Raw genomic sequence first — 57671 nt, forward strand, 5'->3', positions numbered from 1 at the left:
TTTAATCTGGGAAAGCGCTTCCGGTAGGGTCGCTGCACTTTTATCTATCATGTCATCAACCTTTAGGTGAAAACGAAAAATAAAGAAGGACTATAAAAAGAATCTATAAACCTGACATCCACATCTATCGTTGCTTAACGATCATCATCACGAATAGAGGATGGATGGCGATTAAGTGGCATCACTTCAATATTCATGTAAGGATAAAGCGGTAACCCCTGCAAAATGTTGTGTAATTCTTCATTACTTTCAACATCGAAAATACTAATATTGGAATACTGACCCGTAATTCGCCAAATATGACGCCATTTACCTTGACGCTGTAGATCTTGTGAATAGGCTTTTTCCACCGATTTAATTTGATTCGCTTGCTCTACAGGCATATCAATAGGTAAATGTACATCCATACGTACTTGAAATAACATGTCTAATTCCTTCTTCCTTAATGACGGCGCAATTGTTCAATTTTATCTTCATCAATGTCGATTCCCAAGCCTGATGCCTGTGGTACAACCAACTCGAAGTTTTCATATTGTAACGGTGTTTTAAGAATATCTTCAGTCAATAATAATGGACCAAATAATTCCGTACCAAACTCTAGCGTTTCAAAGGTACTAAAAGCATGTGCCGACGCGATACTGCCAATTGGCCCTTCAAGCATCGTACCACCATACAAACCAATACCTGCCAGACCCGCAATTTTTGCCACTTCACATGCTTCAATCAGACCACCAGACTGTTCTACTTTTACCGCAAAAACATCTGCACCATACTTTTTGGCAATGCGATAAGCACTATCAGGCCCCGTCAAAACCTCGTCTGCCATAATCGCTACATCAAAACGAGCGGTTAAACGTGCCAATGCATCTGTGTTCTCAATAGCACAAGGTTGTTCAATCAAATCAATACCGCCATCCTGTAGCTGCTGAATGCCTTTAATACATTCCAACTCTGACCACGCGCGATTCACATCAACACGCACACTAATCTCAGGACCTAAGGCTTTTTTAATTGCAATCACATGATCAACATCATGTTGTAATGGATTGGAACCGATCTTTAACTTAAAAGTATTATGTCGCTTTAGCTCGATCATTTTTTTTGCTTCGGCAATATCCTTTTCCGTATCGCCAGATGCTAACGTCCACAACACAGGTAGTCGATCACGTAAACGTCCACCCAAGACTTCACTCAGTGGCAAATCTAAACATTTGGATTGGATATCCAACAATGCTGTTTGAATGGCACACTTGGCAAAACGATTCCCATTGATACTTTTACGAATCAGTTTTAAAGTCTGTGCAACATTCAAAGAATCCTGAATTGAAAGGAGTAAAGGTTTGAAATAAGTCTCGATGTTGGCTTTAACACTTTCAGGACTTTCTTCTCCATAGTTCAAGCCGCCAATCGTCGTCGCTTCACCCCACCCGACAATCCCATCTTTAGTTGTCACTTTGACCAATACCAGTGTCTGAGTCTGCATGGTCGTCACAGAAAGTTTATGCGGACGAATAGTAGGAATATCGACTAAAATAGTTTCCACTGTCTTATACATCGTTCCATCTTCTTTCAATAAATGCTATTAACATACCTTAAATTAATGTCATAATGGAAACCATAAACAATTCGGTATTTTTGCATACTAAAAAGGTATATAATGGAACTCAGGCACCTCAGATATTTTGTCACTGTGGTAGAAGAACAAAGTATTTCTAAAGCAGCCGAAAAATTATGCATTGCTCAACCGCCATTGAGTCGACAAATTCAAAAACTCGAAGAAGAATTAGGAATTCAACTGTTTGAACGTGGCTCGCGTCCGGCCAAAGTTACAGAAGCAGGATTGTTTTTTTATCAACATGCCGTACAAATTTTAACGCATACCGCCCAAGCATCTTCGATGGCTAAAAGGATTGCAACCGTTAGCCATACTTTACGCATCGGCTATGTCAGTTCGTTACTTTATGGTTTATTACCCGAAATTATTTATCTTTTCCGACAACAAAATCCCGAAATTCATATTGAACTAATTGAGTGTGGGACTAAAGATCAAATCAATGCATTAAAACAGGGAAAAATCGATTTAGGATTTGGAAGGCTCAAAATTACAGATCCAGCCATTCGACGAATTTTATTACATAAAGAGCACCTTAAACTTGCCATCCATAAAAACCATCATCTAAATCAATTTGCTGGCTCAGGTATTCATCTTTCACAAATTATCGATGAACCTATGTTGCTTTATCCCGTTTCACAAAAGCCAAACTTCGCAACCTTTATTCAATCTCTTTTTACCGAACTTGGTTTGGTTCCGACCAAATTGACAGAAATTCGGGAAATACAACTGGCATTAGGCCTAGTCGCAGCAGGAGAAGGAATTTGTATCGTACCAGAATCAGCAATGGATATCGGGGTAAAAAACTTGATGTATATTCCTATTCTGGATGAAGATGCTTACAGTCCGATTTCACTGGCAATACGCAATATGGATCATAGTAACTATATTCCTAAAATTTTGTCTTGTGTTCAGGACGTATTTGCGACACAAAATATTAAACCACTGATTGAATAGCTTATTTTGGTCTCATTTTTATCCAGTGAGAAGTTAAGCTGAATCAGGTTGTATTGATGAAATTCATGCTCAATTGATATCACCTGATCAGCAACACCCTTAGCTTACATCAACTCCAGAGGTACGCGGATATTGACGTAAATCTGATGCCAATTCATTCAAACCATTGCTATAACACACAATCACATCTTTGAATTGTTGGATGTTATCTTCAATAGTGCTCAATTGTTTTTCACACTGATGGACGAGTTGTTCCGTGCATTGTTCTACTGTTTCATTAATCTGGCGACACAGTTCAGTATATAAACGATTATGAACCACCAAATCTGAAATTAATTCATAACCAATATTCGGATTCGGTTCAAGTTGTATTTGAACGGCAGTATCTAGTTTATAATCAACGAGTTGTTGCTGTACCTGTTGAGTAAATGCATCTGCTAACCATTGTGTAAGAGTGATATACACCTGATCTATGCCCCGTGTTGCTGCATACTGTTCAAGTAACTGGGGTAATTCAGGTAGTACCTTTCTCCAGACATCTTCTGCAATATGACGTTGCTGCTGCAATAATGCGATTTGCATATGATGAAGACATAGTTGCAACTGATCCAAATCAGGTTCTATTTCCTGAACAAATGCCTCAAGCACTTGCTCTTGGAGATGATGTAAAAATATTTCTGCGGGTTTGCGTTGTTTATAATGCAAAGCGGGCTGAATCATATCCAAAAGTGCCGCAAACAATCGCTCAAAGCCAGCATCACTCATGGCTTTTTGATCCATGTCAGCCTGACGCGCCATTTGAGTAGACACTGATACGGGTTGCTTCAATAAATGAATATCCACCGCCATTTCTCGCAATTTATCTTCAGCACGTGCTTTTACATCCGCTTCCTGTAACGAACGTTGTGAGGGAGGTTTGTTGCATAATATTGTACAAATTTCGCCATCTAGTTCATCTTCTTCGATTTGATCACTTCGCGTGATGATGGGAAATAAAGGCTTATGTCGTTTTAATTCTCGCGCTAATGCATAAAGTTCCTGCACTTGACCCGGTGAAGTGGAGCTACTAAGCCATAACACACCATCCGCACTATCAATAAAGCGCTGCGTCAATGCTGCATTTTCGGCTGTGGCAGAATGTAACCCTGGCGTATCCAGTAATACCAGTCTTTCACCTAAACATACTCCCTGTAGTTGCGCTGTAGTTTCAGTCGCACCTTCACGTAAAAGCGTTTCGGTATAATAAACTTGATCATTCTGTACATAGAAATAGCGTACCGTCTGTCCCTGCCGATGGAAGCATTCGGCTAAAAGGTTACAGAGCGAACTTTTACCTGCATTAAATTTACCAAAGACCAGTAGCATCACTTTATCGCTAAAAGCCTCTGCAACTGATTGCGCAGCAGCTAATTCAGACCATTTCACATCCCAAAGTCGAATCTGTTGCGCCACTTGATTATTGATTAGAGAAATTTGTTTTGCCAACGTAGATGCAGGTTGCAATCCCTTGACCTCAAAAGCAATACTTGTTAATTCTTTAGCAAAATGTTTACGCCATTGCTGCAAATGATCCAACATCGAAGTCAGGTCACTTTGTGATGCCGTAATTTGTTGCGTCTGTTCAATAAAATGTTGTAATTGTCCGCCACTGGTCATACCGCATCCTCCAACATTTTCAATGCCGTTTGCGCTTGTGCAATATCATGAAGTTGCTTCTCAATCTTGTTCAACTGTTCAACCAACGCTTCACGTCCTGCCGATTTTTCAAAATAAAAAGCAAACTCTCGCTGCAATCGTTGACGTTCGGCATCGGTAAAAAACAAGGTATGCAAATGTTCACGAAATTTGACTGATATGCCCAATACCGCAACGATGACGGTATCCAAACTTTTGACACGGGTTTGCTGATCTTCAGGCAATCCGACTACGCCATGACGAATGAGATGGCTGTTCATATCAATACAAGCGCGAGAATAAGCAATTTGTACTTTAGCACGCTGTTGCTTGCCGACTGTATTTTTAAACATAGTCGCAAATGAATCAGGTACAAGCGCTTCATCCTGACCACTGATATCCAGAATCGGATGTAAATCCTCACGAATTTTGTCTAAAACCTTGATCAACCCTTCGTCAAAATCCTGACGTTGCTGTTGTTGAGTCTGTTGTAATTTTTGCTGTAAATGCTCTTGGTCAACTTTTAATTGATTGATTTGCTGTTGCATGTCTTTAAATAATTGGAGTTTCTCATGCTCACGTGCAGTCGGTACTTGGCTGATTGCAAATTCAAGTGCCTGCTGTAACGCGACAATACCGCTTTTTTCAACCAATAATGGCTTTGATTTCTCTATACCCTGACGATGACGTGTGGCAGATACGGACAAAGCATTTAAGTCTGGAATTTGATGGGCAATCGACTGTTGTATATGCGCCAAAACTTGCTGGTCTGGCATTTGGTCAATCTGAGTGAGTACCAATAAAGTCTGACGGCGGCTAGATTGAAAATCATGCACTAACTGTTGCAACAGTTGATGCTCAATCGCATCAAGCTCTCCCTCACGTATCGAGTGTACAAAAAGCCGAATATCCGCCTGTGTCCAGATCGCGTTAAAGGCATAGTCATCATCCACTGCGGCGACATCCGCATCTAGCCCTGGAGCATCTAGCCAACTAACATTTTGATGAATATGCTCTGCAAGATGAAGGGTTTCTCGTTTATCGGCAACAGAGAAAATATCATGTCCAATCAACTCATTCAGTAGTCGGCTTTTTCCATGATTATATTTCCCGATCACAGTGATAGTCGGATAAGTACCTGCCATGATTAATCTGCGTAGTCTCGCCAAATCAGTTTCCCGATTGGGGATTACCGCTAAAATAGCGTTTACAACACCATCAAAATTTTGCATATCCATCTTGCCTTTCTCCACGCGTCCCTACAAATGAATCAGGCCAGTGATTCACCCACTAGCCTGAACTTTATTTTCGATTTTAAAGCCTGTATTTACACAGCAAGACGCGGGCGGTCTACAACTTGGTTATCTACACCATCGACCAAGCGTGTCAGTTTCAGATCAAACACCATTTCAGCAAATGGCCCTTCTACCGCATTGGCTTTGATCGCCTCTGCATCGCTATGTTCAATCGCTTCAACCACCAGACCTTCACGTGTTGCATATGCAAAGTCGTCATACGTGTACGGATCGCCTGCTACGTTAATTTGCGTGGTCAGTTTGCGATGTCCATCTGCTGAGACAAAGTAGTGAATATGCGCAGGACGGTTGCCATGACGACCCAGTTGATTTAATAACTGTTGCGTTGGGCCTTCTGGTGGGCAGCCATAGCCTGCGGGTAAAATGGTCTGCACACGATACTGACCTTGTTCATCTGTAATAATGCTACGGCGCATATTAAATGGCTGTTGCTCACCCGTTGGGTCAAAGTGGGAATAGAAACCTTTGGTATTGGCATGCCAGATTTCTACTTTTGCATTGGGTAACGGTTTACCGTCTGCATCATAAATGGTGCCGTGTAAAATCAGGGTATGGCCATTCGGATCACTGCCATCATCCATACGAGCATAACCCACTGACTCTGGCGCGCCTGCCACATAAAGTGGCCCTTCAATGGTACGAGGAGTGGTGTTTTCGATCCCGAGTGCTGCGTCTTCAGCATCCATACGCATATCAAGATAATGATCAAAACCCAGACCCGGTGAAAGTAGCCCTGCTTCCTGACTGGTTCCCAGTTGATTGAGATAGGCCACACCTGCCCAATATTCGTCAGAAGTAATATTTAGGTCTTCAATCGCTTTGTATAAATCTGAAAGCACACGATGGATGATTTGCTTCACACGTGGATTGCCGCCTTCTTGTTCCAGTCCGCTAGCGACACGTAAAAAGTCTTGTACATCCTGAGTATTGAATATCTTAACATCCATGGCTTTCTCCTTGAAATTGCCAAAATGAATAAATAGGGTGGCTTACTCTGCTGGCCCTACTTGCAAGCGACTTCAACATTTAGCATGATCATTTCACAATAAACTTAGCGATTAAAATGAGGCTGTTTCACTGTGAAATCATAAATGCGTTATGGATATGCGGCCTGCTTTTATATGTTCCTTAATGCTTAACTCTACCGAAAAGTCATGCGTTATCCAACACCTCTAAAAGTATGTTTTCATGCTTTTTAGGTATGTTAATTTATTTTTGGCTTAGTCCTTTCATATTGCCAGAAAGGCAAACTGATGATGCAGTATATTTCATAAAATCTATTATTATTCATTACATTAAAAACAAAAAATAAAATTACTTTAAATAAGTTTCGGAGGAATCAGCGATGATCTTTCATGAAGATAATCTCATACCTTCCTATCATAAAAGGAATATTGTGTTAGACAAAAGAGAAGTCTATTTTAAAGCTGAAAATGCAATAGGGGTTTAGTTGAGATAAGAAAATTTTGATTTATCCATTTCTTTTAAACATCCTCCAATTAATAGATTAAATCAGAGGATATTCTTAATCATTTATAATAAATGTTCTGCAATGATGACTTAGGTATGATCCCCCTAAAAAGCCCAGACCAGTTTTAACCAAGCCGTATCACCCTTTGGCCGATTTTCCACTTTTGTCTCTGTCAAATATTTGGCTTCAAGCGACCAGCCTTTTTGTTGGTACTGAATTGCTGGGCCAACCGCAATACTTTCACCACGAAAACCAATATCAACGCTCTCTTTTTTATCGTCACTCATTTGCTTAAAAACGTAGCCTTGAACCGCAATATTCACATCAGTAACGACCTGATATCCAAGACTATAGTCTGCCGAAAAATACTGCCCTGACTGATAATGAGTATCGTCATTTTCGCTATTAAAACTATAGGCCATTTTGGTGGAGATATCCCAGCCCGCATGGTTGTAGCTATAGGCCAAAATTGGTCTAAAAGTATAGTAATTTTTACCGATATTGGCGAGACGGTCTGCGTCATAGTCCCCTGTAGGTAAAATATTTTCCAACGCTGCAATCCAGTGATGATTGCCATGATGCCAGCCCAACATAGGTGCCAACATTATATCACCCACCCCACTACGATGATCTCGTTCCCCAGCCATCTGTACACGCAAATCTACTAACGGCAAAATGCCGTAAAATCCCAACTGCCCATTCAAAATTTTCTGATCAGTCATCCAGACCAAACGCGGCACAAATGCATGCACATCCAGATCGAAATCTGGAATCAGTTCATCACCCTTAGAATCGAGAAATTCTGTCGCACGATATTGCTGGTAATATCCTAAAAAATATAAACCCGCGGGTGGTAAGGCGCCTGCCATAATCCCTTCAGCACCATGCGGAAATGAATCTGCTCCGCTTTCAGTAGCAAAGACTGAATTTGAAAAAACTCCTAATATTAGTCCGCTTGCCAACCCACTTATATTCTTTAAGATTTTTCTACTTATGTGCTGTCGATTCAATTGTTGTTGTTTCATATTTTGCGTCCTATTCATCCTGAATTAGACTCAGGCCAAATCTCGATCCTCGAAATTTGGTGTACTTCTCAACATGACTAAAATGAAAGTGCATGTTAGAAACTGATGATTCATGCACTTCATTAAAATAGTATTGTTATCCGTACAAGTCTAAATATATGGGTCTTAAATATCCTGTTAATGCTACATATGGGGTTAACACTAAACTCAACTCAGCGCTTTTAGTCATCCATTTGCAACGATATTCAACGTATATAACCGTATTCACTTGGCAGTTCTAAAACAGCAATGTACTCTGGAACTGCCGAATATTTTCTCTTTTAAATGTGCCTAAATAACGCTGAACGTGATTCTGCTTTTGCGCCATCAGCAGCACTTAAAAAGCGTTCAGTATGAATATCCCGCTCAAATAACCGGCTTTGCATCAGTGTGGAAATTGCAGCATCAATCATGGGAGGAGGCCCACATAGATAAGCCTTATGCCCAGAACAACGTTGTTCAAAATAATCGGCCACAGCCTCATGTACATAGCCTGTAAAACCTGACCATTCATCATCTACTTTTGGTGCATTTAAGGCTGGAATATAACGGAAATTAGAATATTGTTTGACGAGATCTTCAAACAACTCGCGATGATATAACTCAGCAATGTCTCGGGCGCCTTGAAATAAATAAATGGTACGCTGATCGCCAGATTGCAATAAATCCAGAATCATCGATTGGGGACTAGACAAGCCCGATCCGCCTGCAATAAAAATCACATCCTGCGTATCGGACTTGCGTACAAAGAATTGTCCATACGGCCCTGAAAGTTGTAGTTCATCTCCTACTGCAAGCTGCTCATGTACATAGGTGGTTGCTACGCCATCCTGTACATGACGGATATGTAACTCGATAATGCCGGCTTCATTTGGCGAGTTGGCAATCGAAAATGCTCGTGTTCCCTCGATATGAGGCAACTGCAAGTTGATATATTGCCCTGCCTGAAATTGCATGGGACGATCGATCTGTAAACGGAGCCCTTTAATCGTCGGGGAAAGATCATTGATCGATAGTACCGTGGCTTGATAGTCCTCGATCAGATAACCAAGAAAATCAGGATCTTCATCTACATCTGCCTCAATCACCATATCTGATTCAGGCTTGCAACAACAGGCCAAGACCTTTTGTTCTTCACGCTCAATATCCATTAACGCAAAAGGTGAAGCGTCACCGACATCGTAAAATCCATCTGTCACCTGCACCTTGCAGGTTCCACATGTCCCATGACCACAGGCAAAAGGTAACCAGACTCCCTGACGCAATGCTGCATCAAGGATGGTTTGATCTTCGGCGACCTCAATGGTGGTTCCGAGTGGTTCAATCGTAACTTGATAACTCATTTCACGCCTCCTGATCAGACATAGGCATTGTTATAGCCATTTAAACCGGGGGTCGAAAAGCGTAGTAACGACTTATGCCCAAAATCCAGTTCTGCCAAAGTTGCCTCTGGCTGAAATTTGAGTTCTTTGCGGTCTAGCTGAAATTCTACGTGGTGCCAGTCAATCGCATTAAATTCTGGATGCTGCGAAAAACCTGCGGGCATTAAGGTTTCCAATAGCTGTTGAAAAGTCGCTTGCGGTGAAATCAAAAAAGCTTTGGCTGAGCAAAATAAAGTATGATGATCCCAACCAATATAAATCAGAATATTGTCACCATAATTGGCTTGGCTGTCTTTTGGGCTAAAGCTGTAATTTTCAGTAATGGCACGTACTGGCATGTCTAATTCTCCTATTTTCGGATATTTGCATTGTTTCCTTTCCTGCAAGTACCCGAGATATTCTTGATGTCTTTAATGACATGTTTCTTTTCGCAACTTCATCAACGCAGGGGGATTTAAGCGCTTTGCCCTTTCCATTTTTTCCAGAGTTGCTGATCTGGCGAACCTTCAATATCCAGATTGTCTTCGCCTGCACGAATGTGGTAATACTCTTTAAGAATGGTTTCAAGGTCAGGACCACCGCAGTTGCCTTGTAAAATTTGATTGACGGGCAGCCACGCCTGTATGTATTTCTCAGGTTCACGGCAGAAAATATCGTGGCAGCCATCTGAACACATGTGATAGCGTTCGCCGTTATAAATCGCATCACGATAGCTGAACATAGTCTGGTCACCTTCCATTTCAGTAAATGTCATTGGAATCTGACAAATCTGGCAGAGTTGTGGCAAGCCATCCGAATAGAAACGTTTTCCTTCAGCTTCTAATTGACGTGCCAACTCCCAGCGTGGACGATAGTAACGATCAAACGTGTCTGGATATTTTTCTGACAACCAGTCCATTTCTTCATCCGTCGGAATCCATGTATGGAAGCCTGCGGCATGCCCAAAGTTATAGAAAATCCACCATGCCTGATGCGAGACGTGTTCTTTTTCTTTAAGGATAACGTCACTGTATTTCGGCATACGAATACCGTAGCGGCTCAAATCCTTAAATAATGCACCGCCCGCTTCTTCAAAGTAGGTTTCCCATGCTTCTTTCCACGACATCACTTTATTTGGCAGCATATAATCCATCATCATGCCCACAATCGAGAGTAAACGGGTTCCTCGCCAGAACCATTTATCAATCCATTCTTGTACAATAGGAACGTTGTCTTCATGCTGTTCGAGCAGAAATTTGACGATTTCTAGTCCCAAAGTCATATGCCGCGCTTCATCCGATTGCGCACTAAAACCGAATGTCACCGTTGCCATATCTCCGTTATAGGCGGCACCCGACATAAATGGCACAAACAATAAATTGGTCAATACATATTCAAAGGCAAAACTGATGGCTAACAAAAATTCAAATGGCCCTGCTGAACGCGCATCTTCAAAAAAAGACTTAGGTACAGACAGATACCAAACACGGTCATGCATATGTGCCCAATCATGAAAACCATTGAAAAATTTATTGTAATGGCTCATCGCATGAATCTGAGTCTGCACATGACGTAACTCATCAATAGACTGCATCTGTGAGGCAATACGTGCACCAATACCGCTAAATTGACGACCTACGTGTGCATACCCCTGATAAGCTTGATATTCCAGCGGGGTAACAGCGGTTAAAAAAAGCTTAATAGCGTTGAGATAGCGTTCATTGGCAACATTCAATTGGCCATTGTTCTGTGCAAAAGCATCAAAAATTGCATACAATTTTTTCTCTTTTTCTGACTGATATTTCCAGTACGCATCCATAGTCAGGCGAAATGGATCTTCCCACTTCGACCAATCTGTAATTTTGATGCCCTCAAACTCTTCATAAGGAAATGCATCTTTACGATCTGCATATGAAAATTCCCAATCCAGATCGCGAGTCAACATACGGTAGCGATCTTTGGCATTGAGTTTTTTGCTCGGGTTTTTAACTTGGCTATTCATCCTGAAATCCTTGCTCATTATTTGTGATTTAGATCTTTCATGCTAAAAATAGGCATGAGAAATGGGTTAATTCCATTTCAATCTAAAGCTGTCATCATCTTCTTCTACATTTCCGCCCAGTGTGATCATGTTCAATTGCAGGGATTGAATATCCCAGTCTTGCCCCAGTTTCTCTGTCACGGTTTCAGCAAGAATAATCAACTCATCATCACTTTCGATCCGAATCATGGCGGGCAAATACTGAATCGTCGCTTCGGGATTATCCTGTTCAATCGCCTCGACGATATAGCGTGAGGTGTCATTGTCCTGTAGTGCTAAATAAACTTTTGACATGTGTCGTTCTCCCTGAATCTTTTAAGTCAAATTAAATGCCAAACCTGCGCGTTTACAGCGTTCAGCAATCAGGTTCATTGCACTGTCAACATTGCTTTGTTGTAATCCCAGATTGGCCCATGCCTCAAAAGCAGATTTAACCTGTGGTAATAGCTCTTCTAGCCATCCCTGAATTAAGGCTTTATTGTGTTCCGATTCAGCCACAGCAGTCTTAAGCACGCTATCTGACCATTTACGCAGATCACTATTACACTCTTGCATAAACTCGGTCAGCATCGCTACATCACGGCCCTGATGCTCTACGAACCATTGATCCAGTTCAACGTAAACCAGAGCCTGCAACATGCTATCGATCAATAAAGTCTGTAATAGATACAGTTTGAACCAATCCTGTTCAGTCAGGCTCATCTCACATAAGCGACGTAAAGGCTGCCATGCGGCATTGTTCATCCAGTAATCTTTGGCCTGATCCAAAGCGTCGGCAGAATTGTCGTCAATAATTAAACCAATTCGTGATAAATACTGCGCCATTCCCAGACGATCCATTGCCGCAAAAATACAAGCCTGAGTAATCACTGTCCCATAACCGTAAGCACTTCCCGACATCATGTGCAGGTTGGCGGTTTGTTCGACATAACGAAATGGCAGCAACGCCGCAACGATTTTCTGTTTAACCGCATCACTCAAGTTATCGACCAAACGGCGTTTTTCGAAAAAAGCATAATTATTTTCAGTACTGTCCTGTAAACGTGCCCGATGCTGGACATATGCGCCGTAATAAAACTGACGAGGATCTTTGAAGGCATACCAATCCTGCATCACCAAGGCTGTATGGGTCTTATCATTCAAAGTTTTATCTGGTTTCCATAATGGGCGATAATGAAAATTTACTTCACCCTGAATATCAAAACTGACTTCCTGATAGCGGGTTGCAGGCTTGTTACCAAAACGTCGTTCAATATAAGCATACGTCTGGCGGACGGGCTGAACGCTTGATGTTTTAATTTCTAAAGTCATGTTTATCTCCGTATCGACTTAAGATTGATCATCTTGATCTAGGTTTTGGCGTGTCTGGCGTACAAGAGTTGGCTCAATGCCGTAACGCCATTTATCTTCGAGAGCATCATTCAGTTGTTCTTGTTGCTCGGTCATTTCAACCACCTGATTGATACGACAAAAATCTGCAAAAGCTTGCTGTGGCAATACCAGTTCTACAAATAGCGTCGGATCATTGATCGCAAAGTCAAACTCGACAAACTTGGCATGCCGATCACCTGTGATCCGAATATATTTGGTAAAACTGACATTTGAAGAGTTCACGTTATTCATGTTGGCTAACCCTGATCCATATCCACCTGATTTCAGCAGGCTAATCTTGTAAAAAACCTTTCCATTGCAATACTGCATATCAGATCTCTATCAAAACTTGTGCCAACTATTTAATTTTTATTATTTTCAATTACTTATATTTTTATTAGATATTTAATTTATTTAAATAAAGATAAATTTCAGCAAATGATGAACCAATAAATTGAAGATATTCAGCAAATCATGAACCGTGATCAATCAGTTGAATAACATCTAAGAGAAAAACTGGACTGAGTTTTTAATCATACTTTTTGGATATATATTTATGCTCAACTGCGCATCACTTTAAGCTGAAAAATAAGCTACACTTTTGTAGACAGTCATCACCTAGGATGGGAACTGACCATGCATCAAGCCAAGGATCAACGGCTATTCAAACCACTACTTAAACAAAATGAGGATATTCAGGACTTACTGGATAATATTCAGTTTGATGCCAAACATGGTCAAATCTGGTTTGAAGAAAACCGTATGCTGCTCTTACATACCAGTATTATGGGCTATCTGCGTAAAGATCTTTATCAGATGCTTGGGCATGAACGCACCAAACATTTCTTTATTCGCTGTGGCTATCAGGCAGGCATGAAAGATGCGGAGGTGACCAGCAAATTACGTCCTAACATGACCGCTGAAGAGGCGTTTATGGCAGGCCCACAAATGCATGGCATCCGCGGTATGGTGCAGGTCGAGGTCAATACCCTCAAGCTATCCCATGAAACGGGTAGCTTTTATGCAGATTTTAACTGGTTACATTCCTTTGAATCTGAAGTGCATCTAAATGAATTTGGAACATCCAATGAACCTGCCTGCTGGATGTTATTGGGATATGCCTGTGGCTATAGCAGCTTTGTGATGGGACAAACCATTATCTATCAGGAAACCAAATGTTCTGCCAAAGGCGATGATCATTGTCAGATTATTGGGAAACCCCTTGTCGCCTGGGAAAACGCCGATGAATTGATCCGTTTTATGTCCCCCGATCCAGTGGCTGATCAAATCATTGCGTTACAGGCCGAATTAAAAACCCTGAAACAGAATATCTACACGCCTGCTGAAGCAGATTACACCATGTTTAATTCAGTCGGCGAATCCGCTGCCTATAGACAAGTGTGTGAATTACTTAAAAAATCGGCGGGCAGCAAGGTTGCAGTATTACTGCAAGGAGAAACAGGGGTCGGTAAAGAAGCGTTTGCTCGTGGGATTCATGAAGCTAGCCAACGTAAAAATGCCGCTTTTATTGCAGTCAATTGTGCCAGTATTCCACCCGATCTAATCGAAGCTGAACTGTTTGGGGTAGAAAAAGGTGCTTATACTGGCGCAACCCAATCGCGCATGGGAAAATTTGAACGAGCGCATGGAGGAACCATTTTTCTGGATGAAGTCATAGAGCTATCTGCACGCGCGCAGGCTGCACTGCTACGCATATTACAAGAAGGCGAATTTGAACGTGTGGGTGATTATCAAACCCGCTATATTGATGTCCGTGTCGTGGCCGCAACTAATGAAGATTTGTTTGAAGCCGTACAACAGGGACGCTTCCGCGCAGATTTATTTTATCGTTTAAATATATTTCCTGTTGTGATTCCACCTTTACGCGAACGTCGCGATGATATCCCTTTACTGGTAAAGCATTTTTTAAAACGTTTTGAGAATATGTATGATAAAACAATCAAGGGTTTAAGTGATAAAGCGTTAAATTATCTAATGGGGTATGAATGGCCAGGAAATATCCGTGAGTTAGAAAATATGCTAGAACGCGCGACCTTATTGACTGACCATCAACAAGAGATCAAATTAAGTAGCCTACTGCCACAACAACATTTGAGCCAGCAGCAATCTATGTACGATCAGGAATTGTCGCCTGATCGTCATTCGCTGAACACACAACAGCAGATCATTGAGCAGTTATTGGATCAAAATTTTTCTCTGGAACAGTTTGAACAGGAAATGATTCAAAATGCGTTGATCCGAAGTCAATATAATGTCTCCGAGGCAGCACGTTTGTTGGGTATTAGTCGAGCAACTCTGGATTATCGCTTAAAAAAACATTCACTGGAAATGGTGAAGAAATAAATCAATGAAAAGCTATGCTCCCATTTGCTAAGAATGCTTCAATCACAATCAGAATTGCTGCACCTCACTCTATCGACCTGGATTTATTCAGATAGCACTTAAGCCATTATTTGTCTTAACGGGAGGATGACTCTGGAACTGCTGCAAGAATCGTATTGCGTTTTATCAAGATCAGATACGCCAGCATTCCGATGCACATGCCCCAAAATACTGAACTTAAACCCAGAAAATGCATCCCTGAAACAGTAGCCAGAAAGGTGATTAACGCCGCTTCACGTTGCGTATCCTCCTGCATTGCCATACGAATATTGGTGGCAATAGCACCTAGTAGCGCCAGACCAGCTAGTGCCGCCACTAGCTCTTTAGGAAGTAAGCTGAAAAGTGCCACGATGCTACCTGCAAACAAGCCACCTAAAATATAAAATAAGCCGTTAGCAACTCCTGCAATATAGCGTTTGTCTTTGAGTTCATGGGCATCTTTGCCCATACACAACGCCGCGGTAATTGAGGCCAAAACAATGGTAATCCCGCCCACACAGGCCACCGCAAGTGATGCAAGGCTGGCCGCACCAATAATAGGCTTGGCTGGCACATCATAATGACTGAGTTTTAAAATCGCCATGCCTGGTAAAAATTGTCCGGTTAAACTGACTAAAATTAAAGGAATCGCCAGATTTAGCGTGGAATACCATGACCATTCAGGTCGAATAAATTGTGGAATTGCTAAATGAAAATCCATCGTGACAGGATTCATTTTACCCAATAAAAAACTCAGTGTGACACCGCATAGTAGCACCCACAGCATGCTGTAACGTGGTGAAAAACGTCGTGCCAATAAATAGCACAACAACATACTAAATACGATCAGAGGTAAGGAATCAGTAGCATGAAATAATCCAAGACCAAACTGAAATAGGATACCTGCCATCATGCCAGCGGCGATTCCTTGGGGAATCCATTTTAGCAATTTATCAAAATAGCCTGTCATGCCAACGATTAAGATGACAATCGCAGCACTAATATATGCACCAACGGCTTCATTCAAACTGATATTGGGAAATAAGGTGACCAGCAAAGCTGTACCCGGTGCTGACCAAGCGGTAATAATGGGGGTTTTAAATCGAATCGATAAATAAATGCCAGTCAAGGCAGCTCCGATGGAGATCCCCCAGATCCATGAGATCATCATTTCTGGTGAAACTTGTGCTTTCTGAGCCGCCTGAAAAAATATAATTAATGGCCCAGAATAAGAGATCAGAACAGCTAAAAAGCCAGCCACTGTGGCCGATAACGACCAATCCTCTCTTAAGGTTTTAAACAGGGATGTCATAGTGCCTCCTTGCAGAATCATCCTGTTATGTTCTAAAAGTGACCTGTTTACCCCTGATCACCACCACCGACAGGAATCACACTGCCAGTAATATATGAAGACTCATCTGATGCCAAGAACACAATTGCATTTACTTGTTCATCAATACTGCCGTATCGAGCTAAAAAAGTTCGATCAATGGTTTGATCGACCACTTGTTGCATCCATGCCTTTTCATTTTCAGACAATGGATTGGCATTTCGTGGAATTTTTCTTGGCGGTGCTTCGGTTCCCCCTGTTGCGATTGCATTGACACGAATTCCATCTTGAGCATGTTCAAAAGCCAGAGATGCGGTTAGGGCATTCACCCCGCCTTTAGACGCTGAATACGGAATACGGTTAATCCCACGCGTGGCAATAGAGGAAACATTCACAATATTGCCCTTTTGATTTTTAATCATTTCAGGCAATACTGCACGGCAACACCATAACGTTGGAAATAAGGAACGGTTAACTTCTTTAATGATTTCCTCCTCAGAAAACTCCTGAAAAGGTTTCATCCAGATGGCACCGCCGACATTATTAATGAGTACATCAACTCGGCCATAATGTTCAATTGCATGCGCCACTACGGCCTGCGCGCCTGCATAGGTTTCCAAATCTGCATGGACATAGCTGCCCGTTGCGCCTAGGCTTTGGCATTGCTGTAAAACGTCATCTACCAGATCAGAACGATCAGCCAGAACTAATGTTCCACCTTCTGCTGCAATTCGCAAAGCGACGCCTTGGCCAATGCCTTGGGCTGCGCCCGTAACGATTACAACTTTCTGATTAAACCTCTGCATTTGAGTCATCTTTTGCTCCACATGATTCAGGCCACACGATTAATTGGCAGAGAATTTTTCAAACAAGAAGCTAGCTGGTTTGATGCCTTCATTATCCAACCAGCCACGCACCGCTTCGACCATGGGTACGGGTCCACACAGATAAATGTCGACATCACCGCCATTGAGCCAGTCATTTTCGATATGACCTGTGACATACCCTTTACGTTCGTGCTGGCTGTCTGCATGTGCCACAACGGTACGATATTCAAACCAAGGGAATTTCTGCTGAAACTCGTTTAATTTTTCCAATGCGACCAAATCAAAATCATTGGTCACACCAAAGACTAAGCGTACTGGATGTTCAGAACCTTTTTCTTCCAATACCTGAAGCATGGACATGAACGGCGCAATGCCAGTTCCACCCGCCAACATTAATACAGGACGCGTTACATTCCGTAGATAGAAGCTACCAAATGGCCCTGTAAATTTCATTTTATCGCCTGCTTTGGCTTGTTTACTCAGAAAATCGCTCATCTTGCCATTGGGTACATTACGTACCACGAAACCCGTTAAACGATGGCCAGGTTTGGAACTAAACGAATAAGAACGTGTTTCCGTAGTTCCCGGAATACCCACATTGACATATTGGCCTGCAAGGAAATGAATATCGGGTTGACCTTCATCGAGCTCAATATCAAAGGTAATCGTGGAGTCAGATAGATTTTCGACTCGCGCCAAAGTCCCTTCAAAACTATGAATTTTGGTTTTACACACATCCGATGATGCTTGAATTTGAAATACCGCATCAGAAGTTGGACGACATTGACAAGCCAGAATATAGCCTTGTTCTGCTTCTTCTGGAGTCAATGCATCTTCAATATAGTTATCTTCAGGCATGTCATAACTGCCTGATTCACAAAATGCTCGACAGGTTCCACATGCGCCTTCACGACAATCTAGTGGAATATTAATTTGTTGACGATACGCTGCATCAGACAAAGTTTCGCCTTGCGCAACACGAATAAAACGGGTAACGCCATCTTCAAATTGAAGTGCTACATGATGGTTTGACATGGCATGAATCCTACAAAATTATTGAACTTTGAGACCTCAGCCAACTCTCCCTTCAGCTGAGGTTGATCTCATTTTCAGATATGGTAAATATCGATCACTTGATTGATGTAGTCGTTTTTAAGTACGACATACTTGCTCAAGATTTTTGGGCTTTCGCCAGAAAAATCGATCACATAACGCGACATGCCAAAGTAGCTATAGCTATTCTTGTAACGGAAACTTAGCGTGTTCCAGTTGAAACGTACGGTAGCTTGATCGCCTTCACGCGACTCAATTTCAACATTGCTGATATTGTGTGCGGTCCGGGTGTCTGGCATAGTGGCTGATGAGCGTTCCGTTTTAATGCGAAATACTCGATCTTCCAGACCCTGACGGTCAGGGTAATAAATGAGTGAAATTTCAGATTGAGGATCTTCGGTCAGTTGATCGTTATCGTCCCACGCAGGCATCCAGAAAGAAGCTTCTGGGGCATAGCATTCGACCCATTGATCCCATTGTTCATCATCCAGAAAACGAGCTTCGCGATATAAAAACTGGCAAACATTTTCAATCGTAATTTTATCTAAACTTGTTGAAGCGTTCATGCTGTCTCTCCTTGACTCACTGCGAACTGCTTTTCATCAGCAATTGCTTGTTTCATGGTTTTGAGCCAATACTGATGCTGCGCCAGATACAAACCTTCATCTTCTGTTTTAATCCCGCTGATTGCAGGCTTTAACCCAATCTCATTGGCAGCATCATCTGGTCCATAAATCCAGTGTTTCGCTCCACGACACATGTCGTTCCATTCCAGTTCAATCCCTGCATAACCTGCCTGACAGGCACGGAATTCTTCTAAATCATCTGGAGTTGCCATACCAGAAGCATTAAAGAAGTCTTCATACTGGCGAATACGACGGGTGCGTGCTTCGGGTTCTTCACCAACAGGTGCAATACAGTAAATCGTAACTTCAGTTTTATTGACTGAAATTGGACGTAACACTCGAATTTGTGAGCCAAATTGATCCATCAAATAGACATTTGGATAAAGGCATAAATTGCGCGAACGCTCAATCATCCACTTGGACATCGCTGCGCCAAATTTTTCGGTATATTCTTCTGCTTTTGGAAAGTTTGGACGATCTTCCGGGTTACCCCATTGCGTCCATAACAGCATATGACCATGCTCAAAACCATAAGAGCCGCCGCCTTGTTTCCCCCATGAACCCGCACTCATAGCTCGGATATTATCACCAGCCTGCGTTTCTTTACGATGTTGCGTAGTCGCCGCATAGTTCCAATGCACCGCAGAAACGTGATAGCCATCTGCACCATTTTCAGCGGTCAACTTCCAGTTACCTTCGTAGGTATACGTTGATGAACCACGCAGAACTTCTAAACCATGCTCAGATTGGTCCACAATCATGTCAATAATCTTGGTGGTTTCACCCAGAAATTCTTGCAAGGACGGTACATCTGGATTCAGGCTTCCAAACAGAAAGCCTTTATAGTTTTCAAATCGTGCTACTTTTTTCAGGTCATGCGAACCATCTTTGTTAAAGCAGTCAGAATAACCTGCATCACTTGGATCTTTAACTTTGAGTAATTTACCTGAGTTATTAAATGTCCAACCATGAAATGGGCAGGTATATGTGGATTTATTGCCACGCTTATAACGACACAATTGTGCGCCACGGTGTGAACACGCATTAATCATGGCATTCAATTCGCCATTACGATTACGTGCAATCAAAATCGGCTGACGACCAATATACGTTGTATAATAATCATTATTATTTGGAATTTGGCTTTCATGGGCCAAGTACACCCAATTTCCCTCAAAAATGTACTTCATTTCAAGGTCAAATAAAGCTTGATCGGTAAAAACTGAACGATGAAGTTTGAATTCACCGGTTTCAATATTATCAACTAGTAATTCATCAATACGGTCAAGATGGCTGGTATTGATAACAGGAATACGTGGCATATCCATTCTCCGACTTTCCAGATATTTAAGGAAGTCATCAGGTTCAGTTGTGGTATAACCCAACCTGATTCCTCATCATAATTAAGCACTCGCGCAGCGACGTTTTATTTTTAATGACGTCAACTGATTTCGCTTTTTAAGCAATTCAAAATTAAAGTGATGTGTTCAAATGGCATATTCAGATCATGACGGGCAACTTCAGCTTCATCCCTAATCTCAACAACAATCGCCACTTACCTTGTCTGCGTTTGCATATTCATGACTGATAATGTAGGTAGTCGAGTTGTGAGAACATCGACAAGAATCGTTTCGACTGATTTGTACATGGTCCGTCATCACATCAGTTATCGCTTGTTTATACCTTAAAAGAATGTTTTAATAAATTCCAACACATTATTTGTATACTAAAATACCTTTGGAGTATTCTAAATGGAACTTAGACATTTACGGTATTTTGTTGCAGTGGTTGAAGAACAGAGCTTTACGAAAGCAGCAGATAAACTTTGTATCGCACAACCGCCTTTAAGCCGACAAATTCAAAATCTGGAAGAAGAACTGGGGTTACAGTTACTCGAACGCGGCAGCCGCCCAGTGAAAACCACTTCTGTCGGTCAATTTTTTTATCAATATGCTGTTAAACTTTTGTCGAGTGCAGACCAGATGGTCTCCATGACCAAGCGTATTGCTTCTGTCGAAACCACGATTAAAATTGGATTTGTGGGTTCGTTATTGTTTGGATTATTACCCCGCATTATTTATTTATATCGACAGGCGCACCCAAATCTAAAAATTGAATTGTATGAAATGGGGACCAACGCCCAAATTGAAGCCTTAAAAGATGGCCGTATTGATGTCGGTTTTGGCCGACTTAAAATTAGTGATCCAGCAATTAAACGAACGTTACTCAGAAATGAACGTTTAATGGTCGCTGTGCATGCCAGTCATCCACTCAATCTTATGAAAGATACAGGCGTCCATTTGGCGGATATCGTCGATGAAAGAATCTTACTTTATCCTACAACTGCAAAGCCTAATTTTTCCACGCATGTCCTCTCGATCTTTTCTGAGCACGGACTCGAACCCACCAAACTTAATGATGTACGTGAGGTGCAATTAGCGTTAGGATTGGTCGCTGCGGGTGAAGGTATATGTATCGTTCCTGAAAGTACCACCAGTATTCAATTATATAATCTAAGCTATGTGCCACTGCTCGATCCCGATGCGATTAGTCCTATTTTTATTGCGGCACGAAACATGGAAGAAAGTACTTATCTTTACTCCATGCTTGAAACCATCCGCCAAATCTACGCGTATGAAGGTTTTTCCAATAATGCTTTGATGTAAATAAAGGACTACTCCGTCCTTTATTTTGGGTAAATCATTGCGCACTATTGATCTATCTTCATGATTTATTGCACAGCAGGCTCAGAAATTTTTGATTTTTCCTTTGGATCAATTACTGGGATTTCATGCTGATCAGCATGGTAAGCCAGACGATCATTGATCAGAAATACCGTCAAAATACCAATCACTGCTGGAATACTTAACGCTAGGAAATTATAAAAATGTGGCAGGTGTAACGACAATAACCATCCTGTCAAAATAGGTCCAAGAATCGCCCCGACACGCCCCATGCCCAAGCCCCAGCCAATTCCTGTTGAGCGAACATTGGGTGCATAGAAACGCGCCATATAGGCCAACAACATAATTTGTGTACCAATCGAAGCCGCACCCGCACATGCGATCAGAAAGTACAATACCACGCTGTCAAACTGGAACGACAATAAGCTTAAAGACACTGCACCAAGCAGGAGTAAAGCCATTGTCACATATTTCACATTATAACGATCACCAAGATAACCGCCTAAAATCGAGCCAATCATACCACCAACATTTAGTGAGAATAAAAAGACAAGACTTTTTGACAAATTATAACCAGCTTCGATCATGAGTTTTGGCAACCAGTTACCGAGCGCATAAACCATGATTAAAGTCATAAAAATAGAACACCAAAACATCACTGTACTAAAAGCACGTTGTTCCTTAAAAATCATTTTAACGGGTGCTTCTGCCTGAGTTTGATTACTGGCATTTAACACAAAAACATGATCTGGCTGATTTTGATAACTCGGCACTAATCTGGATAAAATATAGCGTACCGCTTCATCCTTTTTCTTACGCACCAAATAGTCAATCGAATCTGGTAATAACTTCATCAGCGGTAATAAAATAATCAACGGAATCCCCGCGATCATAAACATGATTTTCCAGCCATATACAGGGACTAGCACAGATCCCAATGCAGCGGCAACCATGCCCCCAATTGCATAACCACTGAACATTAATGTCACAAAGAAACTTTTAAATTTCTTAGGTGCATACTCACTGACCAGCGCAATGACATTAGGCATTACACCCCCAATACCAACACCTGCCAGGAAACGGAAAATTGCAAATTGAGTTGTCGTTTTAGAAAGACCACAAAGTACCGTGCATAAACTGAATAGAATAATACAAACTGCAATAACTTTTTTACGGCTAATGTTCAGATGCTCTAATTTATCGGCCATCGTACCAAAAATCAGTGCACCGAACATCATGCCAAATAACGCAACACTTCCAATAAAACCTGCGGTAACAGGATCAATGGCCCATTCCTTCATCAACAAGGGTAAAGCGACCCCATAAATCACCAGATCATACCCATCAAAAATAATAATCAGTGTACTTAAAATAATGACACGCCAGTGAAATGGGGTTAGTTTTGATTCGTCAATCATCTGATTAACATTAATGTCCTGAGACATATTCTCCTCCTTCCATAAGGAACTTTTTAAAACTTTTAGAATTTTTTGCTATAGCTTAAAAACACACGATTTTCATTAAAATCATTGCCATAACGCACTTTATAAGGAATATATAACCACTGGAACGCAACCCCTTTTAGAGCAGGATTCTGAAAGGCATAGTTCACGATCAAATTGGTTTCTTGCTCTTTATTGCGTTGGCCTAATACTGTTTTAAAATCATAACCATAGACATGTTTCAACATCATATTCAGACCAGGCACATAGTCTTTAAAATCATAGCCATACATTAAATGAATCGACTTTTCGTCAGCTTTGAAGAATCCTGTTGCATTCCAGTTGATGAAATAGGTTTCAGGTAAAAAACCATCTGGTAAAGGATAAGTATCTCCAATAATTTGTTGATAACCCAAACCAAAGGTATGGTTTTTATATTTGAGCGTTTCCAACAAACCAATATTTTGGCTATCAATATCATAATTATTATTATCTTCAACCGCTTTAAAATACTTTAGTTTACTATTTAGTGATAAATCTGGAGAAAATTTAGTTAAATAATCCACACCAATATAATGCTTATTATAAAGGTTATCTAAATTTCCATAATAATATTCCAGCTTCAAATTATTAATTGGCTGATAGCGTAGATCAATATAGTTCAAACCATCCGAATAATAGGTCGTTCCATTTTTGGTAAATGAAAGTTTATGGAAACCTTCCTGATTACGGGGTGAAACTTTCGTGATCACCCCAATTTCACCACTCAATTGATCTGTGAGTTTAGAATTTAGACTGACCCCTTGATACGATGCTAAAAGTTGTCTGCTACGATCGACTGCTGTCACAGGAAGATCAGGCCATAACTCACCGACACGCAGTTCGGTTTGATCGTATTTCAGCTTCAGTGTACCGCCATATTTTAAGAAATCACGCGCCTGTTTTTGCTCTTCAGTATCAAAAGGTAAGACTGTATCTGCCACTCCTTTATCGTGACTTAAGCGCACTGCATATTGGATTGTGCCATCTACTCCGATATCCAGATTTTCAATTGGAGTAGAATAATAATCTGACTTATAAAACAATGATGCACTTTGTGACCAGCTTCCAAAATCCTTAACAGCGCTATTATCAAAATTACGATCAATATAGGCATTTTTTAAATTAAAGGTCCAATTATCCTCCGCATAACAGGAAATTGAAAATAATGTTGAGACCCCGATTACACCAAAGACTATTCCAGTTTTATATACATTTAAATTGAATGCCGATTTCAAATAAAACATAATTTCATCCGTAAATTTAATAATGATCTTCCCGACCAGTGAGTAGAAAATATAATCACGAACTCAATTTATGTTTTTTACTATGACGTGTCGATACACGAAAAAACATATATCTATACTTTTTAAATATATTAGCAAAAGGGTTGAAGTTTACAGAACTACGGATTGCAGATAAAAAAGATCGTTATAGATATAAAATGAGATCATTTATAGAAAAAACCTAAAATTAGGTAATATAAATAAAATTATAAATTGTCACTATGATATTCAATATCAACTATAAATGATATTAATTTAATCACTATATGATAATAGTTGTTTTTTTCAAATATTGATCATGGTTACTTATAAGACTGACATCACTTTTTTGCAGGTTTGAATAAACCATTGTCTTGCGACGGGTTCATTGCTTTGCGAAAACCAGTGAATACCGACAAAAAAACCAGCCATTTCAAAGGGAAGCTCGACCACATTGACATTTGCTTGATTTAAATACTGTGCTGCAGCACGCATTGGTAAAGTTATTACAAGTTCTGTTCGGGCAAGCACCCCTTGTAAAACTCCAAAATGGGGAACCTCAAGGGCAATATTACGTTGATAACCCAAGAGTTTTAAAACATGATCCACTTGTGTATGTCCAGTGCTAGATTTAATCGCAACATGAGATTCGGCCAAATAATCCTGTAGGCTAATCTCGCCCTGAATACGTGGATGATGGCTATTGACCAATGCAACATATCGCTCTTGAAACAGCGTTTCGTACTCTAATTGATGGAATTCCAAATGGGTACTATTAAAAACAGCAGCATCGATAAATCCTTCAACCAGCCATTTTTCAACTTGATCAATTTTAATTTCTTCAATCTCAAGTTTTATCTGGGGTGCATAACATTGTAAATATTCAATCAATACAGGTAACAAGCAAATTTCACCAATATCCGAAAGCCCCAAACGAAAGACTTTATTGGATGTGGCGGGATTAAAATTTAACGCTTCATCAATCGCAATTTCGACATCACATATAGCCCGTTTAAAAACAGGATATAACTCATGTGCCAGTTTAGTGGGCTCAACACCATATTGGGTGCGTTCAAATAATGGATTGTTCAACTGATGTCTTAAACGATTTAAGTTATAACTAACCGAAGGCTGACTCAGATTCAAAATATCTGCCGCCTTGGTTATATTTTTTGTTTCATAAACGCAAATAAAGACACGTATTAAGGCCAGATCCATTGTTCATTTCCATTATTTTTATCTATTTTAAATCGAAATCAAAAAATCTCTATATGACTTACTCATATGATTGTAGATACAACAAAAGTTGAGCTATTTTATGCTAAAAAAAGAAAGAGAATAAAAAAATAAAGGGAATATGACATTAATATCATATCCCCTTTATCAGGTTTCACGACGCAAACTGTATTTTCATTTGGGCTTTGGCAAAAGCAATATCTTGTTCAATTGGGTGTTGCCATAACCAGTCAAAACGATGAATCAAATGCTGTCCAACCTGCTCAAAGGTTGAATATTCTGGTGAATACAATTCATAAATTTCACCCGATTCGCGCGAGGTACGTTGTACTTGACAAGCACGAGGCTTACGCAAATCTTCATAAACCTGTGAAAGCTTAGCTAAGTCTTGCGCACTTAGGCTTTTTTCTTCAAATAAAGCTGCTAATATTACTGCATCTTCCAGACCCTGACCTGCGCCCGCACCTTGATGCGGTAACATCGCATGTGCTGCATCACCCATAACAATGACACGTCCAGATACACTTTGATAACTGTCCAATTCGGCCAACTCATGCAAAGCCCACATACTTGGTTTTTCAATAAGTTTTAGCAATATTTGACAGCTTTCACTCCAATCTAAAAAATCAGCGAGCATGGTGTGCTGATCAACTGACTGCGTCCACGCTGTGCCTTCAGGTAATATATTTTGGCTACGATCAGATTTAAATGCGACAATATTAATTTGTTCACCACGGCGGATGGGAAAAGTCAAAATGTGTTTGTCTTTGCCTAATAACATCTGTGGAACATCTGCTATTTCTAAATCTAATCCTGCTTGTTCAAGCGCCTGTTTAAAATCCTGATATTGGATGATGCCGCGATAAGCCCATGTGCCTGTAAATTGTGGATGAACCGTTTGTTGGCCCTGACTTTTTAGTACATAACCACGCACCGCTGAATGAATACCATCAGCACCTATAACATAATCAGCATGTGCCGAAGTTCCATCCTGAAAATTTAGAATCACTTCATTCGCTGTTTCCTCAAGAGAAGTCAATTTCTTATTGAAGTGACATTTTTCACGTGGAACCTGTTTTAAAATACTATCTAGAAAATCAGCACGGTGTACAGATGACTGGCCAACTTCGGATGCAACTGAGCTTGATAAATATTCATCCGTATAACCATTTCGCCATTGGAACCAGACATCTTGAAAAGGTTGAGCCACCTGATCTGCAATAGCATGGTATTCAGCAGCCAGATTCAAGCATTCAATTGCTTTGACTGCGTTTGCACCAAAAGAAATACCCGCGCCTATTTCGGAAAATTGCGGAGCAGCTTCATATAAACTCACATCCAGATGTTGATAGCGGAATAAATTTGCGGCAAGTGCCAGACCTGCAATACCACCACCTACAATCGCAACACGAAGTTTTTTGTTCATTTCTCAAATCCTTTGAGTTCTTTCTCTACAAGGACATTGTGCGAGACACGGAGGGAACAAATCCAATTGAAAGTTTTCAAGAGTAGTTATTAAAAATTTAAATAACTGAATTTATCGCCATTAAACGCTGGATTAACACTAGCCAGTATATCCTTCAACCAGATGGAATTTTTATATTAAAATTAGTGCTTTTATACGTTTCAATATAAAATTTTACTTATTTCTCATTTGTTAATTTATGAGCTGATTTATGACTCAACTCAAATTACGTCTTCGCTTTATGGTCGATCAAGACATTGCTTTTGGCCCTGGAAAAGCTGATTTACTGGAAGCCATTCAAGCTACGGGTTCCATCTCTCAAGCTGCCAAAAAAATGAATATGAGCTATCGTCGTGCATGGCAACTGGTGGAAACCATGAACCAACTGTTTACTTCCGCACTGGTAGAAACTCATAAAGGGGGTGAGTCAGGAGGAGGCGCGGTCGTCACGCCTTTTGGCCTTAATATTTTAAAGCAGTTTAGACACATGGAACACAAAGCACTTGCCGCAATTGAAACAGACTTCCAGCAGCTTTCTCATGATTTAAAACGTTAATCTGCTAAAACGAGTTACAGCTGAGCTAAATAGTCATCGAAAAAATCTGATTGTTTGGTATTTTACGTTTCATTCGCAAGTCGAATGCCATGCAGACGTTGCGTACAAAAGTCTTCCCTTCTTCAGTCACCTTGATACTTTTTTTTCCGACTTCAATCAATTGATCTTGCTGCATTTCTTCAAGCTGCTGCAATACCTGTGGTAACTCATTAAAGTCATGTTTTGGATCTTGCCATGAAGTTTCAAACTGACACATCAGATTTAGAATATGCTGACGAATCATCAGATCTTCCTGAGTCAAAACATGTCCTCGAAAAACTGGAATTTCATTGTTTTCCAAGCGGGCATAATAGTCTTCCAATACCTTTTCGTTTTGAGCAAAACTGTACCAGCTATCACTAATCGCAGAAATACCCAAACCCACCATAACTTGGGTTTTAGAGGCGGTATATCCCATAAAGTTACGATGCAATTGCCCCTGTAAAAAGGACTGATACATCGGATCACTTTTTAGGGCAAAATGATCCATACCAATTTCAACATAACCATGATCCAGTAGCTTTTGTTTCCCAGCCTCATAAAGCATTCTTTTCACTTCATCCTTTGGCACATCATGATCTTTAAAGCCGCGTTGTCCATTGCCTTTAATCCACGGCACATGCGCATAGCTATAAAAAGCTAAACGATCAGGCAATAATCGGTTGGTTTGGTCAATGGTAAAGAGTACATCTTGCAATTCCTGAAAAGGTAAACCAAACACTAGATCATGGGAGATTGAATCATAGCCAATTTCTCTAGCCCATTCAGTTACACGGGCCACATGTTCAAAAGGTTGAATCCGATGAATCGCCTTTTGGACTTTCAGACTATAATCTTGAACTCCAAAACTGACTCGACGAAAACCCAGATCATACAACGCTTGTAAATGTTGTTGGGTTGTACTATTAGGATGGCCTTCAAAACTAAATTCATGCTGTTCAGCAATATGAGCCTGATCCAGAATCCCCCGAATCAACTGCTGCAAATGCGCGACTGAAAAAAAAGTGGGTGTGCCACCCCCCAAGTGGATTTCCCGAATGATTGGGGTTTCTCCCAATAATTCACAATACAATGACCATTCTTTTAAAACAGCTGCAATATAAGGCGCTTCAACTTCATGTCGTTTGGTCACTTTTTTATGGCAACCGCAAAAGGTACATAAGCTTTCACAAAAAGGTAAGTGAATATATAGACTGATACCTTCATTGAGATTTGATTCAATAAAAGATTGGCGTAGCGACTGTTTCCATGCGTCCAGTGAAAATGTCTCGTCTTGCCAATATGGAACTGTTGGATAACTGGTATAACGTGGGCCAGGAACATTATATTTTTGAATTAATACATTCGACATTTTAACTCACCCAAATACCATTACCTCCTTAGTATAATATAATTAACTCCATATAAAAACCTAAACAGAAAATCCATAAAAATAAAATATTAAACAAAAACAATTGCTTAAATTTTAAAAATAATCATTCTCATCATTTATTTATTGTTCTTAATTTTATTTTAATCCCGATAAATTTACTTGGTATTTTAATAGTTTTGAATTTTATTAAAATAAAAAGGCATATTAACCCAAGTTTATATGCCTTTGAATAAAAACATTCAATTAAGAACTTTTAAGCTGTTTAAGTCGTTTCATACGTGGTTTATATAGCACCTGATAAGTGACTGCCAAAATCAATAACCAGAGTGGACTGATATATAAAGCCTTCAAAGTATCTGGCTCTAACGCTAAAATCACCAAAGTGAACAGCAGAAAAGCCAACACGACATAGCTCATCCAAATCCCACCCGGCATTTTAAAATTCGACTGGGCATGTAGCTCAGGTCTAAGTTGACGATAACGTAAATAACACACCATGATCAGTCCCCAGACGCTAATAAATAAAATCACACACAAGGAACTGGCCAACGTAAAAGCTTCAATGGTGTTGGGTACAAAATACTGTAATGCTGCACCAGCCATAATAAACAGGCAGGAAAACAGTAAACCATTGGCAGGAACCGCTCGTTTGGATAAACGAGCCAACGCTTGTGGTGCCTGACCACCTCTGGATAAACCAAATAGCATACGACTAGTAGAAAATACCCCACTATTCATAGAAGAAGTGACTGAAGAAAGAACCACTAGATTCATAATAATCGCTGAAGTGGGAATACCCGCATGCAAAAATAACTCAACAAACGGGCTTTTATCCGCACTGATCATATTCCACGGCGTTACTGACATGACCACGAGTAAAGCCAGTACATAAAATAGAATAATCCGAATGGGGATTGCATTTATTGCTTTAGGTAGATTCTTTTTCGGATCTTTGGTTTCCGCTGCTGTAGTACCAATCAATTCAACCCCCACAAACGCAAAGACCGCAATCTGAAAGCCTGCTAAAAAGCCCTCGGCACCTTTGGGAAACATCCCCCCCGAAGACCAAATATTGCTAAAAGATGCCACTGTACCTGCTGGAGCCTGAAAATGGTTAAACACCATAAAACCGCCGATGGCAATTAATCCCAGGATAGCCAAGATTTTGATGAGAGCGAACCAGAATTCCACTTCACCAAATAGACGAACCGTTAGCAGATTCAGTGCCAATACAAATAGAACACAACCTGCACTGATCAGCGCTTGTCCGATAGGCGTAAAAGTCATCCCATCGGGTAGCCAAAAACCCAGATAATTAATAATCGCCGCGAGATCTGCAATACCAACCAACACCCAACCCAGCCAATACGTCCAGCCCAGATAATAACCAGCGCCTGGCCCAATCAGATCATGTGCCATATCTACAAACGATTTATAATGTAGATTAGCAAGCAAAAGCTCGCCCAGAGCTCTCATTAGGAAGAAAAACATAAACCCAATGATCATGTAAATAAACAAAATCGAAGGGCCGGCCAATGAAATGGTTTTACCAGATCCCATAAACAGCCCTGTCCCAATCGCACCGCCAATCGCAATCAGTTGCAAATGGCGATTTGACAGTTTACGTTGCAAGTCATGCGACGAATTTTCGCCTTCAGGATGACGTACTGTTGTCATAATTAAATATCCTTTTTAAATGTCCCTTTGCTTTGATCAATTTTGCGTTACTGACAACTGAAGAAATAACGAAGCAGAAGCCGCAAAACTGTTCGCCTTTTACCATCAAAATCAAAACCAGAAGGAATCCTTTTCCTTGGCAATTCTGGTTTTAAAGTTAAAATCGGTTGGATGAAAATGTATAAAAACTTTATTGTTGCGCTGCAATCACAGCAATTTCAATCAACCATGCAGGATTCACCAAATCTGCCTGAATGGTGGCTCTGGCTGGCGTTGCCAATCCATCTAGCCACTCGATCCAAATGGTATTAACTTTAGAAAAATCGTCTAAATTTTTAATAAAAAGCTGTGCAGACAGCAGACGTGATTTATCACTTTTCGCTTGTGCTAAAAGCTGATCAATCATCGTCAAGATTTCACGAGTCTGACCTTCAATATCAAGCTGTGTATTTTTAGGAACTTGTCCTGATAAATACACCACTTGATTAAAAATGGTGGCAGAACTCATTACAGGAGTTGTGTTGATTCTTTCAATATCAGATGCTGACATGATCATATCCTTCAGTTTCAATAAAAAATGGAACTCGTGCGGTTACACCACACATTAATTCATAACCAATGGTGTCTGACATCGCGGCGACTTCATCAATAGCCAAAATCGCACCTGAACGGGATTTCCCCCAGAGCACCACTTCACTACCTATTTCGACATTTTTAATTTCTGTAATATCAACCGCTAGCATATCCATACTGACACGGCCAATCGTACGTGTTCGGATGCCGTTGACCAGTACAGGAGTACCTGTGGCAGAACTGCGTTGATAGCCGTCAGCATAACCACAAGCCACGATCCCAATTTTCATGGCTTGATCTGCCTGAAAAGTTGAACCATAGCCTACAGTTTGCTTAGGTTGTAAATCTTGAATAGCAATAATCTCACTGCGCAGACTCATACTCGGCTGTAGATTCCAGTCCTGACTACTATGCTTAGGGAAATCAGGTGAACTGCCATAAAGTAAAATGCCGGCACGTACAGTTTTAGAAGTCAGTTGCGTACAATGTCGCAAAATCGCAGCACTATTACATACTGAACGTTCACCTGGTAAATCCCGAACAGTGTCTTCAAAGGTTTTAAGCTGTACATCAATTCCCGCTTGACCGAGACGTTCGCCATCCGCATCGGAAAAATGCATCATATGTGTTAGGCTTTTTACGGCTGTACAGGAATGGAGTGCGCGCCAGACTTCAGGATAATGTTCAGGCTGAAAGCCCAAACGGTTCATCCCACTATTCATTTTCAGAAAAATATCAAACTGGGCAGGTTCAGGATGCTGTAGCAACCATTTAAGCTGTACTTCACTATGAATGCTAAAACTAAGCTGGAAAACCGCACAATCAAATAGATCCTGAGCCGAAAATATTCCTTCCAGCAGTAAAATCGGCCCTGTCCAACCCAATGCTCGCAAACGTTTAGCTTCGTCTATATCTAATAAAGCAAAACCATCAGCAGTTTTGAGAGATGAATAGACTCGCTCAATCCCATGTCCATAAGCATTGGCTTTGACCACTGCAAAGACATCGTGCTGCGGAGCGTATTTTCGAGCAATTTTCAGATTATGTGCCAAAGCATCTTGATGGATGATGGCACGAATAGGACGTGGCATAGTTCTTCCCTGAACTTAATGGGTTGGTCTTAGGCTGCGTGTGAATAACGCTGTAGTGATAAGCCTTCGGTACTAATTTCAGGTGGGTGATTAAGAACAATGTCACTAATCAACTTGCCTGAACCACATGCCATGGTCCACCCCAAAGTCCCATGTCCTGTGTTCAGAAACAGATTACTAAAGCGCGTCGCACCAATGATCGGGGTACTGTCGGGTGTCATTGGACGTAAACCTGTCCAGAATGATGCTTCTGCCATATCTCCACCCGGAAACAGATCTTGCGTCACCATTTCCAGAGTTGCACGACGATCCTGATTTAATCCCAAATTAAACCCACTTAATTCAGCCATGCCACCGACACGAATACGTTGATCAAAACGAGTGATGGCAATTTTGTAAGTTTCATCAAGTACCGTAGATTGGGGTGCAAACTCAGGCCGTACAATTGGAATCGTCAGTGAATAACCTTTGACTGGATAAACAGGTAAATTTAGATGTAGTGGTTTTAGGAAATCACGCGAATAACTACCAAATGCCAAGATATAGCGATCCGCAGTTAAAACCTGACCATTGACTCGAACGCCTTTAATCTCGTCGCCTTCTACCACCAATGCTTCTACGTTTTGATTAAATTTAAATTCCACACCCAATTCTTGGGCTTTTTGCGCCAGTGCATTGGTAAATAAATAACAATCCCCTGTTTCATCATGAGGTAAATGTAAACCGCCAACCAATTTATCTTTAGCATATTCGAGTGCAGGTTCAACCTTGGCTAAATCATTTTGATAAAATAGTTCATAGCTTACGCCACACTCTTGTAGTACTTCGATATCACGATGAACTGCTTCAAGCTGCGCTTCGCTACGAAATACCTGTAGGGTGCCTTTGGCACGACTTTCGTAACTGATACCCGTGGTTTCACGTAATTCTTTTAAACAGTCGCGACTATACTCAGCGACGCGCATCATGCGCTCTTTATTTTTAGTATAGCTTTCTGGATTACAATTTTTCAGCATTTGTGCCATCCATTGAAGCTGCCACATGCTGCCATCAATATTAATCGCGAGTGGTGCATGATGTTGAAACATCCATTTCACGGCTTTAAATGGAATACCTGGCGCAGCCCAAGGGGTCGAGTAACCTGGTGAAACTTGCCCAGCATTACCAAAACTGGTTTCTTCAGCAGGTCCAGACTGACGATCAAGTACCGTAACTTGTGCTCCCTGTTGTGCAAGGTAGTACGCGCTTGCGACTCCAATCACTCCACTACCTAAAACGATCACGCGCATTTCTATTCCCTCACGCCTACCAGTGAATTTAACTAGTATATTTTTGCTTCAATAGTTTATTTCACTGTTTTAAGCACTATAATCTAGGAAAATCGGCAGTTTTGTCGTGTAGAAATTCTAAAAAAAGGAAAAAATAATGCGGGCACTGGATCGAACTGATCGACAGATTTTGGACATTCTGCAACGCGAAGGGCGTATTGCAATCAGTGAATTGGCTTCTCGCGTCAACTTATCTACGACCCCATGTTCAGAGCGGGTAAAACGTCTGGAACGTGACGGTATCATTATGGGTTACTACGCACGGCTCAATCCTGCATATGTGGATCGTAATTTGTTGGTGTTTCTAGAAATTAAGCTTTCCGCCAAATCAGGTGATGTGTTCGATCAAGTCGCACGTGATTTGATTGAAGTGCCTGAAGTTCTTGAATGTCATTTAATTTCTGGGGAGTTTGATTATCTGGTAAAAGCGCGACTTAAGGAAATGAGTGCCTATCGAAAACTGCTCGGCAATATTTTAAAAAAACTGCCAGCATCTGCTTCATCGCATAGTTATATGGTGATGGAGGAAATTAAAGAGAGCCTGTATCTGGATCTTGGCCAATGAAGTGTTTTATATAGCTACATTCTCATTAAAAGAGAATTTACATATTGTTTCACTGAATTAAGCTTTCTTTAAGTCTCAAGTTTTAAATTGAAGTCCTCAGAGCTTAAAACTTTTGCCACACTCCCCTGTGTGGTTTTTTTTGGCCAAAAATCAGAAAGATGCACTTAAAGGATGCCTTTGTATTCTAAAAAAATCATCGACATCTAAAAAAGACGTAAATTTTACTTCAATCATCTTTACAAAATAAGGTTAAAAATATTTCAGCCTTAAGACTAGAAGAGCATGGCACGATGCAGGTCTTACTGATACATTAGTCAGGTTTGATGTTTGCTTAAATATCATGCACTCGCTTCAACTCCGCGCAGTTTTGGTTCAAACTGTGAAATGAAAGGATTTTTTTGATGTTTCAACATATCCCCCCGTATGCAGGCGATCCAATTTTATCGCTTATGGAACAATTCAATGCCGACCCGCGTGAAGGCAAAGTCAATTTAAGTATTGGTCTTTATTATAATGAAGACAGTATCGTTCCTCAGCTTGATACCATTATTGAAGCACAAAAACGTATTGAACCACTGCAAAGCAAAACCAAGCTGTATTTGCCTATGGAAGGTTTCAAACCTTATCGCGAAGCAATTCAGGCATTATTATTTGGAGCAAATAGCCCAGCCGTGCAAAGTGGTCGTGCAGTGACTATTCAGACTTTAGGTGGTTCAGGCGCACTCAAAGTGGGGGCGGATTTTCTTAAGAACTATTTCCCAAATTCTGAAGTATGGGTCAGCCAACCCACTTGGGATAACCACGTTGCCATTTTTAGTGGGGCTGGTTTTAAAACCCATTTTTATCCATATTTTGATGCCCAAACTGGCGGCGTAAATTTTGAGGCAATGCTCTCCACCCTCAAACAATTACCCGAACAAAGTATTGTGTTACTACATCCTTGCTGTCATAACCCAACAGGTGCAGATTTAAACCCTGTGCAGTGGGATCAAGTGATTGAAGTGCTTCAAGCAAGTCGTTTAATTCCATTCCTTGACATTGCTTATCAGGGCTTTGGTGATGGTATGCAGCAGGATGCTTATGCAATTCGCGCGATGGATCAGGCAGGTCTGAACTTTATCGTCAGCAATTCATTCTCAAAAATTTTCTCGCTTTATGGTGAGCGCGTTGGCGGCCTGACTTTTGTTTGTGATGATGCTGAAGCCGCACAAGCAACTTTTGGACAACTAAAAGCAACTGTTCGTCGTATTTATTCGAGTCCCCCAACTACAGGGGCATGGCTAGTTGATCAAGTTCTAAATGACACCTACTTAAATCAACAATGGCAAGATGAAGTAAAGCAAATGCGTGAACGTATTATTAAAATGCGTCAAATCTTGCGGGATGAGTTAAGCAAAGCCTTACCAGAGCGTGACTTTAACTATTTAATCGAGCAAAAAGGTATGTTTAGTTATACAGGTCTTACAGGTGAACAAGTTGATACGCTACGTGAAGACTATGCAATTTATTTGGTACGTAGCGGCCGTATCTGTGTCGCTGGTCTCAACATGAATAATGTTTATGTCGTCGCAAAAGCTATTGCAGAAGTCTTGGCTAAAGAGCCGATCAGCGCTTAATCCACTGATTAAATTAACACAAAAGCCCGAGATATGCGTATCTCGGGCTTTTTTATATCAATACAAGCTTAGCATCCGAAATCAGGATGGGTTAGACGTCCAAAACCTGAATCAAGTTCTGACGACTGATGATCAGGATAATGCTCTGGCCGATTATAATGATCATTAGGCGCAAATTCATTGGAGCTCATTCTGGTAAGTCTGTGCAAAGATCTATCATCAATTCAACAGATGAGTTTTTGTGATTTTCCAAAAGCCAAATCAGTATTATCCAATTGATAATATTTAAGTCTTTAATTTAATAAATAGTTTTCATAATGCCCTATAAATATAAATTATTTTTAAAGCTTTATATGACTTTTGCCCCAATATTTAAGCTTGGAAGTATGTCCAATTCCAACATTAAAACTATTGGTCGGATCCAGCTTTTGATAAAAATTGGCTAATGCAGGCTTAGCAATATATAAATGTCCTACATTATGTTCGGCGGGATATTCTGCTCGACGTGCATCCAGCAATGTCCACATCTGGTGTTCCATTGCTAAGGGATCGACACCTTTTTTGACAATATAATCCTGATGAAACACATGACAGAAAAAATGCCCATAATATAGTTTATGTAAAATTTTTTGTTCCATGTCAGTAGGAAGTTGCTCGACCCAGTCTCGATCGTTACGGCGCAACGCAATATCCAGTGCTACAATATCTTCCACTTCACTACGATGCGTATCACGATAGCGAATGGCTGCACCCGCTATCGCAAAACGATGTAAAAAAGCTTTGCGACCTTCTTCCTCATCACATAAAAAATAAGCACCGCTAGGATGCACAGCAAAATATTCTTTTAGAAATTGCTCTGTCTGATCTTTACTATTAGTTTCAACTCTTAGAATCAGATGATGTTCATAGTGATCACGAAACTCTGTCATGCGTTTAGGAAGATGGTTTGGCAGGAAAAAAGTCAGGGCTTGTAAAAAGTGATCCGTTAGCCCCTTAATTTTAAATTTTTCTAGAAACCCATCAATTTTATCTTTTAAAGCAAAAGCTTTAGGGACATTTGCGGTGCCAAACTTCTCAATAAATAAGAAAGTATCCTTACCGTACTTTTCACCAATCAGATAAGCATCGCGATGGATATATTCCCCTGCGATCGGTAAACCTGGCAATGCAGTCAATAGATAACGGCGAATTGCAGTGAGATCATTGGCATCATTACTACCAATATAAAACACATCACTCGCCACTTTTTCATAAGTATCCAGACGTACCGCGAACACACACACTTTTCCAGCCGAACCGGATGCTTCAAATAAACGTGAAGGATCGGCATTAAATCGCGCTGGGCTATCCGCATCGACCTGAGTCACATCATGCGCATAACGCTGATCTGAAGCCTGACGGGTGGTATCATCCTGTATATCACTGGCTTGATAGCGTTGTCGTTGTAATCGGCTCAATATTTCTTCAGGGGTTTGCCCCAGATCAATGCCTAAATGATTGATGAGTTGCAATTGTCCCTGATCATCCACCTGCGCATAGAGTGCAAGTTCCGTATATGCTGGCCCTCGGCGTACCAATGCACCACCAGAATTATTACAGACTCCACCTAAAACCGATGCCCCAATACAGGAAGAACCAATCACCGAATGTGGCTCACGCTGATAAGGCTTTAAAATTTGCTCTAGACGATCCAGTGTTGCACCAGGTAAGCACACGACTTGCTGACCCTCATGAATCACGTGTATGCCTGTTAAACGACGCGTACTCATGATAATTACTGGACGATCATAGTCCTCGCCATAGGGGGTCGACCCCCCTGTAAGTCCCGTATTGGCTGCCTGCATAATCACGATACAATCTGCGGCAATCACGGCCTGTAGCACCTGCCATTGTTCAAGCAAACTTCCCGGACAGACCACTGCCAACACATTACCTTCACCAAAACGACGTCCCTGACGATACTGCCGAGTATGTTGATCATCGGTCAGGACGTGGGCTTTACCCACCAGATGTTGCAACTGTGACAACAACACGTTCAGATCAACATGGGCCAGCATGGACATCTCCTTTCAACAGGGTTAGGCTTGAATCAGTTTATTGACTTGTACCAGACAATCCGCGTTAATATCAGCAATACTTTTTGCACCCGTCAACGTCATGGCGACACGCATTTCTTTATCGATTAGATCCAGTAGATTACTCACGCCCTGTCCACCTGCTGCTGCCAATGCATAAATAAAGGCGCGTCCCAACATCACGCTATCTGCACCCAAAGCCAACATACGCACGACATCCAGACCATTACGAATACCTGAATCGGCCAAAATAGTAAGATCGCCTTTAACCGCATCTGCAATCGCAGGTAGCGCCCGCGCCGAGGACATCACACCATCCAGCTGACGACCACCATGATTGGAAACCACAATACCATCTGCACCAAAACGTACTGCATCTTTGGCATCTTCTGGATCTAAAATGCCTTTGATGACCATGGGCCCATCCCAAAACTCACGAATCCATTCCAGATCTTTCCAGGAAATCGATGGATCAAAATTGGCACCCAACCAGCCAATATAATCTTCCAGTCCTGTGGGCTTACCTAAATATTTGGAAATATTTCCCAGATCATGCGGACGCCCTAATAAACCAACATCCCATGCCCACTGAGGGTGCGTCACCGCCTGCAAATAACGGCGCATCGCAGCATTAGGCCCACTCATACCCGAATGTGCATCGCGATAACGTGCACCCGGTACAGGCATATCTACGGTAAATACCAATGTAGAACAACCCGCCGCTTTAGCGCGTTCGAGTGCATTTCGCATAAAACCACGATCACGCAATACATACAACTGGAACCACATTGGACGTCCAATCGCAGGTGTTACCTCTTCAATCGGGCACACGGAAACCGTAGATAGCGTAAATGGAATGCCCTTTTTATCTGCTGCAACCGCAGCCTGTACTTCACCGCGACGCGCATACATACCCGTTAAACCAACAGGAGATAATGCCACAGGCAGAGACAGGGTTTCATCAAACAGTTTAGTTTCCAGACTCAAACTAGACATGTCATTTAATACACGTTGTCTTAATGCAATTTCGGACAAATCTTCAACATTACGTTTCAGGGTATATTCTGCGTATGCACCACCATCAATATAGTGAAATAAAAAAGGCGGCAAACGACGACGCGCTGCTTCACGATAATCATTTGAAGAAGAAATAATCATGTTGGATCAATCCTGGTTAAACGTGTCGCACGTTTCTGGCGAGCTTCATCTTCATCCAGAGAACGTACATGATCGATGACAAATTCAATATGGCCACATACTGCATCACGTGCAGCTTGGGCATCTTTATGGTCAATCGCATCCATTACTTGAAAATGCTGATCACTAAGCAGATCAGCACTCACTGGATGCTCATACAATTTTTTACGTCCCAAAAAGACGTTGTATTGCAATAAATCAAATAAACTGCGCATCATTTGGATCAGCACTACATTATGTGATGCTTCAGCAATCGCCAGATGAAAATTGGCATCTGCAACTGCCGCCGCTGCAGAATCACCTCGTGCCTGATGATGTGCAATTTCATCAAAATATTGATGGATCTTGGCACGATCGGCTTCCGTTGAACGCAGGGCAGCATACCAAGCGGTACCCCCTTCGAGTACCAAACGTGACTCTTGCACATCAAATCGATAATGCGGGTCGTCCTGCATCAAATGGCTAATCGGTTCAACTATTAATTGCTGTGGCCATGTTTCAGGGAGTTGCTGAATATAAGTGCCATCACCACGGCGACTGGACAAAACACCCAGACTGTTAAGTTGCTGAATAGCTTCGCGTAATGATGGACGCGAAATCCCCAAACTGGTCGCTAGTTGACGCTCGGCAGGCAGACGATCTCCTTGTTTGAGATTACGCTGCTCAATAAGCGCCTGTAACTTATGTACCACCTGATCAGAGACTCGCATCATTTTTCCTTCAATTTCGCTTAAGGAATCATCCACGGCACGATATATGCCTGTAACGTCACGATGATTCCCACAAAGATGGTAAATATGATGCTATGTTTTACAGTAAAACGGAACAAATCTGATTCTTTACCGACTAAACCTACTGCCGCACATGCAATCGCAATCGATTGAGGAGAAATCATTTTACCTGTCACACCGCCACTGGTATTGGCTGCAACCAATAACACTTCTGGAATCCCAATTTGTTGGGCCGTCGTTGCCTGTAATGCAGAAAATAGCGCATTGGATGACGTATCCGATCCCGTCAGGAACACTCCCAACCATCCCAGAAATGGCGAGAAGAAAGTAAATGCATGACCCGTGTGTGACAATGCCAGAGCTAAAGTTGCAGATAAACCTGAATAATTGGCAATAAAGGCAAATGCCAATACCATACCAATTGAATAAATCGGAACTTTCAGCTCATTTAAAGTTTCACCAAAGGTACATACCGCTTGTTTCGCACTCATCTTTAAGAAAATGACAGTGATAATTGCTGCAATAAAAATCGCGGTTCCGGTTGCTGAAAACCAGTCAAACTTATAAATTGCATCATACGGCGTATTTTCAGACACGATTGGTGGCATTTTTTCAACCAGTCGATGTAAAGCAGGCACTTCAATTTTAAAAATCCAGTGTTCCAGTGCTCCGCCTTTGGCAAATAAATCTTTAAAAGGTTTAATGCTCCATAACGTTACCATCGCAGTCAAAATTGCAAACGGTGACCATGCTTTAGCAATTTGTCCAAGAGAATATTGAGTGACGGAAGTTGTTTCTCGGTCTAACTTTTCTGCTTCTGCGAAACGGAAAATATGCTTCGGCTGCCAGACTTTAAATAACAACGTCAAACTGACTAATGAGGCAATTGCCGCGGTAATATCCGGCAGCTCTGGTCCAATAAAGTTAGAAGTCAGATATTGAGCAATGGCAAAAGAACCTCCACCCACGATCACCGCAGGCCAAGTTTCTTTCACACCGCGCCAACCATCCATAATCGCCATGATCCAGAACAATACGATGATCACCAGAAATGGTAACTGGCGACCAACCATTTGACTGATTTCCATGGTATCGACGCCAGAAACCTGTCCTGCTACGATAATGGGAATACCCATCGCACCAAACGCTACGGGTGCAGTATTCACAATTAAACAAAGACCCGCAGCATATAAAGGTTTAAAACCAAGGCCCATGAGCAAAGCCGCAGTAATCGCCACAGGCGCACCAAAACCTGCCGCACCCTCCAAAAAAGTACCAAACGCAAAACCAACCAACAGCATTTGTAAGCGCTGATCTTCAGTGATCGAAAGAATACTGGAACGGATAATGTCAAACTGACCCGTCTTAACCGAAATTTTATACAGGAATACCGCACCCAGAATAATCCAGGCAATCGGCCATAAGCCATAGAAAAAGCCATAGATAAGTGAAGCGAAGGCCATAGCCGCAGGCATTTGATAGAAGAACAGTGCGATGCCCAACGCAATAATAACCGTTAATGTTGCAGCAATACTGCCCTTTAAACGAAAAACAGCTAATGCCAAAAAGAAAAAGATAATTGGGATCAAGGCAATAAGACTAGAAAGCCAAATATTACCAAATGGATCATAAACTTGCTGCCAAACATTGAGCATTGTCATCTCCTTGAAATGCTGCCAGATATTTGCTTGATATGAATCATCACGATTCAGTATTTATTATAAAATTGGTATTACCAATTTTAATTTAAGACAAAAATCCAATAGAACTTTGTGAATAATCGCATCATAAATAGTCTAAATCAGCATTTCAAGGCAAAATAAGAATATTATTGGTATGACCAATAATAAAATATGATGAAATCTAATGCTTAGATGGGATAACATACTTTAATCTACGACTAAAGTTTTAGTCTATTTATGATTTTTAATGATCAATAAATTTTAAGAAAGTGACGTTTGGAACAAAAGGCTGTTTTATTTTATGGGCAGATTTCGTATAAAACCATACTCTAGCAAGTCGCAGTCCGCCTTTTGGATGAAGTCATCGATACAAGGATTGACGAATAATTAAGATCGGTAGATTCTTGGTATAAGAAGTCAGCCAATCGGTTTGGTGAAAAGGAAAAATAGGTGTTCGATTTAGATAGCCGTTTACTAAATATTTTTTATCATATTTATAAATCCAAAAGCGTCTCAGCTGCGGCGGATGTAATTGGTGTAAGTCAGCCTACGATTAGTAATGGTTTGGTCAAAATTCGCCAGCATTTTGATGATCCATTATTCTTACGGGTAGGCAATGAAATGATTCCAACGGAATTATCTAAACAGCTTTTTCCATTAGTCAGTGAAGTCATCAATAAAGTCGAGAGTATTAATAATTTTAGTTTAAATTTTGAACCGTCTAAATCAGATCTGGTACTGACATTGGCCATGACAGATGTATCCCATCTGGTACTTTTACCTAAAATTTCTAATTTCTTAGCACAAAGTGCCCCACAAATTCGTATTAATGTCCGTCCCATTAGTCTAGAAACCAGTTATCAAATGGCCAACGGCGAAATCGATATGGCCATTGGCTTTCTACCACAGCTTGAAGATGGATTTTATCAACAAAAATTATTTTCACAGCGTTATGTGGTGATTTCACGTAAAGATCATCCACGTATTAATGCTGAAAACTTTACAATCGACGATTATATGCGTGAATTGCACATCGATATTGATACGGGTGTAGGACATTACCAAATCGAAAATGCCTTACAAAACAGCGGTGTGAAGCGTGATATTCTTATTCGCTTACCAAGTTATCTCGGCGTCGGTTTAATGGTGCAGGAAACGGATGCCATCGCCACCGTCCCTTACTACTTAAGTAAAGTGCTACTGTCGCGTGACAATTTACAAATTCTAGATGCGCCTGTCGATTTTCCAACCTATAGCATCAAACAGCATTGGCATATGTGTTGTCATCATAAAACCAGCCATCAGTGGTTCCGTAAATCGTGCTACGAAATTTTTAAAAATATGTCCTAATCTCCGATCATTTCAGAATCGTTGTTCTTGATCGCATTTCAGTGGATTGATGTAAGCGTCCTACTTTTTGACTCGGATTTTAAACACAGTTCTGTATAATAATCTCACAAACTTTTTACGCTAATTATTCTACAAATGACCACATTGACTTGTTTTAAAGCCTATGACATCCGAGGCAAACTCGAAACTGAACTGAATGAAGAAATTGCTTATGCCATTGGCCGTGCATATGGACAAATCTATCAACCTAAAACCGTAGTGGTCGGTTGCGATATTCGCTTAAGCAGCGAAGGCTTAAAACAAGCCACAATCCGCGGTTTAAATGATGCAGGCGTGAATGTTCTTGATTTGGGCATGACAGGGACAGAAGAAGTGTATTTTGCGGCTTTTCATCTGGATGTACAAGGTGGTATTGAAGTCACAGCGAGTCATAACCCGATGGACTATAACGGCATGAAATTGGTGCGTGAAAATGCCCGTCCGATTAGTGCTGATACAGGTTTAAAAGAGATTCAGGCTTTGGCTGAATCACAACAGTTCAATGAAGTTGAAAATAAGGGCACAACAAGTCGTTATAATATCCTGCCTGAGTTTGTCGATCACCTGATGAGCTATATTGATCCTGCTAAAATCAAGCCGCTTAAACTGGTGGTAAATGCAGGTAATGGTGCAGCGGGTCATGTCATTGATGCGATTGAAGATCAGTTTAAAACTTTCAATGTACCTGTTGAATTTATCAAAATTCATCATGAAGCCGATGGGAATTTCCCAAATGGGATTCCTAACCCAATTTTAATTGAAAACCGTGATAGTACCCGTGATGCCGTTCTTCAACATGGTGCGGATCTTGGAATCGCGTGGGATGGTGATTTTGACCGTTGCTTTTTATTTGATGAAAAAGGCCAATTTATCGAAGGCTACTATATTGTTGGACTCTTGGCACAAGCCTTTTTAATCAAACAATCTGGTGAAAAAATTGTGCACGATCCACGTTTAGTTTGGAATACCTTGGATATTGTCGAAAAATATCAGGGCGAAGCCGTACAATCCAAATCAGGTCATGCCTTTATTAAAGATGTGATGCGCGAACACAATGCCGTATATGGCGGTGAAATGAGCGCCCATCACTACTTCCGTGATTTCGCTTATTGTGACAGCGGTATGATTCCATGGCTACTCACCATTGCGCTACTTTCTGAAACAGGCCAATCTCTTTCAACCTTAGTTGAAAATATGATTGCGAAGTTTCCCTGTAGTGGTGAGATTAACTTTAAAGTGACAGACACTCAAAGCACAATTCAAACGTTATTTGACCACTATGCAATGCAAAATCCTGAAATTGACCGTACCGATGGTGTAAGTCTGGATTTTGGTATTTGGCGCTTCAATGTACGCGCTTCCAATACTGAGCCTTTACTCCGTTTAAATATTGAAAGTCGTGGTGATCAAGCGCGTCCGATGCAAGAATATGTAAATGAATTAACAGCGTTGATTCAGGCTTAAAATTAATAAAAAAGGATGCTAATGCATCCTTTTATAGCTTCTCTTTCAACTTTCGTATCCCTTTGGATTCTGCTTCTGCCAATGCCAACTGTCCTTAAGCATATCTTCCAGCGTATATTTTGCTGTCCAGCCTAGCTCATCTATCGCGCGTTGGTTATTGGCAAAAGAAGTGGCAACATCCCCTTCACGACGTGGTGCAAACTCAAAGGCCACAGGAACACCATTGACCTGTTCAAAGGTATTTTTGACTTGTAATACCGATGAACCGTTCCCTGTCCCAATATTCCATGCACGACAGCCAATATTTTGCAAACGATTATTCAAGGCACATAAATGCGCATTGGCCAAATCTACGACATGAATGTAATCACGTACGCCTGTCCCATCCACTGTGTCATAGTCATTGCCAAAAATTGCTAATTTTTTACGACGACCTACAGCCACTTGGGTAACATATGGCATGAGATTATTTGGAACTCCCTGCGGATCTTCTCCAATACGACCACTTTTGTGCGCCCCAACGGGATTAAAATAGCGCAATAGGGCAATTGACCAACGCTCATCAGCAATCGCTAACTTCTGTAGCATTTGTTCAACGATCAGTTTGGTATAACCATAATTATTCGATGGCATACCTGTTGGCATGTCTTCATTCAGTGGCGAAGTATTCGCTTCATCGTAGACTGTGGCAGAAGAACTAAATACCAATTTAAACACCCCTGCACGTTGCATGGCATTTACGAGGTTAATACTTCCCGCAATATTATTATCAAAATAAATAAGCGGTTGTTGCTGACTTTCACCGACCGCTTTCAAACCCGCAAAATGAATAACGGCGTCAATCTGATGTTGGGCAAAAACCTGATCCAGTTGTTCAGCATGACGAATATCACCCTCGACAAAAGTCAGGAATTTTCCAGTCAATTCCTGAACCCGATTGATTGATTCTATAGAACTGTTGGATAAATTATCTAACACCACAACGTCATGGTTTGCATTTAGTAATTCAACACAGGTATGCGAACCGATGTATCCAGCGCCACCAGTCACTAAAATATTTGCCATGTTTTGTCCTAACCCTTTTTATTACCGAGCAGCAATTCAATCAAACCTTGAGTTGAGGCATCCAGATGTGCTGTCTCTTGTTGTTGACCATTTAAAATCGGTAGAATTTGATTGGCAATTTCCTTGCCTTTTTCCACCCCCCATTGATCAAAGGGGTTAATATTCCATAATACAGATTGTACAAAAACTTTATGCTCGTATAACGCAATCAGCATGCCCAAGGTTTTAGGATTCAATTCATTAATTAGCAAGGTAGAACTTGGCTGATTACCTGTATATTGTTTATAAATAGGAAGCTGTTCCAGTTCAGTTTGATCGAGTGCTTGATTACCAAAGGCCAAAAGTCGAGACTGCGCCAAACAGTTAGATAATGCCAAATGGTGCTGTTCAATCAATGCCTCAGCATTTTCAACATAGGTAAAATGATTCGCATTGTAACGGTGGATAGGTGCGATAAAATCACAGCTTACCGCATGCGTACCCTGATGCAATAATTGATAAAAAGCATGTTGTGCATTTGGCCCTACTTCACCCCATACAATTGGACAGGTGCTCGATTCTACTTTGTCATTATTACGTTGGATTGATTTACCATTTGATTCCATTTCCAACTGTTGCAGATAAGATGCAAAATATTTCAAGCGACCGTCATAAGGCAGGACCGCATGGGTTTGCATATTTAGATAATTAGTATTCCACGCTCCAAGCAGTCCCATCATCACAGGCACGTTTTCATGAAATGGGGCCTGACGAAAATGCTGATCCACCTGATAGGCGCCCGCTAGTAGCTCCTGAAAACCCTGAGCGCCAATTTTAAGTGCAATAGGTAAACCAATACATGACCATAAGGAATAACGACCACCGACCCAATCCCAAAGGAGTAACTGGTTGTCAGGATGGATGCCCCATTCACTCATTTTTTCAGGCTTGGTCGAAACTCCAATAAAGTGGCTTTTTAAGATGCACTCACGTTGCCCTAATGTTTTTTCTAACCACAAACGTACTGTTTCTGCATTGGAGAGCGTATCAATCGTTCCAAATGATTTGGATGAAATAATAAATAGCGTGGTTTCTGGACGCAATTGGTGCAGCAAATCAGAAAGCTGACTACCATCCATGGTCGATACAAAATGAACGTTTAGAGGCTTTGCTGTTTTAACTTTAAAGTCAGACAACGCATGGGTGACCATTAAGGGACCTAAATCAGAACCACCCACCCCGATATTCACCACATCGTGAATGACTTCACCTGTTACACCGCGATATTGTCCAGCATGAATTTTTTCAACCAGCTGAAACATACGATCCAACTGCTCATTGACTTGCGTTGAAAGCTCAGAGAATTGCATAGTATTTTTAGGCAAGCGCAATGCCCAATGCATCGCTGCACGTTGTTCCGTGTAATTAATCGCTTGGTCTGAAAATAATTTTTTAATCCATTGATTTAAGTCTTTAGACTCAGCCCAAGCCACTAAGGACTCTACGACCTCATCACTAATCCGATGTTTACTAAAATCAAAAACAAGATCGTCACAACGAAGTGAAAACGACTCGAAACGATCTTTTTGCTCAGCAAACAGCTGATTGAGATGAGTCTTCTGCATTCTTTCAGCAAATTGTTGAAGCTGTATTTCTGCTGATTTTTTATTTTGCTTTGGAAATTTTTCGATATTTTCGCTCATATTCGTCCAATACCTTCATAAGCAAAGCCTTGAGCCTTCACAAAGTAAGGATCATAAAGATTACGTCCATCCAGAATAAGCGGATGTCGCATCATTTGCTGTAGTTTTTTATAATCTGGACTGTAATATTGTTTCCATCCCGTCATCACACAAAGCGCGTCTGCATCTTCAGTGACATCATAAGCATCCAAACTCAAACTTAGGTCATCACGTTCGCCATATGCTTTGTAAATTTCCTGTAATGCTTGGGGATCATGCAATTTCACATTTGCACCTTGTGCCCATAATGCTGCTAACATCGCATGAATCGGGGAATTATGAATACTGGAGCTATTTTCTTTAAAAGCAGCGCCCCATATTGCAATTGTTTTTCCTTTTAAATCTGAATGGTAATAATTCCAGAGTTTACGAAACAAAATTTCTTTTTGTTGCTCGTTAATTTCCCAGACTTGTTCTAATAAACGACTTTTCGCTCCACTTTTAGAAACTTCGCTAGACAGCGTCAAAATATCATGCGAGAAATTTTCACCACCAAAACCGACCCCAGCTGATAAATAAGCCGAGCCAATACGGGTATCTGCGCCCATTCCCTGCTGCACATTGGCAATATCAATGCCTAGCTTTTCAGCCACAAGAGCCAAATCATTCATGTAACTAATACGAGTTGCCAACATGCCTGAAATACTTAATTTGGTAAATTCAGCATCCAGGATCGGCATGAATAAATATTGATTTTGATATCTGAAGAAAGGTCGAAGTAACTCTTCAATAATAGTTTTTGAAGCTTCAGCCTCAACCCCAATGATAATGTGTTTAACATTGAGAATACTATTAATCGCATTGCCTTCCTGGATCACATCTGGGAAATATACCCAATGATCATTAGGCAAAATAGCTTTGAGTTTTTCAGTTCCATGTAAACCAAAAGTTGAACCATTCACCATCAGACGTGGATGAATAATTGGTCGCAACGCAAGTTGTTTTAATGTATTCAGTGCAAGTTCAAATTCTGCTGGGTTATAGCAAAATAAATAAGCATGAATATCCAAGGGGATATCTGCAAAACCAATTTGAAACAGATTTTTATTTTCGCGCTGTTTGGCTAAACGGTGATTCACGTCTTCATCTTGATAATGAATCGTCGTCGGTTTAGCCGATAGATGAGAATGCTGATGACACCAATACACCTGATTGCCATATTCGGCTAACAAAGCTGCCATAACTCCAGCCTGCAATGTGGTACCCAATATTGCAATTTTCATTTTTTATACCTAAATTTCTACTTAAAGGTCGAGCTCACGAATCAGTGATTTAAAATCTTGTCCTAGCGTAGGATGTTCAATTCCATAATGCAGCACCGCTTTTAAATAACCAAGTTTGCTACCACAGTCAAAAGTCTGTCCTTGCATGCGATAGGCTTCGACATTGTCCGCCTGTTGTAACATGGCAATTGCATCGGTAAGTTGAATTTCATTACCAGCACCTTTAGGCGTTTGTTCTAATAACTGCATAATCTTAGCGGGCAAAACATAACGCCCCACTACTGAAAGATTGGATGGTGCAGAACCTACCGCAGGTTTTTCGACAATCCCCTGCATGATTTGGCTTTGACCTTCTTCTGGAATGATCGCGACATCAACAATGCCGTATTGATCTACTAAATCGTCAGGTACCGCTTCTACCATGATTTGCGCTGCATGAATTTCATCAAAACGCTGAATCATTCGAGCTAAATCATTTTGCTCAGATTTTGCTTTAACGAGTACATCGGGCAATAACACAGCAAAGTCCTCATTACCCACAATACTTTTTGCACAAAGTACTGCATGACCTAAGCCTAAAGGCTGTGGTTGACGGACACTGACCACACTGACATGGGCAGGAACAATCTCGGTAATTTCTTTGAGTAGATCAAATTTCTTTTTATTTTCTAAAGTCGTTTCAAGTTCAAAGTTACGATCAAAATAATTTTCAATCGAAGCTTTAGAAGAGTGAGTGACCAAAATAATTTGCTCTATACCCGCTGCAACAGCTTCATGTACCACGTATTCAATGGCTGGACGGTCAACCACAGTGACCATTTCTTTGGGAATAGATTTACTTGCAGGTAAAAAACGGGTGCCTAAACCTGCTACTGGTAAAATTGCTTTTTTGATCATGTGAAAATATTACTGTTTAAATAAAAAATTAAGATTTAACTTCGTCTTGCTCTTGCGAGCTATTGCCTTTAAATAATGAAGGTCCAACATGACCAGGTGCATTAATTCCCTCGCGCTTGGTCATGACCTCAACGGTTTTAAACATAATTTTAAAGTCAACCCAAACATTATGATGATCAACATACCATACGTCACACTTAAATCGTTCTTCATAATCCAGCTCATTACGACCGCTCACTTGTGCGAGACCTGTCATACCTGGACGGACTTCTAAACGTCTCGCTTGTTCAGGTGAATATAATTCAACGAATTCTTTCAACATAGGACGGGGGCCAACAACACTCATATCACCCTTAAGAACATTGATGAGTTGTGGCATTTCATCGAGCGAAGTCGAACGTAACTTTTGCCCAAAAGGGGTAATGCGTTTTTCATCGGGCAATACATTGCCGTCTTTATCGAAAGCATCTTTCATCGAGCGAAACTTGATCATTTTAAAAAGTTTACCATTTTGACCTGGGCGTTCCTGACAAAAGAAAATCGGTGAACCAAGATTTTTTCGAACTTTGTAAGCTACCATCAGGAATATTGGCGATAAAATTATTAAGGCTACTAAAGAAATCACTATATCTACTAGACGCTTCATATTTTCATTCACTCTTTTCTCAATTCTTCAGTAAAAAACGCTTAAATCAATAAATTATAATTAACCTTTCCTTTTATCAAAAAAGGAAGGTTAATCGATTATGATAAAACAGTTAAGATTTAAAGTATTGTATTACATCTTCCCTTTCAAATCTTGTAACTTTAATTAACTTAAGTAACTCAAAAATCAAATCCTTAAGATTAGATTTACATGGGCAGCGTATAATCACTTACCCTCAAAACACAAAAAAGTTATTGATTTAATTCACAACTTTTCCATACCATCATTCATCACTTCCAGCTTCTATAAAATCATCCTTTAGTTTTTTTGCTCTACTAACTCTTTCCATAATTTTACAATTTGTTCAGGATAATATTTACGTATTAACTCTGAATTTTGCTTTGATAAAGTTTTCCGTAAATTCTCATCTACACAAAAAGAGGCTAATAATTTACCAAACGCCTCAGGTGTATAGTCCGTTACAATTTGTGTATTTTCTTCACCTAAAATTTCTCTAGCTCCTGTAGGGAAATCGCTCACAAGGACAGGTAAAGAGTTATTCATAGCTTCCAATAGAACCATAGGAAAAGCTTCAAATCTACTCGTCATGCACATAAGTGCTGAATCTTGATAAAATTTTGATATATTTTTAGTAAATGGATGAATTCTAATGAACTCATTCATATTTAATAATTTAATTTTTTCTTCAAGCTCTTTCTGTTCCGAGCCCTCGCCTACGATATCGAGAACCCATCCATTCTCATAAATTTTAGATAAATGGAATGCTTCAATAAGGAAAGCAAAATTTTTCTGAAACTCCAACCGCCCTATTGATAGGGCCTTTTTTGATTTACTGTTATATTTACTATCTAAAGGATAAATAAAATTAGGAATTACAAGTGTACGGATGCCATCATTTAAGAACTTTCTCTTATCCGTCTCTGTTAAACAGACTAAGGTAACCGTATCTTGACTATAAAATTTTTTTCTAATGAGATTCCTAATCCCTTTATGATAGTTATATTCGATGTGCTCACAGACTATAGGGGTATAATTTAATATTTTTGAAAGTCTAATATTTACTAAATTTAAATCAAAAGAAAAACTTATAACCGTATCGTTTCTTTTGAGAATCGATTTCAGCTTACGGAAATAGTTTAATCTATGGATAATTTTAGCTAACTTATTATGGGTTGGAAATTCACCAACTTCTAATGATTGTATATTTAAGTCTTTACATCTAGAAAAAGCACATTGCTCACTTCCTGGAACGAGAATAATGACATCTTCAAGGGCTTGTGCAAGTTGAACAATAACGCGCTCTGTACCTGCCATACGGTTAATGCCATTCGTTACAAAATAAATAGTCATTAGAAATGATCCATATTGTTACTAATTACTTGAAATGATTCATATGCTTGAACCGATTCAAAAGCTTGCTTTTGAATCGCATCTAAATCAAATTTTTTTAAATTTATCTCTTCGAATAACTCTAGAATTGAATCGGGAGATTTAGCTTCAACAATAAAACCATTTGTGTTGTGTTTTATAAAATCTGTTGGCCCTGGAATATTACAACACACTGGAATCACACCATGAGCAGCTGCTTCTAAATAAACTTGCCCAAAACCTTCATGATGAGAAGGTACACACAGTAAATCAGCATTTAAATAATAAGAGTACAAATCAGATTTAAAGCCTTCAAATTTTACTTTTGATAAATCTAATTCCGTTTCCAATTCATTAGCTGTGCCACCCAAAACAGTTAATTCACAGTTCAGATTTGTACGATTTATTGCTTCAATTAAATCGTAAATACCTTTTCGGTGCTCTAGTCGCCCAACATATAATATTTTTAATATTGATTTATTAGAGTTTTTTTTCAATAACTCACGGGCAGATTGTAAGTCGGTATAACTCGAATAAGGGATTTTCACCCCGACCAATGTACCAGGAGTTAAAGCAGCAATTTCCTTTTTTTTATAATTTAAAGGCCCAAGTAATTGCTTCATAGATTGAGTAATTGTAACAGAACGATGAGAAAAATTAATATTAACAATCTCACATAGTTTTAATATATATTGCATTATTGAGTTATAACCCAAGTAGGGCACACCATGGTTCACGTATACCAGCTGAGCCGAACTAAACAGTCTAAGAATAAAAATATTTAAGGTCGAATCTACTGTAGTATGAAAATATATTTTATTTATTTTGTACTTATGCACCATTTTCAAAACAAGAAAAAGCCTACCAATATGCTTAACAACATTTTTATACTTACTATTCCAAGAAACAAATTTAACTGCGTCAAGCTCGGAAGTATTTTTCAGGACATTAGGAGCAGATATCCAAACTTCATTTCCTTGATGTATTTGATAATTAGCAATAGGTAAAATAAAGATTTTAGACCACTTATATTCTGGAGCTATATGTAAAATATTCATATGAAATTAATACTCCACACTTTTAAAAAACATAGTTTAAAAGATAATCTATTAAATAATTTTGATAAGGCGTCCACGCCGATAAAACGAACTTGCTATTTAATAACCAAATTAAAATAAAAATCGTGTAAAATATTACCAATACAGATATAAATAAGAATCTGCTTTTACTAGTTAAATATTTATAGGTAGAAACAATGACAAATAAATCAAAAAATATTAAATAGAAATTAAATCGATCGACTAAGGTCGAGTAAATAAAAGCCAAAAATAAACAATAAATAATCAACATAACAAAATAATCAAGTAACTGTCTTTCATTATTATTTAAAAATATTTTTTTACGAAAATAAAAATAACAAAGCAAGGGTATTATATGCAAAGCAATTCGCATAAATACACCCGAAGATGATATTTCAGAATTATCACTTGTATAAATATTACTATCATAAATACTAGATATATACAGTAAAGCTGTTATTAAAAATAATGAAAAAAATTGATATAAAATTAATATATTTCTTCTACTCATCAATAATTGCAATGGATAAAATATTAACAATAGGATAGCTGTTCGATGAAACATAGAAGCTAAAATCACATAAAATATAAAGCCTATTTTTTTATTCTCGAAGAGCTTAACAAAAGAATACGTTATAATTGCTACTGCTATTGATTGTCTAGTATAACCTAAGGACAAAGTTAGTATATGACAAGGATAGTAAATAAGTAAACACAACCAATACTTATTTAGTTGAACAAAACTTAAATAAAGAAAACAACATATTATTACTGCTGACATTAAATTTACAAATAAAGTATCAGCAAAACCAAAATGTAAACCTAAAATATTTAAAAGAGAGTAACCTGGTTCAGCAATATGTATAGCGTCTTTAAATTTTTCTCCAATGAAAATTTCATAGATTAATTGATAACTATACCAGTCGCCACCAATTTGAAACCTTAATCCAATAAAAAATATTAGAAAAACCATAGTAAAAATAAAAAACAATTTACTTAATGAGGTTTTATAGTTACTTAAAAAATTAGCAACAATAATATAAATCCATATGAAAAAATATAAATACATTCTCAACCAACCTCATTTATTCCGTCTTCAAAATTAATTACTTTGATATTAAAATAATCTTGAGCAATTTTATAAAATTCTTTATATTTCTCCATTAAATAATAATCACAAATATATTTAACCTCTATATTATTAATTTGAGAAATATTAATTATAGCGGTACTTAAAAAGCTATATATCTCAACCTTACACCGACTATCTCGCATTAAATCAATTACATATTCTTCAAAAACCTTTGGACTTTCAATAATATCTATATTTAATTTAACATCCTTTTCTCTAGGATGAGGAAAATATAGATTTATTTGAAATTTTTCTAATAAGTTAGATATAAAAATATTATTGTACTTGTCATTTATTTCAGCCATAGGTTGCCCTAAAAAAATTTTTATACTATCTCCTTCATTATCCTCAATATATAAATTTGGCACTAACTGAACATATTCAACTTTATCAATAATATTTTTTATATAATTAAAAATCGTATAGTGAGTTTTAGAATGTTCTTTTATGTAATAGCTATTTACTTTTACCCCCAGTAAACGCCAAAAAATCTTTTTCCCTATTGATATATCTTCCTCAATATTAAAGGAACTCTTTGGAATAATATTTCCCACCCCATCATCAAAAGTATAAAAATTTGCTTTTAAATTTAATGAATATAAATATTGAATTATTTTTCGATCAATATTTGCAGCATATACGCTCTTATACTCAAAATTTCTTATTTTAATAATTTTTACTTTAAATTTCAAAAATTCTATTAGATTTTTAGGATGCACTATAAAAATCCCCTCATTACAAATATTTAGCAATCTTAAAAAATAATTTTTATTTTTATCTGTTAAGTCAGCAATATATATAATATCGAATTTTTCTTTACTATTACTAATAATTTTTTCAGCTATCATAGCTTGTAAAGGAGTCATACAAACAATTAGATTTTTTTGCATTTTGCCACCACAGCATATAAAATTGTTAACATTAGTAAATTAGAAAATATAAGGGCATAAGGAATGAAATTAATTGATTTACTACTAAAATAAATTAATAATATTAAATAAAAGAGTGAACTAATAAAGGTAATAGTAGCGATTGTTTTATTAAGTCCATAGTAGAACAAATAATTCACTAATATTAAATATGGAAAGTTGGCCCCATATCCTAACAAATAGGTTACTACAAAGTATTTTGAACCAATATAATTTTTCCCTAAAAACCAGAGATATACTTGCTCAGGTAGTAGCCAGCCCACTACTGCGGGTAGTACACTTAAAGGGAGACTAAACAATGTGTACTTTTTTATTTTTGCTATAGATAATGAGTTATCCTTAAGACCTTGATAGTAATACGGTACAATTGCTTTATTGAGTGCCATAAGAATAATTGGCAGTACAGCCGCTATCTGTACCCCTGCTGAATAAATTCCGAGCTCTGCTTTAGAGTATTGTTGGTAAATAAAAATTCTGTCTAACTGACCCTTTATAAAAAAACTTGATTGATGCAGGATCAATGGTAACCCAAATGAGAAAATATAAAATAGGCCTAAACGCAATCTTTGCCATGTAAAGCGATAATCATCTGTAAACAGGTCTCCTAATATAAAACTAGCAATTAGGAATGTTGTTAGGTTTGAAATAACGATTGCTAGTATACGATAAGCTACTAAATCTTGACTGAAGTATTCAAGAGCAGCTATGGTGAATAACACATTTGTTAAAGATAATATAATTTGAATTGTAATATATTTAAGTGGTTGCTTCTGGCACTGCCTTAAGGCAAGTTGTACGTTAACAAAAGACTGAAACATAGTAGCTAGTACAATATATGCCATAATTTCAGCTTTAAGCCACCAGCATCCGAGCAACAATAAAATAGAAATAATAATATTAAATAAATATCCCGCCTTAACCACAGTATTTAACGCTTTTTTTCCATAAAAATAGAAATATCGCGTAACCGCCCCCTCTTGGCTTAAACCAACAAAAATACCGAATAATGCAAGCAAGGTTAAATAATAAGACAACTCACCAAAACCGTCTGGCCCAAGCTTTCTTGTTAGGTAAGGCAACATCAGAAAAGGGAGACTTTTCGCAAAAAGCTCCCCAATCAAATAAATAAAACTATCTTTTAATACACGCATAATTAGCTAATAATTTCTAATTTTACTGGTGTATTCAAATTAACATCTTGTGTTACTTTTTTTCCTAAAATTTTATCATAAAACTTAGGTGGTAAACCGAACCCTGGGCGTACGCTTCGGATGCTTGATTCATCAATTATGTCACCTGCTTTTAAATCTTTTACAAAGTAAAGTGAGCGTCTAAACTGAGCATTACCTTGTTCACTTGATTTTCGACCATAATCTACATGACCAAGCGCTTGCCATGCAGTTTTTGCACCTTGACACAATTGCTGAAGTTCTTTGGGTTCTAATGAAAAACTATCATCTGGCCCACCACCATTACGGTCAAGCGTAAAATGCTTTTCGATCAGACATGCACCCAAGGCAACCGAAGTAATGGCTGTCGTATTATCTAAAGTATGATCTGACAACCCAACCGGCACATTAAAAGATTTTGCCATATCCACCATAGTCAGCAGATTATAATCTTCCGCAGGTGCAGGATAACCACTCACACAATGTAAAACCACAAGCTCTTTACATCCACCATCGTAAGCAGCTTGAATTGCCTCACCAATTTCCTCTTTATTCGCCATGCCTGTAGAGATAATCATGGGTTTACCAGTCGAAGCCACATATTTAATAAGTGGCAAGTCCACCGCTTCAAAAGAAGCAATTTTATAGGCTGGGGCATTCAGCTCTTCAAGCAAATCTACTGCTGTGCGATCAAATGGAGAACTAAAAATCGTGATATCTAAAGCACGTGCATGTTCAAACAGTGGCTTATGCCATTCCCATGGCATTTGAGCTTTTTGATAAAGTTCATACAAGGACTGCCCATCCCATAAACCGCCACGAATCATAAACTCTTCATTTTGGCTATTCAGTGTGATGGTATCTGCACTATAAGTTTGTAATTTAATCGCGTCGGCACCACAGCGTTTGGCTTCTTCAATAATTTTGAGTGCCGTATTTAAGCTGCCGTTATGATTTGCTGAAAGCTCAGCAATAATATACGGTGGAAAACCTGTACCAATGTCACGATGATTAATTGTAATTTTTTTGTTCATCTCATTTGTCCTCTAACCATTCTTCTCGTAACAAACCAAACTGATGTATATTAAATTCACCACGGTCATCTTTAAAATGTTTTCTCAGTATACCTTCATTTAAAAAACCCATTTTTTTATGGAAATTTATGGATTTCTCGTTAAAAGCTAATACTTGACCAAAAACCTTATCTAAACCAAGCTTCTCAAATGCGTAGTTCAATGCAACATTGCCTAATAACTGCCCCATTCCTTTTTCAGCATCGGGTTTTATATAAAAACCCCATTCATAGACTGTACTATTTGGGATCATAACAAAGGAAACATAACCTTGTGGTTGGTTCTGATATTCAAAAATATAGAATAAGCGATCCGTTCTATTCTTGTTTCGCTCAAACCAAGCAAAATGATCAGTTAAAGCAATTACATCCGTGTTGACCATCCACTTGCGAATATCATCATGGTTACGCCATTGCAGCACCATTTCCAGATCATCATCACTCAATACTCTGAGCTTTGCATTTTTTGGATTTAACATGTATTAAATTCCTCTGAAAACATTACTTGTAACAGCAAATCTACACCTAGACCATTTGTAACAGTTAACGCCTGTTGAGACATGAGCTTTAGTCGTTCTTGGTCAAGTTGTTGCAATGCCTGTGATAACTTTTCATGAATATCTGCTTGATCTAGAGATATCGCCACATCCAAATCATGCAAATCTTTTGCAATCATTTTCTGGTTTTCTGCCATACAGATCATAATCGTAGGTAGCCCTAAACAGCATCTTTCCCAAGCTGTACTACCTGCAGCACCAATCGCTAAATCATGTTCAGC

At 39.6% G+C, this 57671-nt stretch carries 52 protein-coding genes (1 of these 52 running past the window's edge); 8 read left to right on the forward strand and 44 right to left on the reverse strand.

The window, feature by feature from the left end:
• Nucleotides 1-134 precede the first annotated feature (134 nt).
• Both catC and IAE19_RS11475 read right to left on the reverse strand, forming a co-directional pair.
• The gene (gene catC, locus IAE19_RS11470; RefSeq protein WP_200461069.1) at nt 135-425 is read right to left on the reverse strand and encodes a muconolactone Delta-isomerase; all 291 of its coding nucleotides are present in this window, start codon (nt 423-425) and stop codon (nt 135-137) included.
• Nucleotides 426-442: 17 nt separating this feature from the next.
• Nucleotides 443-1555 carry a muconate/chloromuconate family cycloisomerase gene (locus tag IAE19_RS11475; protein ID WP_200461070.1) on the reverse strand — a complete coding sequence of 371 codons (1113 nt, stop codon included), beginning with the start codon at nt 1553-1555 and terminating at the stop codon, nt 443-445.
• Nucleotides 1556-1657: 102 nt separating this feature from the next.
• Between IAE19_RS11475 and catM the strand changes: the two genes are divergently transcribed.
• Nucleotides 1658-2569: a cis,cis-muconate-binding transcription regulator CatM gene (gene catM, locus IAE19_RS11480; RefSeq protein ID WP_200461071.1), complete on the forward strand. Its 912-nt coding sequence runs from the start codon at nt 1658-1660 to the stop codon at nt 2567-2569.
• Between the two features lie 99 nt (nt 2570-2668).
• Here the strand turns inward: catM and IAE19_RS11485 are convergent, their stop codons facing one another.
• From IAE19_RS11485 to IAE19_RS11530, 10 genes are all read right to left on the reverse strand, one after another.
• Entirely contained in the window at nt 2669-4225 is a 1557-nt protein-coding gene (locus tag IAE19_RS11485) for a dynamin family protein (RefSeq protein WP_200461072.1), read from the reverse strand.
• Nucleotides 4222-5481 carry a GTPase gene (locus IAE19_RS11490; protein WP_200461073.1) on the reverse strand — a complete coding sequence of 420 codons (1260 nt, stop codon included), beginning with the start codon at nt 5479-5481 and terminating at the stop codon, nt 4222-4224. Before IAE19_RS11490 ends, IAE19_RS11485 begins: the two co-directional genes overlap by 4 nt.
• Nucleotides 5482-5570: 89 nt before the next feature.
• On the reverse strand, nt 5571-6506 hold the full coding sequence (gene catA / locus IAE19_RS11495; RefSeq protein ID WP_200461074.1) for a catechol 1,2-dioxygenase: 936 nt from the start codon (nt 6504-6506) through the stop codon (nt 5571-5573).
• A 628-nt stretch (nt 6507-7134) separates the two neighbouring features.
• Nucleotides 7135-8013 carry a transporter gene (locus IAE19_RS11500; RefSeq protein ID WP_320159422.1) on the reverse strand — a complete coding sequence of 293 codons (879 nt, stop codon included), beginning with the start codon at nt 8011-8013 and terminating at the stop codon, nt 7135-7137.
• Between the two features lie 362 nt (nt 8014-8375).
• Complete coding sequence (locus IAE19_RS11505) at nt 8376-9437, reverse strand: NADH:ubiquinone reductase (Na(+)-transporting) subunit F (RefSeq protein ID WP_200461076.1); 1062 nt, start codon at nt 9435-9437, stop codon at nt 8376-8378.
• A 14-nt stretch (nt 9438-9451) separates the two neighbouring features.
• The gene (locus IAE19_RS11510; RefSeq protein ID WP_200461077.1) at nt 9452-9814 is read right to left on the reverse strand and encodes a phenol hydroxylase subunit P4; all 363 of its coding nucleotides are present in this window, start codon (nt 9812-9814) and stop codon (nt 9452-9454) included.
• Nucleotides 9815-9930: 116 nt separating this feature from the next.
• On the reverse strand, nt 9931-11457 hold the full coding sequence (locus tag IAE19_RS11515; RefSeq protein ID WP_200461078.1) for an aromatic/alkene/methane monooxygenase hydroxylase/oxygenase subunit alpha: 1527 nt from the start codon (nt 11455-11457) through the stop codon (nt 9931-9933).
• A 66-nt stretch (nt 11458-11523) separates the two neighbouring features.
• Nucleotides 11524-11790 carry an MmoB/DmpM family protein gene (locus tag IAE19_RS11520; RefSeq protein WP_200461079.1) on the reverse strand — a complete coding sequence of 89 codons (267 nt, stop codon included), beginning with the start codon at nt 11788-11790 and terminating at the stop codon, nt 11524-11526.
• 21 nt (nt 11791-11811) lie between these two features.
• Nucleotides 11812-12807 (reverse strand): aromatic/alkene monooxygenase hydroxylase subunit beta, encoded by a 996-nt coding sequence (locus tag IAE19_RS11525; RefSeq protein ID WP_200461080.1) that lies wholly within the window; start codon nt 12805-12807, stop codon nt 11812-11814.
• Nucleotides 12808-12825: 18 nt separating this feature from the next.
• Nucleotides 12826-13119, reverse strand: coding sequence for a phenol hydroxylase subunit (locus IAE19_RS11530; protein WP_200461081.1), 294 nt, complete (start codon nt 13117-13119; stop codon nt 12826-12828).
• Nucleotides 13120-13503: 384 nt separating this feature from the next.
• On the opposite strand from IAE19_RS11530, the gene mobR reads away from it, so the two are divergent.
• On the forward strand, nt 13504-15231 hold the full coding sequence (gene mobR / locus IAE19_RS11535) for a phenol degradation transcriptional regulator MobR (RefSeq protein WP_200461082.1): 1728 nt from the start codon (nt 13504-13506) through the stop codon (nt 15229-15231).
• A gap of 115 nt (nt 15232-15346) precedes the next feature.
• Here the strand turns inward: mobR and benE are convergent, their stop codons facing one another.
• From benE to benA, 5 genes are all read right to left on the reverse strand, one after another.
• On the reverse strand, nt 15347-16561 hold the full coding sequence (benE, locus tag IAE19_RS11540) for a benzoate/H(+) symporter BenE (protein ID WP_200461083.1): 1215 nt from the start codon (nt 16559-16561) through the stop codon (nt 15347-15349).
• 47 nt (nt 16562-16608) lie between these two features.
• A complete protein-coding gene (locus tag IAE19_RS11545; RefSeq protein ID WP_200461084.1) occupies nt 16609-17394 on the reverse strand; it encodes a 1,6-dihydroxycyclohexa-2,4-diene-1-carboxylate dehydrogenase in 786 nt (261 codons plus the stop codon).
• 30 nt (nt 17395-17424) lie between these two features.
• Complete coding sequence (gene benC / locus IAE19_RS11550) at nt 17425-18441, reverse strand: benzoate 1,2-dioxygenase electron transfer component BenC (protein ID WP_200461085.1); 1017 nt, start codon at nt 18439-18441, stop codon at nt 17425-17427.
• Nucleotides 18442-18515: 74 nt separating this feature from the next.
• A complete protein-coding gene (gene benB / locus IAE19_RS11555; protein ID WP_200461086.1) occupies nt 18516-19025 on the reverse strand; it encodes a benzoate 1,2-dioxygenase small subunit in 510 nt (169 codons plus the stop codon).
• The gene (gene benA / locus IAE19_RS11560) at nt 19022-20407 is read right to left on the reverse strand and encodes a benzoate 1,2-dioxygenase large subunit BenA (RefSeq protein WP_200461163.1); all 1386 of its coding nucleotides are present in this window, start codon (nt 20405-20407) and stop codon (nt 19022-19024) included. Before benA ends, benB begins: the two co-directional genes overlap by 4 nt.
• A gap of 429 nt (nt 20408-20836) precedes the next feature.
• Between benA and benM the strand changes: the two genes are divergently transcribed.
• Nucleotides 20837-21751, forward strand: a complete 915-nt coding sequence (benM, locus tag IAE19_RS11565) for a benzoate utilization transcription regulator BenM (protein WP_200461087.1) — start codon at nt 20837-20839, stop codon at nt 21749-21751.
• Between the two features lie 65 nt (nt 21752-21816).
• Here benM and IAE19_RS11570 read toward each other — a convergent pair whose 3' ends face one another.
• The 4 genes from IAE19_RS11570 to salA form a co-directional block, all read right to left on the reverse strand.
• Nucleotides 21817-23214 carry an MFS transporter gene (locus IAE19_RS11570; protein WP_200461088.1) on the reverse strand — a complete coding sequence of 466 codons (1398 nt, stop codon included), beginning with the start codon at nt 23212-23214 and terminating at the stop codon, nt 21817-21819.
• 35 nt (nt 23215-23249) lie between these two features.
• Nucleotides 23250-24497 (reverse strand): OprD family outer membrane porin, encoded by a 1248-nt coding sequence (locus IAE19_RS11575; protein ID WP_200461089.1) that lies wholly within the window; start codon nt 24495-24497, stop codon nt 23250-23252.
• Nucleotides 24498-24842: 345 nt separating this feature from the next.
• Complete coding sequence (locus IAE19_RS11580; RefSeq protein WP_200461090.1) at nt 24843-25733, reverse strand: LysR family transcriptional regulator; 891 nt, start codon at nt 25731-25733, stop codon at nt 24843-24845.
• Between the two features lie 172 nt (nt 25734-25905).
• Nucleotides 25906-27177, reverse strand: a complete 1272-nt coding sequence (salA, locus tag IAE19_RS11585) for a salicylate 1-monooxygenase (protein WP_200461091.1) — start codon at nt 27175-27177, stop codon at nt 25906-25908.
• A 250-nt stretch (nt 27178-27427) separates the two neighbouring features.
• Here salA and IAE19_RS11590 point away from each other — a divergent pair, with 250 nt between their 5' ends.
• Nucleotides 27428-27772 (forward strand): winged helix-turn-helix domain-containing protein, encoded by a 345-nt coding sequence (locus IAE19_RS11590; RefSeq protein ID WP_200461092.1) that lies wholly within the window; start codon nt 27428-27430, stop codon nt 27770-27772.
• A 25-nt stretch (nt 27773-27797) separates the two neighbouring features.
• On the opposite strand, the gene hemN is transcribed toward IAE19_RS11590, so the two are convergent.
• The 5 genes from hemN to IAE19_RS11615 all read right to left on the reverse strand — a co-directional run bounded on the left by hemN (nt 27798) and on the right by IAE19_RS11615 (nt 33813).
• Nucleotides 27798-29162: an oxygen-independent coproporphyrinogen III oxidase gene (gene hemN, locus IAE19_RS11595; RefSeq protein ID WP_200461093.1), complete on the reverse strand. Its 1365-nt coding sequence runs from the start codon at nt 29160-29162 to the stop codon at nt 27798-27800.
• 264 nt (nt 29163-29426) lie between these two features.
• Nucleotides 29427-30860, reverse strand: coding sequence for an amino acid permease (locus IAE19_RS11600; protein ID WP_200461094.1), 1434 nt, complete (start codon nt 30858-30860; stop codon nt 29427-29429).
• Nucleotides 30861-31050: 190 nt separating this feature from the next.
• On the reverse strand, nt 31051-31410 hold the full coding sequence (locus IAE19_RS11605) for a RidA family protein (RefSeq protein WP_200461095.1): 360 nt from the start codon (nt 31408-31410) through the stop codon (nt 31051-31053).
• Nucleotides 31397-32524, reverse strand: coding sequence for an alanine racemase (alr, locus tag IAE19_RS11610; protein ID WP_200461096.1), 1128 nt, complete (start codon nt 32522-32524; stop codon nt 31397-31399). The genes IAE19_RS11605 and alr overlap by 14 nt, the downstream gene beginning before the upstream one ends.
• 29 nt (nt 32525-32553) lie before the next feature.
• Complete coding sequence (locus IAE19_RS11615) at nt 32554-33813, reverse strand: D-amino acid dehydrogenase (RefSeq protein ID WP_200461097.1); 1260 nt, start codon at nt 33811-33813, stop codon at nt 32554-32556.
• A 136-nt stretch (nt 33814-33949) separates the two neighbouring features.
• Between IAE19_RS11615 and IAE19_RS11620 the strand changes: the two genes are divergently transcribed.
• Together IAE19_RS11620 and IAE19_RS11625 are read left to right on the forward strand one after the other, a co-directional pair.
• Nucleotides 33950-34417 (forward strand): winged helix-turn-helix transcriptional regulator, encoded by a 468-nt coding sequence (locus tag IAE19_RS11620; protein WP_200461098.1) that lies wholly within the window; start codon nt 33950-33952, stop codon nt 34415-34417.
• Between the two features lie 401 nt (nt 34418-34818).
• Nucleotides 34819-36033, forward strand: a complete 1215-nt coding sequence (locus tag IAE19_RS11625) for an aromatic amino acid transaminase (protein ID WP_200461099.1) — start codon at nt 34819-34821, stop codon at nt 36031-36033.
• Nucleotides 36034-36101: 68 nt separating this feature from the next.
• Here IAE19_RS11625 and IAE19_RS16750 read toward each other — a convergent pair whose 3' ends face one another.
• From IAE19_RS16750 to lldP, 5 genes are all read right to left on the reverse strand, one after another.
• Nucleotides 36102-36224, reverse strand: a complete 123-nt coding sequence (locus IAE19_RS16750; RefSeq protein ID WP_265092549.1) for a hypothetical protein — start codon at nt 36222-36224, stop codon at nt 36102-36104.
• A 150-nt stretch (nt 36225-36374) separates the two neighbouring features.
• A complete protein-coding gene (gene dld, locus IAE19_RS11630) occupies nt 36375-38090 on the reverse strand; it encodes a D-lactate dehydrogenase (RefSeq protein WP_200461100.1) in 1716 nt (571 codons plus the stop codon).
• Nucleotides 38091-38111: 21 nt separating this feature from the next.
• Entirely contained in the window at nt 38112-39266 is a 1155-nt protein-coding gene (gene lldD / locus IAE19_RS11635; RefSeq protein ID WP_200461101.1) for an FMN-dependent L-lactate dehydrogenase LldD, read from the reverse strand.
• The gene (gene lldR, locus IAE19_RS11640; RefSeq protein WP_200461164.1) at nt 39263-40015 is read right to left on the reverse strand and encodes a transcriptional regulator LldR; all 753 of its coding nucleotides are present in this window, start codon (nt 40013-40015) and stop codon (nt 39263-39265) included. The genes lldD and lldR overlap by 4 nt, the downstream gene beginning before the upstream one ends.
• A 20-nt stretch (nt 40016-40035) precedes the next feature.
• Nucleotides 40036-41697, reverse strand: coding sequence for an L-lactate permease (gene lldP / locus IAE19_RS11645; protein WP_200461102.1), 1662 nt, complete (start codon nt 41695-41697; stop codon nt 40036-40038).
• Nucleotides 41698-42168: 471 nt separating this feature from the next.
• Between lldP and IAE19_RS11650 the strand changes: the two genes are divergently transcribed.
• On the forward strand, nt 42169-43068 hold the full coding sequence (locus tag IAE19_RS11650; RefSeq protein WP_320159421.1) for a LysR family transcriptional regulator: 900 nt from the start codon (nt 42169-42171) through the stop codon (nt 43066-43068).
• Between the two features lie 135 nt (nt 43069-43203).
• The gene (locus tag IAE19_RS11655; RefSeq protein ID WP_200461103.1) at nt 43204-44571 is read left to right on the forward strand and encodes a phosphomannomutase CpsG; all 1368 of its coding nucleotides are present in this window, start codon (nt 43204-43206) and stop codon (nt 44569-44571) included.
• A 45-nt stretch (nt 44572-44616) separates the two neighbouring features.
• On the opposite strand, the gene galE is transcribed toward IAE19_RS11655, so the two are convergent.
• The 13 genes from galE to pseG form a co-directional block, all read right to left on the reverse strand.
• The gene (gene galE / locus IAE19_RS11660) at nt 44617-45636 is read right to left on the reverse strand and encodes a UDP-glucose 4-epimerase GalE (RefSeq protein WP_200461104.1); all 1020 of its coding nucleotides are present in this window, start codon (nt 45634-45636) and stop codon (nt 44617-44619) included.
• A gap of 8 nt (nt 45637-45644) precedes the next feature.
• Nucleotides 45645-47318 carry a glucose-6-phosphate isomerase gene (gene pgi, locus IAE19_RS11665; RefSeq protein ID WP_200461105.1) on the reverse strand — a complete coding sequence of 558 codons (1674 nt, stop codon included), beginning with the start codon at nt 47316-47318 and terminating at the stop codon, nt 45645-45647.
• Nucleotides 47315-48580 (reverse strand): nucleotide sugar dehydrogenase, encoded by a 1266-nt coding sequence (locus IAE19_RS11670; RefSeq protein ID WP_200461106.1) that lies wholly within the window; start codon nt 48578-48580, stop codon nt 47315-47317. The genes pgi and IAE19_RS11670 overlap by 4 nt, the downstream gene beginning before the upstream one ends.
• Before the next feature lie 21 nt (nt 48581-48601).
• A complete protein-coding gene (gene galU, locus IAE19_RS11675) occupies nt 48602-49477 on the reverse strand; it encodes a UTP--glucose-1-phosphate uridylyltransferase GalU (RefSeq protein ID WP_200461107.1) in 876 nt (291 codons plus the stop codon).
• Nucleotides 49478-49505: 28 nt separating this feature from the next.
• Entirely contained in the window at nt 49506-50123 is a 618-nt protein-coding gene (locus IAE19_RS11680; protein ID WP_200461108.1) for a sugar transferase, read from the reverse strand.
• A gap of 318 nt (nt 50124-50441) precedes the next feature.
• The gene (locus IAE19_RS11685; protein WP_200461109.1) at nt 50442-51494 is read right to left on the reverse strand and encodes a glycosyltransferase; all 1053 of its coding nucleotides are present in this window, start codon (nt 51492-51494) and stop codon (nt 50442-50444) included.
• Nucleotides 51494-52570, reverse strand: a complete 1077-nt coding sequence (locus IAE19_RS11690) for a glycosyltransferase (protein WP_200461110.1) — start codon at nt 52568-52570, stop codon at nt 51494-51496. Before IAE19_RS11690 ends, IAE19_RS11685 begins: the two co-directional genes overlap by 1 nt.
• 22 nt (nt 52571-52592) lie before the next feature.
• Nucleotides 52593-53660 carry an EpsG family protein gene (locus IAE19_RS11695; protein WP_200461111.1) on the reverse strand — a complete coding sequence of 356 codons (1068 nt, stop codon included), beginning with the start codon at nt 53658-53660 and terminating at the stop codon, nt 52593-52595.
• 2 nt (nt 53661-53662) lie between these two features.
• A complete protein-coding gene (locus tag IAE19_RS11700) occupies nt 53663-54613 on the reverse strand; it encodes a glycosyltransferase family 52 (protein WP_200461112.1) in 951 nt (316 codons plus the stop codon).
• Entirely contained in the window at nt 54598-55803 is a 1206-nt protein-coding gene (locus IAE19_RS11705; RefSeq protein ID WP_200461113.1) for an oligosaccharide flippase family protein, read from the reverse strand. The genes IAE19_RS11700 and IAE19_RS11705 overlap by 16 nt, the downstream gene beginning before the upstream one ends.
• Before the next feature lie 2 nt (nt 55804-55805).
• A complete protein-coding gene (pseI, locus tag IAE19_RS11710) occupies nt 55806-56855 on the reverse strand; it encodes a pseudaminic acid synthase (protein WP_200461114.1) in 1050 nt (349 codons plus the stop codon).
• A 1-nt stretch (nt 56856) separates the two neighbouring features.
• Nucleotides 56857-57372, reverse strand: coding sequence for a UDP-4-amino-4,6-dideoxy-N-acetyl-beta-L-altrosamine N-acetyltransferase (gene pseH, locus IAE19_RS11715; protein WP_200461115.1), 516 nt, complete (start codon nt 57370-57372; stop codon nt 56857-56859).
• On the reverse strand, nt 57366-57671 hold the 3' end of the coding sequence (pseG, locus tag IAE19_RS11720) for a UDP-2,4-diacetamido-2,4,6-trideoxy-beta-L-altropyranose hydrolase (protein WP_200461116.1). It continues 792 nt past the right edge of the window; 306 of the gene's 1098 nt are visible here — the last part of the coding sequence; its start codon lies off the right edge, out of view; its stop codon occupies nt 57366-57368. The genes pseH and pseG overlap by 7 nt, the downstream gene beginning before the upstream one ends.

This window comes from Acinetobacter sp. S40 (assembly GCF_016624705.1).
Classification (GTDB): Bacteria; Pseudomonadota; Gammaproteobacteria; order Pseudomonadales; family Moraxellaceae; genus Acinetobacter.

Excerpts from the sequence above, each read along its gene's own strand:
- catC (WP_200461069.1), bottom strand. The coding sequence starts at position 425 with ATGTTATTTCAAGTACGTATGGATGTACATTTACCTATTGATATGCCT.
- IAE19_RS11475 (WP_200461070.1), bottom strand. The coding sequence starts at position 1,555 with ATGTATAAGACAGTGGAAACTATTTTAGTCGATATTCCTACTATTCGT.
- catM (WP_200461071.1), top strand. The coding sequence starts at position 1,658 with ATGGAACTCAGGCACCTCAGATATTTTGTCACTGTGGTAGAAGAACAA.
- IAE19_RS11485 (WP_200461072.1), bottom strand. The coding sequence starts at position 4,225 with ATGACCAGTGGCGGACAATTACAACATTTTATTGAACAGACGCAACAA.
- IAE19_RS11490 (WP_200461073.1), bottom strand. The coding sequence starts at position 5,481 with ATGGATATGCAAAATTTTGATGGTGTTGTAAACGCTATTTTAGCGGTA.
- catA (WP_200461074.1), bottom strand. The coding sequence starts at position 6,506 with ATGGATGTTAAGATATTCAATACTCAGGATGTACAAGACTTTTTACGT.
- IAE19_RS11505 (WP_200461076.1), bottom strand. The coding sequence starts at position 9,437 with ATGAGTTATCAAGTTACGATTGAACCACTCGGAACCACCATTGAGGTC.
- IAE19_RS11510 (WP_200461077.1), bottom strand. The coding sequence starts at position 9,814 with ATGCCAGTACGTGCCATTACTGAAAATTACAGCTTTAGCCCAAAAGAC.
- IAE19_RS11515 (WP_200461078.1), bottom strand. The coding sequence starts at position 11,457 with ATGAATAGCCAAGTTAAAAACCCGAGCAAAAAACTCAATGCCAAAGAT.
- IAE19_RS11520 (WP_200461079.1), bottom strand. The coding sequence starts at position 11,790 with ATGTCAAAAGTTTATTTAGCACTACAGGACAATGACACCTCACGCTAT.
- IAE19_RS11525 (WP_200461080.1), bottom strand. The coding sequence starts at position 12,807 with ATGACTTTAGAAATTAAAACATCAAGCGTTCAGCCCGTCCGCCAGACG.
- IAE19_RS11530 (WP_200461081.1), bottom strand. The coding sequence starts at position 13,119 with ATGAATAACGTGAACTCTTCAAATGTCAGTTTTACCAAATATATTCGG.
- mobR (WP_200461082.1), top strand. The coding sequence starts at position 13,504 with ATGCATCAAGCCAAGGATCAACGGCTATTCAAACCACTACTTAAACAA.
- benE (WP_200461083.1), bottom strand. The coding sequence starts at position 16,561 with ATGACATCCCTGTTTAAAACCTTAAGAGAGGATTGGTCGTTATCGGCC.
- IAE19_RS11545 (WP_200461084.1), bottom strand. The coding sequence starts at position 17,394 with ATGACTCAAATGCAGAGGTTTAATCAGAAAGTTGTAATCGTTACGGGC.
- benC (WP_200461085.1), bottom strand. The coding sequence starts at position 18,441 with ATGTCAAACCATCATGTAGCACTTCAATTTGAAGATGGCGTTACCCGT.
- benB (WP_200461086.1), bottom strand. The coding sequence starts at position 19,025 with ATGAACGCTTCAACAAGTTTAGATAAAATTACGATTGAAAATGTTTGC.
- benA (WP_200461163.1), bottom strand. The coding sequence starts at position 20,407 with ATGCCACGTATTCCTGTTATCAATACCAGCCATCTTGACCGTATTGAT.
- benM (WP_200461087.1), top strand. The coding sequence starts at position 20,837 with ATGGAACTTAGACATTTACGGTATTTTGTTGCAGTGGTTGAAGAACAG.
- IAE19_RS11570 (WP_200461088.1), bottom strand. The coding sequence starts at position 23,214 with ATGTCTCAGGACATTAATGTTAATCAGATGATTGACGAATCAAAACTA.
- IAE19_RS11575 (WP_200461089.1), bottom strand. The coding sequence starts at position 24,497 with ATGTTTTATTTGAAATCGGCATTCAATTTAAATGTATATAAAACTGGA.
- IAE19_RS11580 (WP_200461090.1), bottom strand. The coding sequence starts at position 25,733 with ATGGATCTGGCCTTAATACGTGTCTTTATTTGCGTTTATGAAACAAAA.
- salA (WP_200461091.1), bottom strand. The coding sequence starts at position 27,177 with ATGAACAAAAAACTTCGTGTTGCGATTGTAGGTGGTGGTATTGCAGGT.
- IAE19_RS11590 (WP_200461092.1), top strand. The coding sequence starts at position 27,428 with ATGACTCAACTCAAATTACGTCTTCGCTTTATGGTCGATCAAGACATT.
- hemN (WP_200461093.1), bottom strand. The coding sequence starts at position 29,162 with ATGTCGAATGTATTAATTCAAAAATATAATGTTCCTGGCCCACGTTAT.
- IAE19_RS11600 (WP_200461094.1), bottom strand. The coding sequence starts at position 30,860 with ATGACAACAGTACGTCATCCTGAAGGCGAAAATTCGTCGCATGACTTG.
- IAE19_RS11605 (WP_200461095.1), bottom strand. The coding sequence starts at position 31,410 with ATGTCAGCATCTGATATTGAAAGAATCAACACAACTCCTGTAATGAGT.
- alr (WP_200461096.1), bottom strand. The coding sequence starts at position 32,524 with ATGCCACGTCCTATTCGTGCCATCATCCATCAAGATGCTTTGGCACAT.
- IAE19_RS11615 (WP_200461097.1), bottom strand. The coding sequence starts at position 33,813 with ATGCGCGTGATCGTTTTAGGTAGTGGAGTGATTGGAGTCGCAAGCGCG.
- IAE19_RS11620 (WP_200461098.1), top strand. The coding sequence starts at position 33,950 with ATGCGGGCACTGGATCGAACTGATCGACAGATTTTGGACATTCTGCAA.
- IAE19_RS11625 (WP_200461099.1), top strand. The coding sequence starts at position 34,819 with ATGTTTCAACATATCCCCCCGTATGCAGGCGATCCAATTTTATCGCTT.
- IAE19_RS16750 (WP_265092549.1), bottom strand. The coding sequence starts at position 36,224 with ATGAGCTCCAATGAATTTGCGCCTAATGATCATTATAATCGGCCAGAG.
- dld (WP_200461100.1), bottom strand. The coding sequence starts at position 38,090 with ATGCTGGCCCATGTTGATCTGAACGTGTTGTTGTCACAGTTGCAACAT.
- lldD (WP_200461101.1), bottom strand. The coding sequence starts at position 39,266 with ATGATTATTTCTTCTTCAAATGATTATCGTGAAGCAGCGCGTCGTCGT.
- lldR (WP_200461164.1), bottom strand. The coding sequence starts at position 40,015 with ATGCGAGTCTCTGATCAGGTGGTACATAAGTTACAGGCGCTTATTGAG.
- lldP (WP_200461102.1), bottom strand. The coding sequence starts at position 41,697 with ATGACAATGCTCAATGTTTGGCAGCAAGTTTATGATCCATTTGGTAAT.
- IAE19_RS11655 (WP_200461103.1), top strand. The coding sequence starts at position 43,204 with ATGACCACATTGACTTGTTTTAAAGCCTATGACATCCGAGGCAAACTC.
- galE (WP_200461104.1), bottom strand. The coding sequence starts at position 45,636 with ATGGCAAATATTTTAGTGACTGGTGGCGCTGGATACATCGGTTCGCAT.
- pgi (WP_200461105.1), bottom strand. The coding sequence starts at position 47,318 with ATGAGCGAAAATATCGAAAAATTTCCAAAGCAAAATAAAAAATCAGCA.
- IAE19_RS11670 (WP_200461106.1), bottom strand. The coding sequence starts at position 48,580 with ATGAAAATTGCAATATTGGGTACCACATTGCAGGCTGGAGTTATGGCA.
- galU (WP_200461107.1), bottom strand. The coding sequence starts at position 49,477 with ATGATCAAAAAAGCAATTTTACCAGTAGCAGGTTTAGGCACCCGTTTT.
- IAE19_RS11680 (WP_200461108.1), bottom strand. The coding sequence starts at position 50,123 with ATGAAGCGTCTAGTAGATATAGTGATTTCTTTAGTAGCCTTAATAATT.
- IAE19_RS11685 (WP_200461109.1), bottom strand. The coding sequence starts at position 51,494 with ATGACTATTTATTTTGTAACGAATGGCATTAACCGTATGGCAGGTACA.
- IAE19_RS11690 (WP_200461110.1), bottom strand. The coding sequence starts at position 52,570 with ATGAATATTTTACATATAGCTCCAGAATATAAGTGGTCTAAAATCTTT.
- IAE19_RS11695 (WP_200461111.1), bottom strand. The coding sequence starts at position 53,660 with ATGTATTTATATTTTTTCATATGGATTTATATTATTGTTGCTAATTTT.
- IAE19_RS11700 (WP_200461112.1), bottom strand. The coding sequence starts at position 54,613 with ATGCAAAAAAATCTAATTGTTTGTATGACTCCTTTACAAGCTATGATA.
- IAE19_RS11705 (WP_200461113.1), bottom strand. The coding sequence starts at position 55,803 with ATGCGTGTATTAAAAGATAGTTTTATTTATTTGATTGGGGAGCTTTTT.
- pseI (WP_200461114.1), bottom strand. The coding sequence starts at position 56,855 with ATGAACAAAAAAATTACAATTAATCATCGTGACATTGGTACAGGTTTT.
- pseH (WP_200461115.1), bottom strand. The coding sequence starts at position 57,372 with ATGTTAAATCCAAAAAATGCAAAGCTCAGAGTATTGAGTGATGATGAT.